This is a genomic window from Variovorax guangxiensis, assembly GCF_003952165.1.
Taxonomy (GTDB): Bacteria; Pseudomonadota; Gammaproteobacteria; order Burkholderiales; family Burkholderiaceae_C; genus Variovorax; species Variovorax guangxiensis.
In genome coordinates, this window is sequence record NZ_RXFT01000019.1 from 57672 (window position 1) to 113903 (window position 56232).

Annotated in this window: 54 protein-coding genes and 1 pseudogene (2 of these 55 running past the window's edge); 19 read left to right on the plus strand and 36 right to left on the minus strand. The window is 63.5% G+C overall.

Going from position 1 to position 56232, the window contains the following annotated elements:
* The 5 genes in view from EJP67_RS29890 to EJP67_RS29910 are tightly spaced (at most 36 nt apart) and all read right to left on the minus strand, a layout consistent with a single transcriptional unit that may run on beyond the window.
* Positions 1-701 carry the 5' portion of an ABC transporter permease gene (locus EJP67_RS29890; protein WP_126025346.1) on the minus strand. 163 nt of this gene lie to the left of the window's left edge, so 701 of the gene's 864 nt are visible here — the first part of the coding sequence; its start codon is at positions 699-701; the stop codon falls past the left edge of the window.
* On the minus strand, positions 698-1795 hold the full coding sequence (locus EJP67_RS29895) for an ABC transporter ATP-binding protein (RefSeq protein WP_126025414.1): 1098 nt from the start codon (positions 1793-1795) through the stop codon (positions 698-700). The genes EJP67_RS29890 and EJP67_RS29895 overlap by 4 nt, the downstream gene beginning before the upstream one ends.
* 8 nt (positions 1796-1803) lie before the next feature.
* The gene (locus tag EJP67_RS29900; protein WP_126025347.1) at positions 1804-2235 is read right to left on the minus strand and encodes a cupin domain-containing protein; all 432 of its coding nucleotides are present in this window, start codon (positions 2233-2235) and stop codon (positions 1804-1806) included.
* Between the two features lie 36 nt (positions 2236-2271).
* A complete protein-coding gene (locus EJP67_RS29905; protein ID WP_126025348.1) occupies positions 2272-3138 on the minus strand; it encodes a fumarylacetoacetate hydrolase family protein in 867 nt (288 codons plus the stop codon).
* A 32-nt stretch (positions 3139-3170) separates the two neighbouring features.
* Positions 3171-3581 (minus strand): RidA family protein, encoded by a 411-nt coding sequence (locus EJP67_RS29910; protein WP_126025349.1) that lies wholly within the window; start codon positions 3579-3581, stop codon positions 3171-3173.
* 137 nt (positions 3582-3718) lie between these two features.
* On the opposite strand from EJP67_RS29910, the gene EJP67_RS29915 reads away from it, so the two are divergent.
* Positions 3719-4669, plus strand: a complete 951-nt coding sequence (locus EJP67_RS29915) for a LysR substrate-binding domain-containing protein (RefSeq protein WP_126025350.1) — start codon at positions 3719-3721, stop codon at positions 4667-4669.
* Positions 4670-4710: 41 nt separating this feature from the next.
* Here EJP67_RS29915 and EJP67_RS29920 read toward each other — a convergent pair whose 3' ends face one another.
* The 13 genes and pseudogenes from EJP67_RS29920 to EJP67_RS29975 all read right to left on the minus strand — a co-directional run bounded on the left by EJP67_RS29920 (position 4711) and on the right by EJP67_RS29975 (position 15949).
* Entirely contained in the window at positions 4711-6240 is a 1530-nt protein-coding gene (locus tag EJP67_RS29920) for an aldehyde dehydrogenase family protein (RefSeq protein WP_126025351.1), read from the minus strand.
* 9 nt (positions 6241-6249) lie between these two features.
* Positions 6250-6678: a cupin domain-containing protein gene (locus tag EJP67_RS29925; RefSeq protein WP_126025352.1), complete on the minus strand. Its 429-nt coding sequence runs from the start codon at positions 6676-6678 to the stop codon at positions 6250-6252.
* Complete coding sequence (locus tag EJP67_RS29930; protein ID WP_126025353.1) at positions 6662-7417, minus strand: ribonuclease activity regulator RraA; 756 nt, start codon at positions 7415-7417, stop codon at positions 6662-6664. Before EJP67_RS29930 ends, EJP67_RS29925 begins: the two co-directional genes overlap by 17 nt.
* Complete coding sequence (locus EJP67_RS34060) at positions 7414-8151, minus strand: fumarylacetoacetate hydrolase family protein (protein ID WP_165909751.1); 738 nt, start codon at positions 8149-8151, stop codon at positions 7414-7416. The genes EJP67_RS29930 and EJP67_RS34060 overlap by 4 nt, the downstream gene beginning before the upstream one ends.
* Before the next feature lie 45 nt (positions 8152-8196).
* A pseudogene (locus tag EJP67_RS34065) lies at positions 8197-8670 on the minus strand (RidA family protein); the annotation flags it as partial.
* Positions 8573-9514: a VOC family protein gene (locus EJP67_RS29940; protein WP_206169577.1), complete on the minus strand. Its 942-nt coding sequence runs from the start codon at positions 9512-9514 to the stop codon at positions 8573-8575. The gene EJP67_RS29940 and the pseudogene EJP67_RS34065, both read right to left, overlap by 98 nt.
* Positions 9511-10254, minus strand: coding sequence for an ABC transporter ATP-binding protein (locus EJP67_RS29945; RefSeq protein WP_126025355.1), 744 nt, complete (start codon positions 10252-10254; stop codon positions 9511-9513). The genes EJP67_RS29940 and EJP67_RS29945 overlap by 4 nt, the downstream gene beginning before the upstream one ends.
* A complete protein-coding gene (locus EJP67_RS29950; RefSeq protein WP_126025356.1) occupies positions 10241-11017 on the minus strand; it encodes an ABC transporter ATP-binding protein in 777 nt (258 codons plus the stop codon). Before EJP67_RS29950 ends, EJP67_RS29945 begins: the two co-directional genes overlap by 14 nt.
* Positions 11014-11868: a branched-chain amino acid ABC transporter permease gene (locus tag EJP67_RS29955; protein WP_240650826.1), complete on the minus strand. Its 855-nt coding sequence runs from the start codon at positions 11866-11868 to the stop codon at positions 11014-11016. The genes EJP67_RS29950 and EJP67_RS29955 overlap by 4 nt, the downstream gene beginning before the upstream one ends.
* Positions 11841-12782, minus strand: a complete 942-nt coding sequence (locus tag EJP67_RS29960; RefSeq protein WP_126025357.1) for a branched-chain amino acid ABC transporter permease — start codon at positions 12780-12782, stop codon at positions 11841-11843. The genes EJP67_RS29955 and EJP67_RS29960 overlap by 28 nt, the downstream gene beginning before the upstream one ends.
* Positions 12783-12810: 28 nt before the next feature.
* Complete coding sequence (locus tag EJP67_RS29965; protein ID WP_206169578.1) at positions 12811-13980, minus strand: ABC transporter substrate-binding protein; 1170 nt, start codon at positions 13978-13980, stop codon at positions 12811-12813.
* 2 nt (positions 13981-13982) lie between these two features.
* Positions 13983-14630 carry a RidA family protein gene (locus EJP67_RS29970; RefSeq protein WP_126025358.1) on the minus strand — a complete coding sequence of 216 codons (648 nt, stop codon included), beginning with the start codon at positions 14628-14630 and terminating at the stop codon, positions 13983-13985.
* A 62-nt stretch (positions 14631-14692) separates the two neighbouring features.
* Positions 14693-15949, minus strand: a complete 1257-nt coding sequence (locus EJP67_RS29975) for a flavin-dependent oxidoreductase (protein ID WP_126025359.1) — start codon at positions 15947-15949, stop codon at positions 14693-14695.
* A 294-nt stretch (positions 15950-16243) separates the two neighbouring features.
* Between EJP67_RS29975 and EJP67_RS29980 the strand changes: the two genes are divergently transcribed.
* A complete protein-coding gene (locus tag EJP67_RS29980) occupies positions 16244-17191 on the plus strand; it encodes a LysR substrate-binding domain-containing protein (protein WP_126025360.1) in 948 nt (315 codons plus the stop codon).
* A gap of 293 nt (positions 17192-17484) precedes the next feature.
* Here EJP67_RS29980 and EJP67_RS29985 read toward each other — a convergent pair whose 3' ends face one another.
* On the minus strand, positions 17485-18492 hold the full coding sequence (locus EJP67_RS29985) for a LysR family transcriptional regulator (RefSeq protein ID WP_126025361.1): 1008 nt from the start codon (positions 18490-18492) through the stop codon (positions 17485-17487).
* A gap of 853 nt (positions 18493-19345) precedes the next feature.
* Here EJP67_RS29985 and EJP67_RS29990 point away from each other — a divergent pair.
* The gene (locus EJP67_RS29990) at positions 19346-19969 is read left to right on the plus strand and encodes a hypothetical protein (RefSeq protein WP_126025362.1); all 624 of its coding nucleotides are present in this window, start codon (positions 19346-19348) and stop codon (positions 19967-19969) included.
* Between the two features lie 519 nt (positions 19970-20488).
* Here the strand turns inward: EJP67_RS29990 and EJP67_RS29995 are convergent.
* Entirely contained in the window at positions 20489-22039 is a 1551-nt protein-coding gene (locus tag EJP67_RS29995; RefSeq protein ID WP_126025363.1) for a methyl-accepting chemotaxis protein, read from the minus strand.
* 469 nt (positions 22040-22508) lie between these two features.
* Here EJP67_RS29995 and EJP67_RS30000 point away from each other — a divergent pair, with 469 nt between their 5' ends.
* Positions 22509-23069: a hypothetical protein gene (locus tag EJP67_RS30000; protein ID WP_126025364.1), complete on the plus strand. Its 561-nt coding sequence runs from the start codon at positions 22509-22511 to the stop codon at positions 23067-23069.
* Between the two features lie 171 nt (positions 23070-23240).
* Here EJP67_RS30000 and EJP67_RS30005 read toward each other — a convergent pair whose 3' ends face one another.
* The 10 genes from EJP67_RS30005 to EJP67_RS30050 form a co-directional block, all read right to left on the minus strand.
* A complete protein-coding gene (locus tag EJP67_RS30005) occupies positions 23241-24194 on the minus strand; it encodes an amino acid ABC transporter substrate-binding protein (protein WP_240650827.1) in 954 nt (317 codons plus the stop codon).
* Positions 24195-25035: 841 nt separating this feature from the next.
* Positions 25036-25536 carry a hypothetical protein gene (locus tag EJP67_RS30010; protein WP_126025365.1) on the minus strand — a complete coding sequence of 167 codons (501 nt, stop codon included), beginning with the start codon at positions 25534-25536 and terminating at the stop codon, positions 25036-25038.
* A complete protein-coding gene (locus EJP67_RS30015; protein ID WP_165909746.1) occupies positions 25533-26270 on the minus strand; it encodes a TIGR04255 family protein in 738 nt (245 codons plus the stop codon). Before EJP67_RS30015 ends, EJP67_RS30010 begins: the two co-directional genes overlap by 4 nt.
* 213 nt (positions 26271-26483) lie before the next feature.
* Positions 26484-26717, minus strand: a complete 234-nt coding sequence (locus EJP67_RS30020; protein ID WP_126025367.1) for a hypothetical protein — start codon at positions 26715-26717, stop codon at positions 26484-26486.
* Positions 26714-27046: a DUF2845 domain-containing protein gene (locus EJP67_RS30025; protein ID WP_126025419.1), complete on the minus strand. Its 333-nt coding sequence runs from the start codon at positions 27044-27046 to the stop codon at positions 26714-26716. The genes EJP67_RS30020 and EJP67_RS30025 overlap by 4 nt, the downstream gene beginning before the upstream one ends.
* A 2-nt stretch (positions 27047-27048) precedes the next feature.
* Positions 27049-27378, minus strand: a complete 330-nt coding sequence (locus tag EJP67_RS33845) for a hypothetical protein (protein ID WP_206169579.1) — start codon at positions 27376-27378, stop codon at positions 27049-27051.
* A 195-nt stretch (positions 27379-27573) separates the two neighbouring features.
* Complete coding sequence (locus tag EJP67_RS30035; protein ID WP_126025368.1) at positions 27574-28596, minus strand: TniQ family protein; 1023 nt, start codon at positions 28594-28596, stop codon at positions 27574-27576.
* Between the two features lie 4 nt (positions 28597-28600).
* Positions 28601-29470: a TniB family NTP-binding protein gene (locus EJP67_RS30040; protein WP_165909747.1), complete on the minus strand. Its 870-nt coding sequence runs from the start codon at positions 29468-29470 to the stop codon at positions 28601-28603.
* A gap of 121 nt (positions 29471-29591) precedes the next feature.
* Positions 29592-31523, minus strand: coding sequence for a DDE-type integrase/transposase/recombinase (locus EJP67_RS30045; protein ID WP_126025370.1), 1932 nt, complete (start codon positions 31521-31523; stop codon positions 29592-29594).
* Entirely contained in the window at positions 31520-32122 is a 603-nt protein-coding gene (locus EJP67_RS30050) for a TnsA endonuclease N-terminal domain-containing protein (RefSeq protein WP_165909748.1), read from the minus strand. Before EJP67_RS30050 ends, EJP67_RS30045 begins: the two co-directional genes overlap by 4 nt.
* A gap of 468 nt (positions 32123-32590) precedes the next feature.
* Between EJP67_RS30050 and EJP67_RS30055 the strand changes: the two genes are divergently transcribed.
* Both EJP67_RS30055 and EJP67_RS30060 read left to right on the plus strand, forming a co-directional pair.
* A complete protein-coding gene (locus EJP67_RS30055) occupies positions 32591-33076 on the plus strand; it encodes a helix-turn-helix domain-containing protein (RefSeq protein WP_126025372.1) in 486 nt (161 codons plus the stop codon).
* A 261-nt stretch (positions 33077-33337) separates the two neighbouring features.
* On the plus strand, positions 33338-34315 hold the full coding sequence (locus EJP67_RS30060) for a toll/interleukin-1 receptor domain-containing protein (RefSeq protein ID WP_126025373.1): 978 nt from the start codon (positions 33338-33340) through the stop codon (positions 34313-34315).
* 201 nt (positions 34316-34516) lie between these two features.
* Here the strand turns inward: EJP67_RS30060 and EJP67_RS30065 are convergent, their stop codons facing one another.
* Together EJP67_RS30065 and baeS are read right to left on the minus strand one after the other, a co-directional pair.
* The gene (locus EJP67_RS30065) at positions 34517-35215 is read right to left on the minus strand and encodes a response regulator (RefSeq protein ID WP_126025374.1); all 699 of its coding nucleotides are present in this window, start codon (positions 35213-35215) and stop codon (positions 34517-34519) included.
* Between the two features lie 19 nt (positions 35216-35234).
* On the minus strand, positions 35235-36626 hold the full coding sequence (gene baeS / locus EJP67_RS30070) for a sensor histidine kinase efflux regulator BaeS (RefSeq protein ID WP_126025375.1): 1392 nt from the start codon (positions 36624-36626) through the stop codon (positions 35235-35237).
* A 137-nt stretch (positions 36627-36763) separates the two neighbouring features.
* Here baeS and EJP67_RS30075 point away from each other — a divergent pair, with 137 nt between their 5' ends.
* The 3 genes from EJP67_RS30075 to EJP67_RS30085 are packed head-to-tail and all read left to right on the plus strand — an operon-like array spanning position 36764 to position 42554.
* A complete protein-coding gene (locus tag EJP67_RS30075) occupies positions 36764-37984 on the plus strand; it encodes an efflux RND transporter periplasmic adaptor subunit (protein ID WP_126025376.1) in 1221 nt (406 codons plus the stop codon).
* Positions 37985-37995: 11 nt separating this feature from the next.
* The gene (locus EJP67_RS30080; RefSeq protein ID WP_126025377.1) at positions 37996-41130 is read left to right on the plus strand and encodes an efflux RND transporter permease subunit; all 3135 of its coding nucleotides are present in this window, start codon (positions 37996-37998) and stop codon (positions 41128-41130) included.
* Between the two features lie 5 nt (positions 41131-41135).
* The gene (locus tag EJP67_RS30085) at positions 41136-42554 is read left to right on the plus strand and encodes an efflux transporter outer membrane subunit (protein ID WP_276312272.1); all 1419 of its coding nucleotides are present in this window, start codon (positions 41136-41138) and stop codon (positions 42552-42554) included.
* Here EJP67_RS30085 and EJP67_RS30090 read toward each other — a convergent pair whose 3' ends face one another.
* Together EJP67_RS30090 and EJP67_RS30095 are read right to left on the minus strand one after the other, a co-directional pair.
* On the minus strand, positions 42555-43046 hold the full coding sequence (locus EJP67_RS30090; RefSeq protein WP_126025379.1) for a hypothetical protein: 492 nt from the start codon (positions 43044-43046) through the stop codon (positions 42555-42557).
* 32 nt (positions 43047-43078) lie between these two features.
* The gene (locus EJP67_RS30095; protein ID WP_126025380.1) at positions 43079-43321 is read right to left on the minus strand and encodes a GlsB/YeaQ/YmgE family stress response membrane protein; all 243 of its coding nucleotides are present in this window, start codon (positions 43319-43321) and stop codon (positions 43079-43081) included.
* A gap of 211 nt (positions 43322-43532) precedes the next feature.
* Between EJP67_RS30095 and EJP67_RS30100 the strand changes: the two genes are divergently transcribed.
* The 10 genes from EJP67_RS30100 (at position 43533) to EJP67_RS30145 (ending at position 53961) form a co-directional block, all read left to right on the plus strand.
* Positions 43533-45065, plus strand: coding sequence for a class I adenylate-forming enzyme family protein (locus EJP67_RS30100; RefSeq protein WP_126025381.1), 1533 nt, complete (start codon positions 43533-43535; stop codon positions 45063-45065).
* Positions 45066-45117: 52 nt separating this feature from the next.
* Positions 45118-46590 (plus strand): sensor histidine kinase, encoded by a 1473-nt coding sequence (locus EJP67_RS30105; protein ID WP_126025382.1) that lies wholly within the window; start codon positions 45118-45120, stop codon positions 46588-46590.
* Entirely contained in the window at positions 46575-47942 is a 1368-nt protein-coding gene (locus EJP67_RS30110) for a sigma-54-dependent transcriptional regulator (RefSeq protein ID WP_126025383.1), read from the plus strand. Before EJP67_RS30105 ends, EJP67_RS30110 begins: the two co-directional genes overlap by 16 nt.
* A 173-nt stretch (positions 47943-48115) precedes the next feature.
* Positions 48116-48832, plus strand: coding sequence for a hypothetical protein (locus tag EJP67_RS30115; RefSeq protein WP_126025384.1), 717 nt, complete (start codon positions 48116-48118; stop codon positions 48830-48832).
* 16 nt (positions 48833-48848) lie between these two features.
* A complete protein-coding gene (locus EJP67_RS30120; RefSeq protein ID WP_126025385.1) occupies positions 48849-50108 on the plus strand; it encodes an MFS transporter in 1260 nt (419 codons plus the stop codon).
* Positions 50105-51256, plus strand: coding sequence for an SLC13 family permease (locus EJP67_RS30125; protein WP_221297806.1), 1152 nt, complete (start codon positions 50105-50107; stop codon positions 51254-51256). The genes EJP67_RS30120 and EJP67_RS30125 overlap by 4 nt, the downstream gene beginning before the upstream one ends.
* Positions 51257-51292: 36 nt before the next feature.
* Complete coding sequence (locus EJP67_RS30130; RefSeq protein ID WP_126025386.1) at positions 51293-51853, plus strand: hypothetical protein; 561 nt, start codon at positions 51293-51295, stop codon at positions 51851-51853.
* Positions 51854-51901: 48 nt separating this feature from the next.
* Positions 51902-52609, plus strand: coding sequence for a helix-turn-helix transcriptional regulator (locus EJP67_RS30135; RefSeq protein ID WP_126025387.1), 708 nt, complete (start codon positions 51902-51904; stop codon positions 52607-52609).
* A gap of 84 nt (positions 52610-52693) precedes the next feature.
* Positions 52694-53536: a DMT family transporter gene (locus EJP67_RS30140; protein ID WP_126025388.1), complete on the plus strand. Its 843-nt coding sequence runs from the start codon at positions 52694-52696 to the stop codon at positions 53534-53536.
* Between the two features lie 107 nt (positions 53537-53643).
* Positions 53644-53961 (plus strand): hypothetical protein, encoded by a 318-nt coding sequence (locus EJP67_RS30145; RefSeq protein WP_126025389.1) that lies wholly within the window; start codon positions 53644-53646, stop codon positions 53959-53961.
* Between the two features lie 22 nt (positions 53962-53983).
* On the opposite strand, the gene EJP67_RS30150 is transcribed toward EJP67_RS30145, so the two are convergent.
* Both EJP67_RS30150 and EJP67_RS30155 read right to left on the minus strand, forming a co-directional pair.
* Positions 53984-55027, minus strand: coding sequence for an NADP-dependent oxidoreductase (locus tag EJP67_RS30150; RefSeq protein WP_126025390.1), 1044 nt, complete (start codon positions 55025-55027; stop codon positions 53984-53986).
* A 112-nt stretch (positions 55028-55139) separates the two neighbouring features.
* A protein-coding gene (locus EJP67_RS30155; protein WP_126025391.1) for a HAMP domain-containing sensor histidine kinase crosses the window boundary here: on the minus strand, positions 55140-56232 show its 3' portion. Its footprint extends 290 nt past the window's final position; the window shows 1093 of its 1383 coding nt (coding positions 291-1383); its start codon lies off the right edge, out of view — the gene reads right to left on this strand; it ends in the stop codon at positions 55140-55142.

The window sequence follows — 56232 nt, forward strand, 5'->3', positions numbered from 1 at the left end:
CCGCCCAAGATCAGCGGCGTCACGAAGGCTCCGAGCATCATGCTGAATACCAGCACTGATCCCGCGATCAAACCCGGCGCCGACAACGGCAGGGTGACGGTGAAAAATCGCCGAGCCGGCCCCGCGCCGAGGATATCGGCCGACTCCCGAAGTCTCTGGTCGATGGCCTGCAGCGAGGAGGTCAGCGAAAGAACCATGAAGGGTAGAAAGACCTGCGTACCGCCAATGATTACTCCAAGCAAGTTTCCGCTCAGGGAAAAAGGTCCGTCGATGAGGCCGACCCACTTCAGAAGCGAATTGACAAGCCCTTGCCGTCCGAGGATCAACAACCAGCCATAGCTGCGCACGACAGTGTTGACCAGCAAGGGCGCAGCCACCGCGAAATACAGTAGCCCTCGCCATCGCTGCGGTGCAGAGGCCACGGCGGCGGACAGCGGGAAGCCAAGAGCGGCACACAGCAATGTCACCAGTGCGGCGACACCAATGGTCTTGAGGATGAGTGTGAAACTTGCGGCATCGCCGAGGAGCGAAAAGTAGTTCGTCAGCGTGAAGCCAGGAAGCACCTGTCCAAAGCTTTCGCTGCGAAAACTGATGCTTGTCATGTCCGCAAGTGGTAACACCAGCAGCAAGATCAGCATCAGCGAGGCAGGCAGCAACGCTGTCAGCGTGCCCCAACGGCGGTAGAAGTCGACGCGACTCATGATGGGTCGAACGCCACACAGCAATCCGCGAGCATCACATGCACCGCCTGATCGCGGTAAAGCTGTCCCTCGGGGAGGCCGAGTACACGAGAAAGCAACGGCCGCCGATCATCCAGTTCCAGGTGCAGCAGAGTGCTTCCTGTTTCCGGGACGACTTCTCGAATTCGCGCAGCAAGTGCACCCGGCCCTGCACCCAGTTTCACCTGTTCGGGACGAACAGCGAGGCGTGCCGGGCCGGCGGGACGATCGAGCCTGACAGGAATGCGTACAGTCCCCCCCAGTTCGAACACTCCCGCCAACGGGTCGTAATCGCCAGTCAGGAAGCTGATGTCTCCGATGAAGTCGGCGACGAAGTCGTTGACTGGACGCATGTAGATCGAGGTTGGATTGTCCAGCTGCTCAATGCGACCACCTCGCATGACAGCGATCCGATCCGAGAGATGAAGGGCTTCTTCCTGATCGTGAGTCACGAAAAGGAAGGTCGTGCGCGTCTCCCGGTGAATGCGCTTGAGTTCGGTCTGGAGTTGCTGGCGCAACTTGAGATCGAGCGCGCCCAATGGCTCATCAAGCATCAGCACCGAAGGACGTGTCGCGAGCGCGCGCGCCAAGGCCACACGTTGTTGCTGCCCCCCCGAAAGTTGCCCCGGGCGCCGCTCACGCAGGTGCGGCAACTGAATCAGCTCTAGCATCTCATCCACTCGCTCGGTGATCTGCCGTGCTTGAAGGCGTTGCGCCTGCAACCCGTATGCAATGTTCTCCGCTACGGTCATGTGCGGGAACAGCGAATACTGTTGGAACACCATGCCGAGGCGCCGCTCCCGGGGAGGAAGGTTCGTCACGTCTCGTCCATCGATGAAGATGCTGCCCTCCGCAGGCCTCTCGAAGCCAGCGATCATGCGCATCAAGGTGGTCTTTCCGCAGCCACTGGCCCCCAGCAGTGTCAGGAACTCTCCGTCGCGAATATCGAGATCAATCCGATCGGCGGCCAGCGTGGCGCCAAAGCGCTTGGATACGCCGCGCACGGACACTTTTGCCCCGACGCCACGACCGTCCCGCGCGGTAGGTTCGCATGCGGCATCAGTATCTTTTCGCATGTGCGGCATCATCCCTTGCTCAGGAAGCCGCCGATGGTCTCGTCGGTATGAAAGACAGGCTTCTCGTGATAGTGAGGGCCGTCATAAATCTCGATGAGCACACTGCGTTCATGGGCCACAGTGGGACCATGGGGATGATCCTTGGGATTCATGTAGAACGATCCCGGCGTCAGGCGCAATCCTGAATCGGTGTACTCGTAGTCACCTTCCAGGCAGTACATGAACTGGTTGGATGCATGGGTGTGTTTCGTCGGGATACGCCCCCCTTTGGCGTACTCCAGCAAGGCGATGCTCGCACCCGTTTCGGAATTCTTCCAAAGGAAGTATTGGCGAAATCCGTAGTCCGGAAAATCGATCCATTGAGTTGGATCAAGTGCCGTGGTGCGGATCAGGACTTCAAGCGTCTTGAGGTCGGGAGGAGTGTTGTCGATCGTGGTCATGTGTACCCGCTGATTGGAAGTCCGGATCGGGACGGCTTAGTCTGCTAGCCGCTCTTTGCGCACGGAGTTGCGAAGGATGCCCACGCCTTCGAGCTCCACCTCGACGATGTCGCCATCGCATAGCCACACAGGCGGCGAGCGGCGCATGCCCACCCCTCCAGGGGTTCCCGTCACGATGACATCGCCCGGTTCAAGCGTGCAGAACGTGGAGATATGGGAGATCAGTTGCGCCACCGAGAAGATCATCAGATCGGTGCAGCTGCGCTGCATCTCTTGACCGTTGACACGGCACACGAGGGACAACGACCGAGTCAGTGGCAGTTCATCGGTGGTTACCAACCAGGGACCGAAAGCGCCAGTGCAGGGAAAATTCTTGCCGGGCGCCCATTGGCCCGCAGCGCTTTGCCAGTCGCGCACGGAGGCATCGTTGTAGGCTGAGATGCCAGCAACCCAATTCAGCGCTTCTTCGACAGCGATGCGCCGGCCGCGTCGGCCGATAACGACCGCCACCTCCGCTTCGAAATCGAGATCGTCTGATTCGATCGGGCAGACGATGGCGCCACCATGCCCTACCTGCGATTCAGGCACCCGCAGGAAGATTGCAGGAGCTTTTGCCTCTGGTGCATGTTCGCCTTCAATGCGGTGTGCCAAGTAGTTAAGGCCGACGCAGACGATCTTGCCTGGTTGAGGGATGACTGGCAGTGGGCTCAGCAGCGCCAAGTCATGATCGGACGGGGCCGAATCGGCCCATTGCGCGATCTCGGGGAGCCGGTCTTGCTCAAGTGCTGCCTTCAGCGTGCCGCATCCTGGGCCAAGGCGTCGGCCGGCGTCAACCACGGAGCCATCTGTACGCACGACGCCAAAGCCCGGTCCGGCCGAGGAAAGATAAGACATGAGTTTCATGGATATCTAACAGTGAGCTTTCGAACGGGCGCTCAGCCCGCTCGTGCCGGTGCGATCGCTTGGCATGCAATCTCCACGAGGATCTCGGGCGTGGCAAGTGCCGCCACCTGAACAAGCGTCGAAGCCGGAAAGTCGCCCTCGAAGAACTCCTGCCGTGCCCTCCAGACATCCTTGTTGTATGCCATGTCCGTCACATAGATCGTCATGTTCACGACGTCCGCCATGGTGGAACCGGCAGCTTCCACGCAGTTCTTCACTTTGCCGAAGATCACACGGCTCTGTTCGTAAGCGCTGCCGACGCCATGAATGGCTTTCAGGTCGTTGGTTCGTGCAGTGAAACCCGACAGCCACAGGGTGTCACCGGCGCGGATGCAGTTCGACCAGTGGCCCGGCGGGTACTCCGCAACATGGGGAGAGACGATACGTTGCTTGCTGAGGCTCATGGAAAGGATCAGGGTTAGGAAAATCTGGCGGTTGCGAGAACCTTGGCTGCAGTTTGGAAGAACCGATGCATGAAGTAAATTGAGTTGTTTCTCTCCTGCCATTACCATCAGGTAATGACTCTTTGGGACACAAGCTCATGCCTCATCTGGACTGGTACGTCCGCGCACAGCTGAAGCTGCGCCATCTGCAGCTGTTGGTTGCGCTGGACGACTACCGCAGTGCCGCTCGAGTGGCCGCGCACCTGCACGTCACCCAACCCGCGGTGTCGAAGATGCTTGCCGCAATCGAAAAGGGTGTGGAGGCGCCGTTGTTCGAGCGCACAGCTCGCGGGCTGGAGCCCACCGAGTACGGCGTGGTGCTGGTCCGCCACGCACGGGAGATCATGGAAAGTTTGGGCAACGCCCACGCCGAATTTCAAGATATCGGCGAAGGACGACTCACACGAGTGGCCCTGGGCGTCTTGCCCTCTACAGCCGTTTTCCTGATTCCGCGGCTGGTCGCAGCTCTAGAGGGGGAAGCGAACGCAACTGGCGTTGCAATATCCGTTCGGGAGGGAACGATGGAGTTCCTCTTGCCGCTATTGCGTACCGGGCAGATCGATCTGGCAGTCGGCTTCCTTCCAGCCAAGCGGCCCGGCTCGGAGTACAAGACGACGCAACTCTATGAAGATCCCACGGTCACTGTCGTCCGCAACGGACATCCGCTGAGCAAGCTGCGCAAGATCAATTGGAAGCACCTGTCGGACTATCCGATGATCCTGCCGGTCAAAGGATCACTCGTGCGCTCTGCCATCGATAGTTTCATGGCCGAGCATCAGGTCCACGTCGCGCGACGACATCTGGAATCAGTCTCCACGCTAGCCAACCTTGGCGTGCTGCAACTGACTGATTCGATTGGGTTCATGCAGGAGCACTTGGCACGCTACTTCGTGAACCGCAACGATCTGTCGATCTTGCGACTGGATCTGCCCTCGGTAACGATGCGCGTGGGACTGATCTGGATGGCGGAGCGCCAAGTGCCGCCGGCAACACGGCGGGTAATGGATCTGCTCGAACTGTACGCAAAAGAACTATCTGCTTCGAGCTGAGCCAATCTGGATTGGCTCTTCAGCCCATGTCAAAAGGTTGACTACAAGATGATCCGCTGATCCCAAGGCGAGGTGCCACCCCAGTTTATGCAAACGCTCTGCCGACGCATATAGCCTTTCCAGGCATCGGACCCAGCTGTACGGCCGCCGCCTGTCTCCTTTTCTCCGCCGAAGGCGGCTCCAATATCCGCGCCCGTCGTTCCCATATTCACCTTGGCAATGCCACAGTCGCTGCCTTGGGCCGAGAGGAAAAGCTCGATGTTTCCGAGATTGGAGCTATGAATGCCAGACGCGAGCCCTTGGGGCACTCCATTGTGGATCTCGATAGCTTCTTCTAGCGTATCGTAGGCCATCACGTAGACGATGGGCGCGAAGGTCTCGTGCTGCACACACGGCCATTCAGGTTGCACGTGTGTGATGAGAGTAGGCTCGACATAGTGTCCTGGTCTGCTGATCCGTTTGCCGCCGAATACCACCTGCCCTCCCGCAGCGATGGCGTCAGAGACTGCCGCCTCGAAATGCCCGACGGCAGCGGCATCGACCAGTGGGCCGACCACTGTTTCCACATCACGCGGATCACCGACCTTGATTTGGGCGAATGATCGCTTCAGCAACTCTACCAACTCGTCCATCACGGCTCTCTGCACAATCACCCGTCGGGTGCTTGTGCATCGTTGTCCGGTGGTTCCGACGGCACCGAATGTGATGCTGCGCGCGGCCAGCTCCAGGTCGGCCGTCTCGTCGACGATGCATCCGTTGTTACCCGAGCACTCGAGCATGTAACGCCGCCCCAGCGTGCTACCAACGATATCAGCGACTTTGCGCCCGACCCCGCTCGAGCCAGTGAACGAGATCAGAGCGACGCGTGGGTCCGCCACCAGCATCTCGGCGACTCGGTTGTCTTCGGGAATGAAGAGCGTGAAAACACCCTCGAACCCCATCTCCTTCATGGCCTGGTTGCACAGGTGCTGTAGCGCAAGCGCGGTCAGCGGCACCTTCGGGCTGGGCTTCCAAACCACCGTGTTACCGCCAATCGCAGCAAGAAAGCCGTTTTGCGCCCACACGGCCGCGGGAAAGTTGTAGGCTGAGATGATGCCGACCACGCCCAATGGCAGCCACTGGTCGTACATGCGATGCTTCGCGCGCTGCGACTGCTGTGTAAAACCATACAGCATGCGTGACTGGCCGGCCGCGAGCGCCGCCATATCGATGAGCTCGCGCACCTCGCCTTTCGCCTCCATGAGCGACTTGCCGGTATCGAGCGCAACAACTGCCGCCAAACCGTCAAAATGTTCTGCAGCGAGTTCGCCGATGCGCGACACCAATTCACCACGGCGAGGTGCCGGCACCATGCGCCAGCGCATATGCATGGCCGACGCAGTGACCATGACGGCCTCATAGTCCTGCTCCGTGGCGCCGGCAACACGGGCTGTCACCGTGCCGTCGGCAGGATTGATCGCGGCAAAAGCCGACCGATCATGCGTTGTGCTCCAGCCGTCGGGACCTGTGCACGCGCCACCGTGCACGGACTGGATGTGAAATTCCGAAAGTACTTGTTGGGTATCGAACATGGGAAAGTCTCAGGGCTTAGAAAGAAAGCCAACGATGGTTTCGTCGGTGTGGAACACAGGTTTCTCGTGGTAGTGCGGCCCGTCGTAAATCTCGATGAGCACGCTGCGCTCATGAGCGAGCGTGGGCCCGTGCGGATGGTCCTTGGGGTTCATGTAGAACGAGCCCGGCGTGAGCGTAAGCTGACTGTCGGTGTACTCGTAGCGGCCCTCGAGGCAGTACATGAACTGGTTGGATGCGTGTGAATGCTTGACCGGGATACGTCCACCCTTCTCGTATTCAAGCAGGGCGATGCTGGCGCCGGTCTCGACGTTCTTCCAGAGGAAATACTGGCGGAAACCGTACTCCGGAAAATCGATCCACTTGTCGGTATCTAGCTCCCGCGTGCGGATCAGCACCTCCAGAGTCTTCATCAGCGCGGTGTCAGGCGGTTTGGTCATGCGTGTGGACTCCTGAGGGACGACCAGCTGCGACCCAGCCTTCGTATTCCCTGCGACTTTCCGGGGTCGCCGGAAACAAACCAAAAATTGATCGGCCACCGGCAATCTGCAGTTCAGCGAAGGCTTCATACTCAACGGCGTCCAGCGCTTCGCTTGCCACCTCTTCGACCAGATGCTGCGGAATTACGACCACGCCTTCCCCGTCGCCCACCAACACATCGCCGGGGTAAATTGCTACTCCTGCGCAGCCAATTGGGCCGTTCAGCTCAACGGGATGCATTGCTATGGGCGTGGCGGGAGGCGCCGACTGGCGTTGATATGCAGGCAGCCCGGTTTTGCGGATGGCCGGCGTGTCGCGGTAGCCGCCATCGGTCACGACGCCGGCCACGCCGCGCTGGTACATACGCGCTGCCATGAGGTCACCCGCGGCGGCGGAGCGCAGACATCCGCCGGTATCAATCACCAATACGTGGTCGGCGGGGCATTCTTCAATTGCGCGGCGGTGCAGGTTGTCACTACGGCCGTAGTTGGACATGGTGTCTATGTCCTCGCGCGCAGGCATAAAGCGCAATGTGTAAGCCGGCCCCACGAGTTGCGGCTGCTCGGTCGACAATGGGCTCACCCCTAGCAGATATACATTGCGAAAGCCACGCTTGAGCAGAGCATTGGCTACATTGGCACTCCCAACCTTCAAGAGCTTGGCACGGGTGGTGACGCTCAATGATTTCTGTTCAGTCATGCAGCGACTCCTTGCGATACGGGACCGATTCGGACCTGCAGGGCAGGCAGCCCCTCAATCTTGGCTTCAAGGAGGTCGCCGTCGACCACCGCGCCCACCCCCTCCGGCGTGCCGGTGAAGATCAGGTCGCCCGGCATCAGCGTGAACAGACGCGACAGCGTGGCAATGATCTCGCGCGTCGACCAGATCTGCTTGGACAAGTCGCTCACCTGACGAAGCTCTCCATTCACCATAAGTGCGATGTGGCCGCTCGCAAGTTCGCCGGTGTCACCTATCGGCACGATTGGCCCCACGGGCGTGCAACGCTCGAAGGTTTTGCCGATCTCCCAAGGCTTGCCGGCCTGGCGCATGGCCTGTTGCAAGTCACGACGCGTCATATCGATACCGACGGCGTAGCCCCAGATATGGCGAACTGCGTCGTCTGCAGCGATGTTCACGCCACCTTTTCCAATGGCCACCACCAACTCGACCTCATGGTGCAGATCCCGCGTGCCAGGCGGGTACGGCACCGCGACCGCATCCAAGACATTCGACACTACGGAGTCCGTCGGCTTACAAAAGAAGAACGGTGGTTCGGTGCCTGGGTCGACACCCATCTCAACCGCATGGCTCGCGTAGTTGCGCCCAACGCAATAGACACGACGCACCGGGAATGCACCGCGCCCGCCCTCAACCGGCACGGCGGTAACCACTGGCTCAGCAACAACGAACTCACTCGCGCGATGGCCATCCATCACAGCACGTACCGGACGCCCCCCCTGGTTCAACACCGCGATAGCCTCAACCTCCAAGAGGATTTCCGGCTGGGCCAGTGCACTGACCTCGACAAGCGTGGCCACGGGGAACGCACCTTCGAAAAATTCGCGTCGTGCGCGCCACACGGCTTCGCGGTGTTCGATGCGCGTGAGATACATATTGATCTTCACGACATCGTGCATCGAGCCACCGGCTGCGGTGACGAGATGCCGGATGCGCTCAAAGATGAGTTTCGCCTGTTCGTACTCGCCACCTCCTGTGGGTGCAAGCGCGCGGTCGCGCGCCGTCAGGCCCGCGATGTACAAGGTGTCGCCCACTCTGAGGCAATTGGACCAAGTGCCGGCGGCTGGCTCGGTGACTTCGGGGCTGATGATTTGCTGGATGGCCATAGTCGCTGTGTTACTCGAAGAAATCCTGGGGTGGCTTGGCGCCCCACTGGGTGGTCTGGTCGGCCGTGCCCGCAAAGATGCTCGGCTCGTGGTCTGCGTTGACGACATCGCCGTCGGTGTAGTGTTCGATGCGGAATCCGAACGGGTCGCGCCAGTAGTCGAAGATCTGGCTGCCGAGCAAGTGCCGGCCCACGCCGCAATCGAGCATGTATCCGCGCTCCAGCAAGAAGTCGTGCGCACTCATGACCGCATCGACGTCCTCCACCTCGAACGAGCAGTGGTGTACGCCCGGTCTATCGGTGCCCAGCACCAGCATGCAGTGGTGATCCACCAGCGCATCACCATGATCCACTCGCAGGAAGGTACCTATGGGGTGGGTCGGTGCATCCGGCGTAGCCAGATGGTCTGAGGCCAGCAGGCCAAAACGTTCGCGCAGCCATGCCACCGAGGCCGCATGGTCGGACACATGCAGAACGAAGTGCCCCAGCCGCTTGACCGGCGAAGCCTGTCGAATGATGCGCACGGCAGTGTTCACCCTGGGCTTGGCGCGTGCGGTGTTGAATGCGATCGCATCGCGTGTCGCCAGCGGGGCGGCCGGCTTCGCGCCATACACCGCGTCAATCTCGAAGCCATCGGGCATGCGCATGCGCACGCGCATGCCTCCGCCGGGCGTAGCATCCAGCTGCTGTACAGGACCTGAGCCGGGCAGCGCCGATAGCCGCTCCAGGTCCTGCGCCGAGCCCACGCTGAAGCCCGCACCCAAAAAGCGGCTGGTTTCGCCAAGCACCGCCTCATAGAGGAACGGAGCATCGCCCGTGCCACGCATGTAGAGGCGCTGGCCATCGCCGGCCACGGAAGCCGGCACCATGCCGAAATCGCGCAGGAAGCGTTCCATCACGGCCAGGTCGGTGACCTGGTAGCGCACGTAGAGAGCGTCGATGGCGCGAGTCATGCCGCAAGCTCCGCTTCTTGCGGCTGCGCTTCCGCGCTACCGTGGCCGAGGATCGACTCCACCAGGTCGCGACGCGAACGCGCTGCTTCCGAGGTCCCTGACCAGGCCAGACGACCGGACGTAAGCACGTAAGCACGGTCGGAAAACTCCAGCGCCTTCGACAGGTTTTGCTCTACAAGCAGCACCGCGATGCCGTCTTCGCGAAGGCGTCGCAATGCCTGATAGCAGATGTCGACATTCTTGGGCATAAGGCCGAGCGACAGCTCGTCGATCAGCAGCAGCTTCGGCTCGGCCATGAGAGCGCGCCCAATGGCCACCATCTGCTGCTCTCCGCCCGACAACGTGCGCCCCAGCGAGTCGATACGCTCGGAGAGCCGAGGAAACAGGTCAAGCACACGCTGCATGTTGCGCGCCGTCGCCTGCCGCGGTCGACTGTATCCACCCACCACGAGGTTCTCGCGCACCGTCATGTCACCGAACAGTTTGCGACCTTCGGGCGACAGAGCTATGCCCTCGAGCACGCGCTTCTGCGGTGGTAGAGGTCCAAGATCCTTTCCGCCGAAAAGAACGCTGCCTGAGCGAGCCCGCACGTGACCCGCGATGCACTGTAGCGTCGACGTCTTGCCGGCACCGTTTGGACCGATCAGGGCCACCACCTCGGCCTCATTCACATGCAGGTCGAGTTCATGCAACACCATGGCCGATCCGTAACCGCAGCAAAGGTTCTCAATATTCAGCAAGCTCGGCTCCTTCGCCCAGATAGGCTTCGATGACAGCGGGGTCACGCATGACCTCCAACGCCGGTCCATCGGCCATCTTGTGGCCGTTGTTCAGCACCACGATGCGGGGGCAGATACGCATCACCTCCGACAGGTTGTGCTCAATCAGCACGATCGTCACCCCCCCAGCGTTGAGCTGGCGGATCAGGTCGGCCAGACGCAGCGCTTCGCCGTGACCCAGTCCCGCCAGCGGTTCATCGAGCAGCAGCAGGCTTGGGCCGGTGGCCAGGGCCCGTGCCACTTCGAGCCGCTTGAGCACGCCCAGCGGCTGAGCGCCAGGCCAGTTGTCGGCCAGCGCGCCGATACCGACCAGGTCAAGGCAGCGCATCGCCTCATCGCGCAGTTGGCTGCGATTCAGTGTGGTCAGCGCGCGCCAGGGCGTACGCGTGATGCGCGAGCCCGCTGCGAGCACCACGTTCTCGAGCAGCGTCATGTTGCGAAAGGGCCGCACGATCTGGTGCGACAGCGCAATGCCACGTTGCGCGCGCATCGCGGCGTTCAACCGGTTGAGCGACTCGCCCTTGAAGCGGATCTGACCTGTGGTGGGCGCAACCACACCGGAGATAAGGCGCAGCAGCGTGGTCTTGCCGGCACCATTGGGACCCAGCAGGCCAACCAATTCACCTTTGTGCACACCAAAGGACACGCCGTGCACCGCGACGATCCCGCCGAAGCGCACCCCCAGGTCGTCAATGGTCAGCAGTGCGTCGGTACTGCCGTTCATGCCGCCCCCTCACCACGCAGTCGGCGCGCCTGCCGCAACACGAGCGGGAACAGTCCGCCCGGCACAAAGCGCATCATGACGAACAACAGCAGGCCGAACACCAGCAGCTTGTAGTCGTTGACAAAGCGGAACCACTCGGGCGCCAGCGTCAGCAGAGCGGCGGAGAGCACGCTACCCCAGATCGAGCCCATGCCGCCGATCACCACCATTGCCAGGATCATTACCGACACGGGGAAGCCAAAGGCCTCGACGCCGACCGTGCCCAAGTAGTAGGCATAGAGGCATCCCGCCAAGCCAGCCAGACCGGTACCGAGCGCGAATGCGGCGAGCTTATAGCGCGGCGTGTCTATGCCTAGGCTGCGCGCAGCTGTCTCGTCAGCGCTCACTGCCTCGAAGGCATAGCCTAGCCAACTTCTCTTGACCCAACTGCAGAACACACCAGCCCCCACTGCGCACAACACCACGAAGTACGGATAAAAGCCGTCAAGCCCGGACTCGGGAATCTGCGAGATGCCGAGTTCACCGCCCAACGCATCACTGGTACGCACTATGCCCAGAAAGAGAAAACCCGCAGCCATGGTCGCGATGGCCAGGAAGTCATCGCGTACGCGCAGACTGCAAAAGCCTACGATCAGGCCACACGCCCCGGCCAGCACGCAGGCCGCCGGGAGCGCGAACCACAGGCCGAATCCGGCCTTGGCGAGCAACGCTGTCGTGTATGCGCCGATACCAAAGAACGCGGCATGACCCAGGCTCACTTGACCACACAGTCCGGAGATGAGGTTAAGGCTCAACGCAAGGATCACATTGATGGCCATCAGCATCAGGATGGACGTTTCGTAAGCACCCATTTGGCCGCTCCTGTAAGTTGAAGTTTCCTGGCGAGCAGGCCGGGCTTGCCCGAGGCCCCGGAGAAGAGCCCCTCGGGTCTGACCAGCAGCACACACAACATGGCCGCAAACGCGATGCTGTCGCGGTCGAGGTAGTTCGAGAAATAGGTTGCGCCAAAGGCCTCGATCAACCCGAGCAGCAGAGCTGCGAGCAGGGTCCCGCCCATGTTGCCAAGGCCCCCAAGCACGATGATGGCCAGAGCTTTGTAGCTTGGCACCGCCCCCATGGAAGGCTCTACCAGGTTGTTGAGCACGCCTACCATCACTCCCGCAGCAGCGGCGAAAGCCGAGCCGATGGCGAAGTTCAGGTAACGCACCTGCCGCAGGCTCACGCCACACGAGGCTGCCATGCGCGGCTCGCTCACCGAGGCACGCCAAGCCATGCCGACGCGGGTGCGGGTGGCGAACAGCGCCAATCCACCCAACAACATGCAGGCCACGACCACCACCGCGATCTCCGCATACTTGATACGCATGCCCCCCAGATCGACGGCACCCGCCAGCGGAGGCACGTGGTACGACAGCCCGTGGTCGCCAAACACCAGTCGCAGCAGCTCCTCGATGGCCAGGAACATGCCAACCGATGCTATCAACGGCACATAGGGCGGTTGCTCGAGGATGGGCTCGTAGCACAGACGGTACATCAGCACGCCGCAAGCCGCCACAATCACCATCGACACGACCAAGCCAAATGCGAAACTGCCGGTCGCGTTGGTAACCACCAGCCCAAGGTAGCCGCCGAGCGCGAAGAGGCCTGCGTGCGCGATATGCAGGATACGCAGCAGCCCAAACACCATGGCCAGGCCGATGGCAATCAGCGCGTACACGGCACCGTTGATCAGCCCCTGCGACGCCAAGTTCAGAAACAAGCTCATGGCGTGTCTCCGTGCATGTCCTCGGCGCTCATTGCTCGGGCGGAGCCAGCAAGGCCGCGTCGTCGATCACGCCGAAGCGCTCCCACTTTCCGTTGCGCACAATGCTCAACGGGAAACTCTTCTTCACCTCATGCAGCCTATTGAAGCTGATGCGCCCGATGGCGGTCATCACGTCGAGGGTTTCCAGCGCGGCGCGAATCTTGTCAGGGTCGTCCGACTTTGCTTTGCGGATCGCCGCCGCCAGCGCGATCACAGCCGCGTGCGTGGAGGTCGAGGCGGCCTCCGCCTTGCTATTGGTGGTCTTCTCGTAGGCCTTGAGGAAGTCGGTGATCTCGGGCAACTGTGAGCCCCAGTCAATCACATTGGTAATCACGGTGCCTTCGGCAGCTTGACCCGCGATGTCGATGTACTGCTGCGAACTCAGCGACTCCGCACCCACCACATCGGCAGTGACGCCGGCGCTGCGCAACTGCGCGACGAGCGGGCCGGCCGTAAAGTAGAAGCCGGTCGCATAGATCACGTCAGGGTTGTCGGCCTTGATACTGGCAATCAGCGGCCCGAATTGGCGGTCGCTCGGCGCATACTCGTATTCTTTGAGAAGCTGCACGCCGAATTTCGGCGCAGCCTCCTTGAAGCCGGCTGCCAGCGTCTTGCCGAAGTCGGTCTTGATGGTCAGCAGCACCGCGCGCTTCTTGCGCAGTACGTCCCCCAAAAGCTTGGCCGCAGCCCGCCCCTGGACCTCGCCCACGCTGGTCACGCGAAACATGTAATTGCCGGTGCGCGTAATCTCGGGCGCGAACGCGATGGCCGCGATGTAAGGAATCTTTGCCCGCTGGAACACCGGCGCAGCTGCGCGAGAGGGACCCGAGAAGCCCGCAGACACGACTGCGCGCACTCCATCGCCAATCATGCGGTTGGCAATGGGCACAGCTTGCTCTGGCTTGCCTTGATCGTCGTAGGCCACCAGCTCAAGCTTCTTGCCGTTGACACCACCGGCACCATTGATTTGTTCAACAGCGAGCTTGGCAGCCGCCAAGCCGGCATTGCCGTCGGCTGCGGCGGGACCGGTAAGACCGGCCTGAAAGCCAATCTTCGTAGTTGCACCCTGCGCTAGCGCCCCACCCGCGAAGCCCATGAGACCTGCGGCACAGAGGAGAACAGAGGCGATTTGCCGAAAGGAGGACAGGTTGCTGCGCATGATTACTTGGTCTCCGTGGCAGATGCAGACGGCGCCACCGACACCAGGGTCGCGCCAGGCTTGAGTTCGACAAAGGTCTCTACTTCAACGGCCACGCCGAAGGGGCCAGCCACGATGCCCTCGGTGGTACGTGCGTGGCGCCCTGCGTCGCCGAAAACGGCCACGTAGAGTGCAGAGCATGCGTCTGTCACCTTGGTTTGGTCGGTGAAATCGGCCTGCGAATAGACCTTGCCGCGCACATAGACGATGCGTTTGACCTGTTCAAGGTCACCGAGCATCAGCTTCAGGCGCGCGATCTGCCGAACGCACGCCAGCTTGGCGGCCACCATTGCATCAGCCACGCTCACTTGGTCGGGCACGCGGCCCTTCACGAACTGACCGTCGGGGCGTTGCGGTGCGGCGCTTGACAGGTACAGCATGTCGCCCACCTTCACGGCGTCGAGGTAGTTACCGAAGGCTGGCTTCAGCACCGGCAACTTACCGTCGGCAAAACCCAGAGCGAGCAGCTCGGTTTTCAAGCGCGACTCGATGGAGCCAGGGGATGGCTGCGGCTGAAGTACCGGCGGAGATTGTGCAAAGGCCGATGCCGCCGAGACCGCCAGAAGCAGTACGGCGGTCAGCGAGCGGATCGGCTGGAGGCGATGAAACATGGCTGACTTTCCGAGGATTGGGAAAAGGGTGGAAGAAAGAGGGATGTGATCGGCGCTGGAGCTCAGTCCAACAGCACGCTGTACGACGGCCGAGCATTCAAACTCTCGACGGCGAAGCCGGCCAGCCGCTTGAAGGCATCAGCCCGCTCTTGCAGCTCCGCAGCACTCAGCACGTCGTGGATGTGATCGAAGCCGCCGGGCGCGCGCTCCTCGACAATCTCCATCACCATTTCTGGCCCGAGGGTGCGGTTCGACAGCGCGATGTCGCGCATCGGCGGCAGGCGTTCGGCCTCGTAGCGCCGCAATCCCTCCCGTGGATCACTGCGCGTAGCCGCGAGATGGTGAGCCAGGACACGCCCATCGACCACAGCCTGCGAGCCCGCCTGTGAGCCTACGGGGTGCATCGGATGCGCAGCATCACCCAGCAGCGTGACGCGTCCGAAGGTCCATTGCGGCACGGGATCGCGGTCAACCTTCGGGAATTCGAAGACTTCAGCGCCAGCGCGCATCAGAGCAGGCACATCTAGCCAGTCGAAATTCCAGGCGTCGAAGGCGCCGGAGAACTTGGTCCTGTCGACTTTGCGATTCCACTCCTCGCGCGGCGGACCGTCACCGCTCTCGCCAAGTTCAGCGATCCAGTTCAACACCACCTGGCCATCGTCTTGGCGCAGCATGGGGTAGCACACGAGCTTCTGGTTGCGGTGCCCTGCGATGATCATCGTACTGCCGCCGAGAAAAGGCGCAGCCGTGACGGCGCTGCGCCACATGAGCTGGCCCCCGTAGCGCAGTGCTTGGTCAGGATAGAAGTGCCGACGCACCACCGAGTGGATTCCGTCAGCAGCCACCAAAAGATCGCCCCGCACAGGCGGTAGCGCCGCACCGGTGCTGCTGTCGACGAAATACGCCGTAACGCCGGTCTCATCCTGGTCGAACGACGCCAGCCGATGGCCCGTGTGAATGCGGTCAGCACCGAGCCGTGCGCGCGCCGCCTCCAACAGGATCACCTGCAGCGTACCGCGATTGATCGCGTACTGGGGCCAGTGGTAGCCGGCCTGCCTACCACGCGGCTCGCTCCAGATGCGCTGGCCGCGCTTGCTGTAGAAGGCCAGTTCCTCAATGGCCACTGCCTGACGGTCCAGCGCCTGCGCCAAGCCCAGCTCGGTGAGTTCACGCACAGCGTTGGGCTGCAAGTGAATGCCCAGGCCCAAGGCCGCGATCTGCGGCGCCGCCTCGAACACCCGTGTCCCGATGCCCGCAGCATGCAGGCTTAGCGCTGCGGCCATGCCTCCGATACCACCTCCGACGACGATGACTTCCATTCATCCGCTCCAGTTGACCAATGAGAAAAAAGATTGCGTTGATGGAAGCGAATCCTAGGAATCTGGTGATTTATGACAATTGAAAATTGACCCACCTCCATTAACCATTTGGTAAACCAAAGCGAGGGATTACCCCAGTGCACCAACTTGGCCTGCCGTGTGCTTACTCGAAGGCAAACCAACACTCGTTGCTGCAACACGATGCCTTGAATTGGGGCTGAGATGCGCGCAGACCCAACTGTTTGGTAAACAGGGCGGCACCACTTCGGTGCATGCCAGCACCAAAGGAAGCTCATGGCAAGACTCGATTGGTACATCCGCGCTGGACTCAAGCCTCGGCATTTCCAGCTGCTGGTAGCCTTGGACGACTATCGCCAGATAGGCAAGGTGGCAGCACTTTTGAACGTGACGACTCCCGCCGTCTCGAAGACGCTGACCGAACTGGAAGAGGGGCTGGGCATGAAGCTCTTCGAGCGCAGCGTACGTGGGGTCACGCCCACTGCGTTCGGCGAATGCATGATCCGCGGTGCAAAGATGATGATGCGCGGCCTGGCCGAGGTCGGCGATGAACTGCACGCACTGTCACATGGCGTCACCGGCAAGATCCGTATCGGCGTGCTGCCGTCATCGGCTATCTCGCTGCTGCCGGCGAGCCTACTGAAGCTTAAAAAGCTATCGCCGGCCACACCAGCAATCGTGCGCGAAGCGACTATGGATGTACTTTTGCACGAGATGCGTTCTGGCTCCATCGAGCTCATTCTTGGCACCCTGCCGGTGCGCAAGGCCGATACCGATGTAGACGAGGAGGTGTTGTTTGAGGACCAGACCACGGTGGTGGTGCGCTCGGGCCACCCGCTCACGGCCCACGAAAGCCTCGAATGGATCGACTTGTCCCCCTATCCATGGGTACTGCCGCCCGAGGGCTCGCTGCTGCGCGAACCGCTCTCGCAATGGTTCAGAGACAGCGGTCTTCCGGAGCCGCCCAATGTGATCGAAACGCTCTCGCTGTCATTCATCCGCAGCTACTTGGCTCATAGCGATGCGATTGCGACCATGCCGGCGTCGACCTCCAAAGAGCTGGCGAAATCGCGTTTCGTCGAGGTGCTTCCTCTTCCATTGCCTTCGTTAGTGCGACCAGTTGGGCTGCTATGGAGCATGGGCCGCCCGCTGTCGCCGAGCGCACGCCTCTTTCGAGACTGTCTGCGCAAAGTGATTGCACAGCAGAGTGAGGGAACAGTCTAGGACCTTGGCTCCCAACTCTGGGCACAACAGTTGAGAGCGGCTCACTCGATCGCGTTGCCATACCCAAGAGGCTGACGGACGATTCGTGAGGACTCCCAAGAGCGTCAACGCATCTGCCTCCTCGACGACGCTCACGAAGCCGCGAACCAACGCGCGTCGAGAAGCAACACAGGCAAGAAGCACACGCTCAAGCCTCGTTGAGTCGATCATGGCTATGAATATCGACATCGAGTCAACTCAGGAGACCTAAGCACTCACGCCACTATTTCTCGAACTGCCTATACGGGAATGAGTCAAAGTTTTGCTTTTTCCTCTTCATCAACTTCGGAAAGGACGCTTGGCTCACAGGCGTCACTTCGCAGTTTTCTGCTCTGGGAGCGCAGCCCAGATCCAGGGGGTAAAGCCCACTCAAAGAGATCGAGTTTCTCCACCGCCATCTCGACGAATGCGGAGACAGCTTTCGGGAGCTGTTGACGACTCGCGTAGATGATGCTGAGTCCTCGACCAGTCCGCCTGTACTGCGGCAGGACAGGAACCAAGTTGCCCTGCGCTACGTCTGCCAGTGTCAGAACATGAGGTAACGCTGCGATCCCGAGCCCTGCGCATGCCGCCGAGCGCAGTACATCTTGGGAGTTGCTCACAAAGCGCCCACTTACTTTGGCATCAAGTTCAAAACCATCAATCCGCCGCAAGCGCCAAGTGGTGCAATTGTTGGAGTCCTGCTGCGAAATCATGCATTCGTGCTCCATCAACTCCTCCGGCGTAGCGGGGGTGCCACGGGCCGCGAGGTAAGCCGGGCTCGCGAGCAATTGACCGTAGCTGTTAAAGACTTTGCGCACGACGTGACTCGAATCCGCTATAGGTCCACCGCGGAAAGCAACGTCGATGCGTTCAGAAATCAGGTCCGCGCGGAAATCGCTGAGGACAAACTCGAGTCTTACTAATGGATGCGAGTCCAGGAAGGCACTGATCCATTCCATTCGGAAAAACTTGAAGAAGTCGTCCGGCGCCGCAACACGCACCAAGCCACTCGGCTCTTGACTGTCCGTAACCTGCTGCTGCGTAGCGCCCATCAAGTCCTCTACTGCCGGACTACAGCGCTCCCGAAAAATCTGACCCGCATTCGTCAATGTGAGCTTTCGGGTGGACCTCTGCATTAAGCGAGCGCCGAGATGCATTTCCAGTCGCTGAATACGTTTGCTGATAGTAGCGGGAGGCATGCGCAATCGTCGCGCAGCTTCGGAGAAACTGCCACAGCGTGCTACTTCCACAAACATCGCCACATCATTGAGGTCAAGCACAGGAGTCTTCCGTCATTAGAGGGCACCATTCAATGGCGGTGCCCGTGATGCCGACACTTCGCCCGCCGCCTCAGTCAGCGTGAATCTAGATTCACGAGAATTCCCTAGCCAGGCCCGCCGCCACGAAGTAAACCAAAGTATTAAATACTCGGTTTATAGGCTATTTACGGCCAGCTGACCAAGTCCATTTGTTAACAATGGGTTCTGCGGTTGCAGCACAGGAGCATGCCGCCAGCCGCCTCCCTTGAACGGAGTGTTCATGCGTCTGAGGACGCGAATCCTGAAGAAAGAAGCTGGACACCTATGCCCCATCCGTCGACGCGCGCATAGCGCCGAACTCAAGACTAAGGTGATGACTCATGCCAGCAGGCAGACGCAAGCATGGCGGCAATGGCATCGGGGAGAGGCGGGCGTCTCGATGGCGGAAGTTCTTATGTCGAGTGGAAGAGCGCATCCTCGGACAGAGGCAGCGACTGGCTTAGCGTGGAATGTCGCCACCGTCCTCAACGGCAGCGCCGCATTTGGGTAATGGAATACATCCCAACATTGGAAGCGCTCGCGCGTCATCTCAGCGACTGGCAGATTGCGCGAAGACGTCATCCGGATTGAGCGTACCGGCTTCCTAACCGCTCAGGAGTGCGTCGAGACGCGCGGATGAACCGCTTCGGCGACATCAACCCCTGATGCGAAAGGACAGGGGGATTGCCTCGAAAACCGCACAGGTGAAATGCCGGCATTCTTATTGTCCGACCACCGTCGATCCACGACACTTTCTGCTTACAGTCCTTGAACAAGAAAGTCGATGTTTTCTTTGCGGCTCGGCATACATAGGTGGGCGACGATCGATCGCCGCTTGATCGAAGCCGTATTAGTGGAATCGGCCTGGCATCCCGACTTCATATGGCAATTGGTCGATGAACCACCGTTCGATGCGTTGCTGATCGTGCGACCGACAAGCCAAGAACAGGACAGCTCGGTTGGTCTTGATCACGACTTCGGGACGATGGCGATTGTCTGTACAAGCGGCAAGTTTCATACATTGGAAATGCCGTTGAATCCAGTCCAGCTCAGACGCTCTTTGATCGAGCTACAGCCGGAGCCAAGACTAGGATTTGAGACATGTAGATGTCGGACGGCCTCATCAGAAGAATGTGACGCAACGCGTCTGATGCTCAAATGTTGGCCGCCTACCTCGCTTCTGGACAATGATCCGGACAGGGTTCAATTGGCAGTGCTGCTCTTGGAGCAAAGGATCAGTTTTACTGAGTTGATTGAGCGTAGCGGCCAATCCCCCACTCAGTGTGCATTGTTTGTGAGTGTGCTGGATCAAGTCGGTCTGCTCGAGAGATATTCAGATATCCCTTCTATCCCGCAGCCAGCAGTGCCGCGGTTACCCGTCAAGCCACGGTTCGGCAGGTCGCTGACTCAGATGATTTTCGTTCTGTCCCGAAAGTGGGGAAGATCTCCTTTGTTGTGAACGCCACTTCTCGAAACAAGCGAACGTCAAGCAATAGGTGTCTTCGTTGAACGCCACGGGATGAGAAGAGGGTGCGGCAGGCGTTGTTGGTGGGACCATCCCGCACGCGGGCGCAATGCAGATCGAGTCGAACTTGCAAAGCAGGGGGCAGCGAGGGCTCAGTGGACCGAGGAGCCTTCAGTCCCCTCGCATGAAAGCGGACTTGGTCGGTCAACTTAGTTGCGAGTGCAGCCCGGCCGCCGCTCTCTGACCAGGCCCAGTGCCACGGCCGGACAGGCCTCAAAACCACCGAGTGCCTTGACCAACTGCTTCGAGATGATCCAGGCTCTCAGCTGATCGATCGGTCCGCACCCGGACGCCGAGCCTATGAGCAAGATACCGATGGAAGCCATTGAGACGGTTCCCAGCGACAGAGAACGGCCCTTCGCTCGCGCCGACTACGGAGTTCACTACCACTGTTCTGGAAACTGATCCGCCAGAAGAATGGTGGACAAGGCGAAAAAAGGTTGGCGAACACGTCTAATGCATTCTGAGAGTAAAAGTACTGACAGCTCTTACAAGACCTTCTGCTGATTCCTGGAGTGACTGCGCTGCCGCCGAGGCCTGCTCCACGAGTGCAGAGTTCTGCTGCGTCACCATATCCATCTGCATGATGGCCTGGTTGATCTGCTCGATCCCTGAGGCCTGCTCATGGCTGGCCGTAGATATCTCGCTCATGATGCTCGTTACTTGCCGCACACTTCCGACCACCTCTTCCATTGTGCGACCAGCCTCCTCAACCTGCCTGCTACCTTCCTCAACCTCAGACACTGAATCTGCAATCAGAATTTTGATTTCCTTGGCAGCCGCAGCGGAACGCTGAGCCAAGCTGCGGACCTCTGCCGCAACAACTGCAAATCCACGGCCTTGTTCTCCAGCACGAGCCGCTTCAACCGCCGCATTCAGCGCAAGGATGTTCGTTTGAAACGCGATGCCATCAATCACGCCGGTGATGTCCTCGATCTTCTTGGATGAAGCATTGATAGAGTCCATGGCGGTGACCACACGAGAAACAGTATGGCCGCCCCTGAGGGCAACTTCCGAAGCCGAGACAGCCGATTGGCTAGCCCGCCGGGCATTGTTTGCGTTCCGCTTCACGGTCAAGGTCAACTCCCCCATCGACACAGCAGTCTGTGCGAGTGAACTAGCCTGCTCCTCCGTGCGCGAGGACAGATTCTGATTGCCCAAGGCGATCTCACCCGATGCTCTCGAAATGGAGTCCGTGCCTTCACGCACCTCGGCGACAACTCTGGCAAGGCCTTCACTCATGTTTTTTAACGCCAGAATCAACTGGCCCGCTTCGTCTCGGCCCCAGGCATCAATGCTCCTGCTCAAATCGCCGACGGCCACTGTCTCAGCTACCATAACTGCGTCGCGTAGCGGACGCACGATCCCTACCGTCGACCGCCACGCAAGTAGCGCCCCCAAAATCAGAGCGATGCCTGAAAGCATCAACAGCACGGCGCGCCCATTCCTGAAGTCAGAACTGATCAGCTTGGCAGACTCATCAATCTTGGAGCGCTGGTGCTTGGCTAACGACTCAACAGCGTTGCCATAAACCTCGAGCGCTTCAGAAAATTTGGTGTTCGCCAACGCATTGGCTTCCTCAAGCCTGCCACTGTCCTTCAGCTTGTTAAGTTTGCCAACGGTTTCAAGCACCACGACACGAGAAGCGGCTATTGCGGCATACAGTGCCTTTTCCTCGGGCGAACTCAGCATGGGAACAAGCTCCTTTTGTGCGCGACTGATACGAGACGACCCCTCGACCTGCATGTTGGAGAAATACGCGGCGACTTCGGGATCGGCGGTTCTTATCATGGCGAGATTAGCGACAGTGTTTGAATGCAAGTTGCTGAGCCACTCGCTGGCAAGGCGCTCTTTCACCAGTGCGTGCTTCACCATTTCATCTGTAGTTTCTCCTACGTTCTTGAGTCGTAGCACGCCAGTTCCAGCGATGACCACCATCAGCAACAACATAGCGGCAAAACCAAACCCCAAGCGGGCGCCGATTTTCAAATTCCTCAGGTTCATTGAGTTTCTTTCAGAAGATGGAAACCTCTGTTATCGGCGCGGCTTCTTCGAACTTGAGTCTTTCATCTCTAACCATGCAGGACAAGGCTTTTACACAGGCGATTTACCCCTTCTCGCAGCAGAAGTTGATGTTCGGCAAGGCAAGTTAAATCAATGTTTCTCGAGAGAAAGCCCAATGCTCGACCCCACTTTATTTGGTGCAAATTTGAGAAACTAAAATCCACTTATCAAATGATTAACACGATGCCTATGGCTTAAGGTAGCTGCTTTCACCCACTATCGATCAGTCAAGGCAGCCTGGAAGTTTCGTGATCTTGGGGACTCATATAGCTTCGGCTGCTCTTTATCCACACGCCTTCCCACTCGATGCCGCCATCAGGTTCATTGGTGAGAGAGTGCTGCACATCCGAGCTCTTCCAACCTGAGCAAGAATCGATTCCGACACCGCGCATCGACTATGGAGTTCCACATGAACATGCAGCGACGCCTGCTCTTCACGCGAGTCTTTCAGCTCGATGCGAACCTTATCAATGCCAAGCAAAAAGTGAAGGCGGTCAACCAGCTTGAAACGTGGCGCGACAACGGCGTCATCTGTCTAGCCGCATCTAACGCAGAACTTATGAAAGCTCAAGCGAGCGGAGGCGCCGCGGCCCACAGGACGAAGTTGGATTCGCGCACCTTCACCGTTGATGAAGCCAGCGAGGCAGAGGAAGAGCACATTTACTCGAAGGTCGAAGCAATCCTGTGGAGCAAGGCTGCGAACGACAATCACGCCGACGATGTCGCGATCGTTTGCGAGGCGATCAAATGGCGCGCGATCCTTGTCACCGACGATGGAAACTCGAAACCGCAACCAGAGGGAATTTACGGCAATCGCGAGAAATTACGTCAGGAGTTCGGTCTGCAAGTCCTTCGCCCAGAGAGCGCAGTGCAGTTCATCCGAAGCAAGATTTCAGAGCGCGATGAATTCAACGCGCGGGTCGCAGCCTTGACCGGAAAACTCGCGCCAGGATGGACTGGACAGGACTGAACAACTAAGGGCTGAATCGGGCCACGAAGTTGCAGAGCATTCTTCAAAGGCTAGCATGAGGCTATCCAGCTAAGTGGCCAGTCGCCGGAACCGATATCGATTGTGTACTCGCGAGGCTAAGCCACATTGGCCCTTGCGATTACCGGAGTTCCAACTTGGGCTTGGTGCACCTCAGATCGAATGGCCGAGCACCATTGCGACACCCGGTTGCTTGTTCGGGCGCACGAAGCTATCGCGCGTCAGGCGTCCCATCTTGATGGTGAGCGTCTTGGTATTGAACCACTTGTCATAAAGCGCATTGATCTCTCCGCTGGAGTACAGCTGCGCAAGGCTCCGGTCGACGGCCGCGAGCAATGCAGTGTCGCCCTTGCGCACCATCACGGCGTACGGCTCAACGGACAGTGCGAGTCTGCTCACGCTGAGCGTGTCCATCGTCTTGTCGTTCGAAACAAGGCCCTGCAATAGCGAGTCATCCTGGGCAAATGCACGCACCTTGCCTTCCTTCAGCGCCTTATAGGCCTCTCCGTTGTTTTCGTAGGTGATCAACTTCGCATCGCGCAGTTCACCATCGGCGAGTTGCTTGAAAAGTTTCTCCGAAGTAGACCCTTTGGTTAGCGCTACCGGCAGGTTCTTCAGATCCTTCACCGTCTCCACATGAAGACTGCTGTTCGTCAGTACGCGCATCCCGGCGACGAAGAAGGTGTAGCTGAAGTCGACCTTCTCCTGGCGGGCCATAGTGTTGGTCGTCGAGCCACACTCGAGGTCGATCTCGCCTGCGAGCAGCTTCGGAATGCGCTCCGGACCCGCTACGAGCTTGTACTGGACCTTGATGTCGGGCAGTTTGAGCTCGCGCTTGATCTCTTCGACTGCGTTCATGCACAGGTCTACGGAATAGCCCGTGGGCTGTTTCCGTGCATTGACAAACGAAAAAGGTGGCACGGCTTCACGCACGCCAATCATGATCGTGCGTGTTTCGCGAATCTTGCCCATCGTGTCAACGGCGGCCTGCACAGACGGCACCACCAGCGCGCTGGCCAAGGGAATCATCGCGGCGCACAGCAGGCGCGCGGGAAAAAGGGACATGAGGTACGACGCCAACGGCGGTTTAGTTTGGAACTCGATCACACACCGTTACTGCTTCGCCGACCGCCAGAAATCGCGCTCGCATCTACTGCCCGTCTTCGCCCACAGGAGATTCGGCTCTCCCCGCGACAAAAGACCATGTGTCATTCAGAAAACTTACGCCCGGATTCTTTGCCGAACTGCGCACTTTCTACTAGTCATGAAAGTGGAATTCAGACATCCGGATTTCAGGGCAATCGAACTCGTTTGCGGGCCATGCTCCGTCATGAAGCTTTCTTTGTCCGAGGGGCCGCAGCCTGCCCCCTGCGCCCATATGCTTGGCCCCTTGGAACCAGAGCCGGGACTTCTGTTTGCATCCGTTGTAGCAGCGGCAACTGGAAGCCGCTGCGCGCAGACAAAAATCGGCCAGACGAACACTGAAGTTCAGTGCAGATCTTTGCAGGTCGAGGCTGGCCGACATGCCCAGCCATGCTGCTGAGCGATGCGACACAGGGCTTCCTTTAGACGCTTCCACGCCCCTTCACTGACAACGTGAGGGGCGCACTCAATTTGAGCATGCGCGTAATTTTCGTCCAAGGGGCGGTGCAGCACATCCACGGCATGCACCATCTGTACCTGTTCGTCCTTGTCTAAAGTTGCAACCGATATACCGCGAACTTCACCCGCGATGAGGGCCACCACCCCGGCGGAAGGCGCTTTCCTGGAGGACTGCGGGGCGCCTTGACGTAGATCCTGCCTATCTACGGATGGCTTGCGCTCCCGATCATTGAAGGCAGAGGTTCGAACTTTAAGAAGCTCTCCTGTGTCACCACACATGAAGCAGTCCGGGTTATCCGGAACGGATCGCAACAAGAGCTCGTCTGCCGCTACCTCTGTGGCAGGCTCAGGCATATTGCAGCCAGATCCAGACATCTGCAAAAGCATCAAGAGATGGCAGCGAACTCTGGTCCATTTCCGTATCTATGTTTGTCCCCCAACTTCGGACAACCTCCATGGACTCTGGAGCAAAGTAAAGCGTGACCTTCCGCTCATCACTCCACCATTCAAAAATTACCTCTCCGTCTTCACTTGCACTGACCTGAGGCTCTCGCCAGATCCCAACACGCGCGCTCACGCGATAGAGCTCAGGCAAACGGGCCTCCGCATTCGCTATTGCTTCAGCTATCGGTTTGGCGCTGCCATTGCCGTCCCAGTCTTCCTCAAGATTTCGAAGGAGGGCCAACTTCTGCTGGGACTTTAACGTCAGCAATCTGGCAATTTGATGTTGAGGCGGATCACCCGCCTCTTCAGTCATTGGGTTGTACCGCCCCAGACCATATGCATCTGCGGTATTGGTCGTGCTGTTTGACAACAGGCTGCCATGCCTCGTGGGATGCAAGTTCATTCGATCATCCTCCTCACCTCATCAGTGATCGCCGCTTCAAAAATCTCGTTCTTGCGCTCACGCAGTTGATACAACACCGTCCAAGCTGCCGCCAAGTCCATCGGGGTCTGTTTGGTGCAGAAAACATCGATATCCAGAAGGACCGCCATCGCGTTTGGATCAGGCGCCGCTTCGAGGCCAGAATTAACGATCGCGGTGTATTCGGGGCCAAGATCCTTCTGCGCGAGCACCAATTGCATGAAGTACCCCTGCAGATCAGCCGAGACGTCGGCTGGTCGTCGCGGCGATAGGTTCAAGTAGGCCTCCAGATCAACCCCTTGGGGCACGATGATCCGGTTGATGTAGCGGACAGCAAGGCGATTCACCGAGATCGCTTTGAACTCAAGAACAAAGCTCTCCAGGATGGGACGCATCTCCTCGGAGAAGCTTTCCCACTCCGAGTACGGCTGCATGTGGCTGTAGGACAGGCCCTGCCGGCGTAACTGCAAAATCCGACTACCCGTCGCACTTGTCAGGCGAACACCGAGCGTCTCGCGAGCCGCGTTACTCGAAATCTCCCCCCCGTTTGACGTAGCTACCGCCAGTGCGAAGGTATTGATGCGTTGCGACTGAGGAAACGAATCTCGCAACGTTGCGGCGAATTCTTCAAGGTGCGTCGCCGCCGGCTGCTGCTCGAAACCGAGTTGCAGATCGATTACAGCTTCTGCGATGGGTGCTCGCTTGTAGTGGGCCAATCGGATTGCGATGACGCAGGGCGCCAGCCGTTTTTATCAGTGGACTTGATATTGCCTCAAGAAATCGGCTTTGGGAATACGTGCCTGCGAGCTTATGCACTGATTTTCCACTAAGTTATCCACAGGCCAGCCTTCCCATACCGCGTGGGTGCGGTATTCGTTGAGTAGGGTCGTGCCCGGCAATACAACCGGCGTCCGGAGGTAGCCCTATGCCTATCGCCGCCTCCGCGAGCCGCCAAACAGCCCTTTGAGCACCGCACCCAGAATGCCCCAGAAGCTGACGGTCGAGCGGTTGTAGATGCGATTCCTGGCCGCGCGCTTCGGGTTCGTCAACCAGCCCCAGCCGCGAGGAGCCTTCAGCCCCAGGTTGTGGCGCACCATGCGCTTGACGGAAGTCCGCGCCGCAATGGATTTGCGGATGGACGGCTTGCGGATACCAAACTTCATTTCTGCTCCCATCCAACGACCGCGCCGTTCTCGAGCGTCACTCGCAGCAGGTACCTGTTCTTCCCAGCCGGGTGATACTTCCAGATCTGACGATGCTTGGTTTTCATGACCCGTGATTCGACGTCCGCAGGTCGGCCAAGAGAATCGTTGAGCTGCTCTTCCGTCTGCCCTTGCCAGAAACGGCAGGACATGATCCCCTCGACGATTTCAGGATCACCGTACTTTTCCAAGAGCGCTGCGCGGCGGCGCTTTCGTGCTTCGCTCTTTATCCAAGCTCCCCCTGCTGAAAAAAGTACGACGCACACAATCAGTCCAACCAAGATATCCATCTTCAGCACCCGTTGTAGTTCTTCCGCCCGCTGGCAGTGATTGTGTAGGTTCCGCCTCGCGGCCCTACATGGCAGGTTCGACTGCCGACCTTGTAGTTGCCATTCGACGAAAGAGCGGCGGCACGCGAATTGGTGCGCGAGTACAACGGCTGCTGCATGGTGGTGGAACCGGTGCTGGACCCGCCACGGCCAAGGTCGTTTGCCGCACGCAAGCACTCCTGCCGTTTGCTCAGCGGCTCCATGGCATTACATGCCTCCAGCAGGATTGAAGGCGTCTTTGCCCAAGTCGGGCCAAGTGCGACCAAGGCAATGAAGACTGCGAGGGCCTTCATGGTTGCTCTCCTCCAGCATTGCGGGCTCCGGCCCGTCTCACGCTCCCATGCCAATTTTGGCCTCAGTTTTACGCACGAGCAGACCCGGACCTGCCGAATGCGTTAGGACGAACCCCTATTTGTTAGCCGCCATGGCTCTAAAGACAAGAAATTGGCGTGCCAAGCAAATCGGAGCAGGAGCCACGATCACGGCCACTATCGGGTTCTGGATCGCCAGTCACGCATGCTTTCGGCAATGCCGACAAACCACTCGGGCGCGTTGCGAAAGTCCTTGAGAAGGTGGTTGTAGCGCAATGCGCGCGCATTCCAGGCACGCCGGTACGCCCCCTCCACATCGGTCATCATCCACGCTCCGAGTTGGAGAAGATGAAAACGCTCCTGCGTTGGCCTGACCTCGAAGAGCAGGCGCCCCGGCGCTAGGCCAGGGTCCTCCACACCCAGCTCGGCCAACAGGTGATCGTGCAGATTCACGTTACGGTAGGTGCTGCTCAACAGCTTCAGCGTCTGCCGCAAAACCGCGAACTCCGACCAGTCCACGCCCGGAAGTTCAAATCCTTGCTGTAGGTCCAGCAGTTCCTGCCGGCACACCAACCACTCCATACCCTCGCGGCTGTAGCCATCGCCCAGCACTGGTGGTGCCTCGTCATAGCGCGCGCCACAGGCATGGCAACTTCGCATTGGAACTTCGCCGGAAGCCTCATCCCGCCCGAAATCCATCCGGAAGTAGGCCACGGCCTCTCCGCATTGATGGCAACGGTCATCCAGCAGGCGTTGATGAATCGAGCAGAACGTACAGAACGCCAACCTCCAGCGCCTGCGGAAATACGGCTGCTCGTCCGCAGCGAGGCATTCCGCACAGAACTGCTGTCCGTAGGCCCGGCGTGTGCGGTGGTACATCTTCAGGTTCAGGACCCAGGGCAACACGCCGGAAGCCTTGAAATGGTTGAAGAACGCCCCTTCATAGGCCTTTAGGGAAGTGGCGTAGGCGATGTCCTTCGGAGTTGCCGTACGCTGGATCAACTCATCCAGCAACCAGCTAGGCGCCAGCCGGTCGATGTCCCGATTCCAGACCTGCAGGCGGTTGCCGAAGATCAGGTTGCAGAAGGTCTGGACCTTCAGGCCCATCCCATGAGCAAGCCGCACCAGCCAACTGGAGGTCAGCTCATCGGGAAAGGGCTTGTAGCGGACTGGCCAGAGCGATGGCGTCAGTCCGTGCATGGCTTCAGATCGCCAGCTGCACGCCTGGTTGAACGCTGCGCCTGCGCTTGGACGGTGGAGTCCAGACCAGGTCGTTGATCAGCGCTTCAGTGATCTGCTCGACCCCGGTATCGATCGCCTTGACGGCCGCATTGCGCACGAGCGAGCAGATATCGCCCAGGGAGTCTTCGGCACGCTCTTTAACCAAGCGAAGCATCGCCACCGACTTCAGATCGGAGGGCTTCTTCAATGGAATCCGCTTCTCCATGGTGGCCAATAACGTACCCACCTCCTTATCGCTTTTCCATCGAGGCATGTACATCGTCTCGAACCGACTGCCCAGTTGTTCGTCAATCGTCAGTGCGTTCAACGCGTCGTAGGTGCCCGCGGTCACCATGCGGACCTTTGTGTCGTGCGCCAGATTCTTCAGCGCGTTGCGGAACTGGCGCTGCCGTAGTGGCGGTCCTTGCAGGGTGTTGTTGATCTCATCGATGAGCAGAACCTTGACACTGACCTTGCGAAAGATGAGCTTGATCTGGGAATACATCGCCCCTTCTTCCGCATTCGGCTTGTACGGAACCAACAGCGCATCCAGGATGCTCATGTAGAGCGCTTTGATTTTGGGCTCTGGAGGACAGGTAATGACGACCACGTCAACCACAGAGGTCTCAGCCTCCGGAGAAACAACCGGACCGTGAAGGGACAGGAAGCGCTCGAGCACCGTCGACTTTCCGCTGTGCGAGTCACCGATGAGCAGAAGATTCGGCGGGCGCGTGGAAGGTGGATGACGAAGGAGGAACTCCATGAACTCCAACGCCTTCACAGAAGGCGTCAGCGACATCCATGAGCCCATCAGGATCGCGTTCTGTCGCTCGGCATCGGGCGCGTCGATCATCTTGAGCGCCTCCTCGCCAAGGTGAGGGTACAACGAGTTCGGTTTCGATGGGCTCGGTGTTGACGAGTTTGTCGTTGACGACTTCACTGTTGGCGAGTTCGACTTCTTGGGCATGCAGTACCTATTCCTCTTCGATCGGGAAGATTTCGTCAGGGTTGTATCCCGCAATCGCGTCCGGCGGCGAAGTAGGCACCACCTGTGAGGCGCGCGGCAACTCGGCAGGCCTGCGGTCGCGCGCCTTCGCATGCTCAGCACGCCGCTGCATGTTTTGACGGGCCTTCTTGGTCGTCTCCGCGCTCTCCTGCTCGCGCCTACGCTGCTCCAACACGATGGCCATCACGGCGCGTGTGTCTTCAAGCCTCCCGCCACCATCCTCCTGGATGCGTTGTGCCGCGTCGTACTCCCATTGGCTGATGCCAGGCGGCAGGCTCGGATCCGCATAGGGAATCCGCACGTACTGCTTCTGGATCGGGTCCCGGAAATAGAGCACGCTGATGTCGCGAGGATCCCGGCCGAAGCGGTGATAGACGCTGGTCTTGGTCTTCGGATCCTTGATGTTCACGTACGGCCTCAGGCAGTCGTGGAAATAGACGATCCGATCGATCACCACGCCTTCAGGATGAATGACCCGCTCCTGGAATGGAAGCAGATCGATGCGCAGCTTTTCCTCGTCCTGAACCAGGGCCGGCCGGCCTCGTCCTGGTTTGGTCTTTGTGCCCAGGATGCCTTCCTTCCACTTTTGCGCCGGCGGCATACCGAGCGTCGAGTGCTTCTCTTGGTGATACTTCTCGATGGTTAGATACAGCCATGCCTCCAGCTCCATGAGGGTCATGGTCGCCGTCTTCTCCGAGTCGTACTCACCCCTTTCCTTGGGGTTCGAGAACGTGGCCCCTGGGAGCGCCTTGATCTTGGAGGCCAGCGTACCCATGAAACGCTCGATGATGGCGCCGTACTTGGGATTTTTGACCGGACGGAAATGCGCGTCGATATGGTGCTCCTTGCACCCGAACTCGATCAACTTGCCCCGGAACTCCTTGGCGTTGTCCATGTGCACGACGTCCATGACGCCGTAGTACGGCCAGTCGACCTGGTTCGTCAGACCAAGTTGCTCCAGGCGCCGGCGCTTGGTCAGGATGGCGCTCGTGATGCACAGCCCCGCGGACAAGCTCGATGGCGGATCGAGGGACACATAGAACCCCAGGATGACACGGCTGTAGCAATCGATGAGAACCGTGATCCACGCGCGCCGGATCGCCTTTCGGTACTTGTCGTCGACAACGATGATGTCCAGCAACGTGTGGTCCATCTGCGCGATGGCAAGCGGGTAGTCAGCATCCGGCAGCTTGTTGCCTCTGCCTGGCGTCTTGTTCGCTTCGAACTTCCTCGCCTCGGCCTCGCCCTTGCGCTTCTTGGCTCGCTTCTTCTCTTCGATTTCGTCGATGCGCGAGCGAATCGTGTTGGGAGCCGGCGGCTTGATGCCTGCGACTGCGCAGTCTGCCTCGATTTTTTCCACCAGGGCTTTCTTGCTGATCTTCTGACCAGTGAGGAAGTAGTTCTTGATGCCGTCCTGGATCACGTGCTCCAACTCGTCTGAAAGACGGTTCTTTCCTCGCCCGCCGCTCGGGCGGTAAGGAAGGAGGCTCGAGAGCAATTGCGTCTCGTACAGATCGTGCATCAGCCGGTAGAGGGTTGCCTGCGAAATCTCAAGCTCGGCGCAGGCTTGCTCCCGAGCCTCCTTCGAGACCGTCTTCATGGCCAGCAGTTGCGTCAGGATCTTGCGCCGGTGCTCGGCAATCTCCCAGTCATGCGAATCCACGCCGTCCAGGTTGACCTGCTCGGCTACCTTGATCTTCTTTCCTCGCCTGAAAACCTCCCGAAAACCGAGTTCATCCAGATCCAGCGTCGCCAGCTCTTCCGTCCCCAGTTCCTTCGCCATCACCTTCATCAGGCCGACGAACCGCAGGATGACGAACTCCTTGCCGTCCTCGGTCTTGACGACCATACCTTCGCGTGGCTTCAGCAGAGGAGCGGCTCTATGGCGAGGATCGGTCATGGCTCGGCGCCCGGAATGATCCACGCATCGTTTTCCATGGGGGCGTCCAGATCCAGGAGGATCCTGCGGTGCGCGACGCAGGTCCAGAAGTGATGGAGCATTTCTCCACTTCCGTCTTCATGAGCTTCCCGTAACTCACCGACGGTGGAGCTTTCGCCTTGCTCGGCAAGCCAGGCAAGGAGCCGACTCGATGCCGCGGTATCTGGCGGATGCCTCAGGAAGCCGCGCAGATACTTGATGTTCTTGAGCCGCTGATGCGGGAAGTCTTCCTGGCTTTTCTTGATGAAGATCCAGCCCCGCTCCGCGCAATACGCCTCGGCAGCCCTGAACTTGGGCTCGTACTTCTGCTTGTTGGTTTCGAAATCTGCCCGGGTCTTGACCTCGGTTAGCTCCGAAGGACGTCCCAGTTCCTTGCGATAGTGAACGAGCACATCGGGCACGTACCCGTTGCGCACACCTTTCACTGGAATTCGCACCGGCTGGACCTCGATACTCAGGACGTCATCGTCGGGGCCCAACAGGAGGACATAGTCCTTCTCCTGCAGCGACTCGAACTCCTGAAGCTCCTCCGAATGGCGCGTGTGCACGCGCCCCGTCACCCCCAGGTAGTTCCTGGGAATCCTTCGTACAGGCATATCTTCTCCCCCGAGAGATGCCGGATATTCTCATACTCTTCTGAAGGCGCGGGGATATGGCACGGAGCCGATGCCGGTTGCCGACGATCTCCATTTTCTGCCCGAAATGCTCTTGCCGGTAGGACGGAGTCTTCTGATTCCTGCGTTCATGCATGCACTTTCGCGGACCGAGGGGGCGGTGGCTGAGGCGCCACCTTAGGGCTTTTGGACCTCCCCGGGGTGGTTACTGGAACACCCCGGGGAAGCCTCACACGCCCTCCTAAGCAGACGTCATCGCAAAGCAGACGTCGTGGAGGTAGACGTCATGGAGCAAGACGCAGTAGATCCGTCAGGGGGAGGCATAGGTGCCCTGCCTCCAGACCTTCATCGGCTTGCGAGGCCGCAGGACGCTGGGGATACTGCACACATCGATTCAATGAGCGGGTACAGAAAATGGCAGCTATTCCCAAGAAGGCCGCAGCGGACGCGACCACCGACCGCCGGGTTGCAGCGAAGTGGTCCAAGACCGTCGCCGAATCGGGCTGGACATCGTTCCCCAACGTCATCTTCGAGCGACAGCAAGCGCTGCGGCTTTCTCCGCTGGACATCAACATCCTGCTGCACCTCGCAGGCAATTGGTGGAACGCTGGCACCAATCCGTATCGCTCCAAGAAGACGTTGGCTCTGGCCATTGGCGTGCACCCGAGGACCATCCAGAAGCGCATCGAGGAGATGGAGAGATGGGGATACGTCAAGCGCATTTACCGCAAGGCCGGCGTGGGCGACAACCTCCCCAACGAGTACGACCTTTCAGGACTGATTGAGAAGATTACGCCCTTCGCCAAAGAGAAGCTCAACGAGCGCGCCAAGGCGCAGGTGGAGAAGACTGCCGCGATCACCCGCAAACGACCGCTGACGGTAGTCGTCGGCGGCAAGTGAAAAGGCGAAACCCGCCAGGTGCTGGAACACCGAAGCGGGTTTCTTGTGCAACTGGTCCTGGAGAGGGACTTCAGAGAAAGGAGGCTTTCAATGCTTTGGCTGCGCAAGCACATCACATTAGGGTAGCCCCGCTCGGGTTGCGTCCGAGCGGGCATCTTACGCGAGAGGTGGGACTCTGTCCCTTCTCTCGCTCACGCGTATCGACCCACGCGGAAGATCCGCCAACATCCCCGAGAAATCTCCCCAAAAGGCAAGCACACGATGGCCAGTGTTTTTTTCTCATACAGCCACAAAGACGAGGAACTGCGCAACCAGTTGGAGGCGCACTTGGCACTGCTCAAGAATCAGGGCCTCATTGACGCGTGGTACGACCGCCGCATCATTGCAGGAGACGAGGTCGACGATGCAATCTTCAACCAACTCGAGACCGCCGACATCATCCTGCTGTTGATCAGTTCGGACTTCATCAGCTCGGCGTACTGCTTTTCCAGAGAGATGACGCGGGCCATGGAACGCCACGAAGCGGGCAAGGCACGGGTCATCCCGGTCATTCTTCGTCACTGTGAATGGCACAGCGCCCCATTTGGCAAATTGATGGCCGCCCCAAAGGACGGCAAGCCGGTGGTTTCCTGGCCGGATCGCGATGAGGCGTTGGCCGATGTGGCCAAGCAGGTTCGTCGGGCTGTTGAAGCCATCTCGGCACCCGCTCTCCCTAAGCAAGCATCGCGCACGACCCGGCCAGCGCCCCCATCAGCCTTGAAGGATTCATCCCGACCAAGCCCTGAGCTTCCGCGCTCTAGCAACTTGAGACTCAAACAGGAGTTCTCCGAGCAGGACCAGGATGACTATCTGCGCGCGACTTTCGAATTCGTGGCCAGATTCTTCGAGGGGTCTATAGGAGCAGTTGGCGAAAGAAATCCGGATGTCAAAGGCAACTTCGAACGCATCGACTCCCGCCGCTTCGCCGCAGTCCTCTATCGCAACGGCAAGAAGCTGGCGGAATGCTCCGTCCGCATGGAAGGACTAAGTGGGCGCAACAACGGCATAGCCTTCTCACATGACTCATCGGCGAGCCAAGGATCCTTTAACGAAATGCTGAGCGTCGAGGCTGGTGAACAATCGCTGTTCCTGAAGGCACTGGGCATGGGCTGGGGTGGCGACGAGCGCCGCAAACAGCTCTCCCAAGAGGGTGCTGCCGAGTACCTTTGGGAGATGTTCATCGACAGAGCACAGCGATGAGGAGGCCGTAAACTACCGTCGGCTATGGGCAGAGCAGCACATCTATCTCAAAACTGGGTTTCTCTCTGAAAAAGCTCAAAGTTGACTTGATTTTTCTCATTCACTTTTGAATTTTTCTCACTGACTTCTGATTTTTTCGAATGACGGAGCCCGTTTTTTCTCATCAACTTCTGGGGGCTGTCATGAACCGAGCCCACCGGCTCAGGGCAGATCCAGCCTGTACCCCACCCCATAGATCGACCGTATCAGCTCCTGCCCCTCGCCCACCGCATCGAGCTTGCGGCGCAGGTTCTTGATGTGGCTGTCGACCGCGCGATCGGTCACGGCGCGCTGGTCGGCGTGCACGTGGTCGAGCAGCTTGTCGCGCGAGAGCACGCGGCCGCGCGCGTCGGCCAGGGCCTTCAGCAGGCGGAACTCGATAGGCGTGAGCCCCAGCGGGTTGCCGTGCAGCGAGGCCTTGTAGGCCTGCTCGTCGATCTGCAGCGGCGACGAGACTCCGCGCGCGGCGTAGCCGCTTCGCCGCAACAGCGCCTTCACGCGCGCCACCACTTCGCGCGGGCTGAAGGGGGTCTTGCAGATGTAGTCGTCGGCGCCGAGTTCCAGGCCCATCAGGCGGTCGGCCTCCTCGACGCGCGCCGTGAGCATGATGACGGGCACATCGCTGAACAGCCGCAGCTCGCGGCACACGCTCATGCCGTCCTGGCCGGGCAGCATGACGTCGAGCAGCACCAGGTCGGGCCGGCGTGCCTTCACCGCCGGCACCGCTTCCAGCCCGTTGGCGAGCCATTGCGAGCTGTAGCCCGAGGCCTGCAGGTAGTCGGCGAGCAGGGCCGCCATGCGCGGCTCGTCCTCGACGATCAGGATGTGCGCGGGGGCGGCCGCGCCGGGAGTGTCGTTCATCTTCTTCGTTCTCCTCTCCTCAAACCTTCGGCAGGCGGATCGCGATCCACACGCCGCCCAGCGGCGAGGCCTTGGCCTCGATGGTGCCGCCGTGCGCCTCCACGATGCTGCGGCAGATGGCCAGGCCCAGCCCCGCGCCGCCGCTGGCGCGGTTGCGCGAGCCTTCTCCGCGGAAGAAGCGTTCGAACAGGCGCGGCAGCAGCGCCGCGTCGATGCCCGGTGCCGAATCCATGAAGTCGATGGCTACCTCGCTTCCTTCTTCCCGTGCCTCGATGCGCAGCACGCCGCCCGCGTCGGTGTAGCGGCAGCTGTTGAGCACGAGGTTGCTGAAGAGCTGGTGCATGCGCCGCTCGTCGGCGAACACCGAAAGCGGTTGCGCCGGCAGCGCCAGATCCAGCCGCAGGCCCGCCGAGGCGAGCCGCTCGCGGAACGCGTCCACGCACGGCTCCAGCAGCTCGCGCACGTCGGCGTCGGCCTTGCGGTACGCGAGTGCGCCCACGTCGGCCATCGACAGGTCGTAGAGGTCGGTCACGAGCTGGTTGAGCATGCCGACCTCGTGCTGCAGCGACCGCACGGCCTGCGCGTCGAGGCGGCGCACGCCGTCTTCCATGGCCTCCAGCTCCCCGTGCAGCACGCCCAGCGGCGTGCGCAGCTCGTGCGACACGTCGGCCATGAACTCGCGTCGCATCTGTTCGTTGCGCTGCAGCGTGTTGGCCAGCGAATTGAAGTCGCGCGCGAGCTGCCCCACCTCGTCCTGCGAGGCCACGGCCACGCGGCTCGCGTAGTCGCCCGCCGCCAGCCGATGCGTGGCCGCGGCCACGCGCTTGACGGGCGCCAGCAGCACCCGCGCGATCCACCACGCGATGCCCGCGGCCAGCAGCACGCAGAGGCTGCCGATGACCCAGCTCGCGCGCAGCTGGCTCTGCTGGAAGCGCTGGTCGCCGGCCTCGCTCACGCTCTGGAAGGGCATCATCGCGACCCAGCCCACGGTCTTGCCGTCGACCACCACGGCGCGCTCGACGGCGCCCTTGCCCACTTCCCTGAAGCCGATGATGACGCGCCTGTCGGTGTCGAGCAGCGAAATGCGCAGCACGGCGCCCGTCAGGTCCGACACCAGCGCCGGCGAGCGCCCCGGCTCGAAGTGATCGCCGAGAACGGAAGGCGCGGGCCGCATGATCTCGAACCAGGGGCGAGGGTTGTCGCGCAGGAAGTCCCAGTTGCCGTGCTCGCGGTAGGCAGCCACTGCATTGGGCACCACCGCGTCGAGCCGCTCCAAGCCCTGCTCGTTAAGGTAGCCGACGAAGCCGCGCTCGAAGTTCCAGCGCGAGGCCGCGCCCATCGCGACCACGGCCAGCACGGCGGTGGCCAGCACGGCAAGAAAGAGCTTGGTGGTGATGCTGATCTTCTTCATGAAGGCCCACAAGATAAGCCAGATGCCGCCCGCGCGGTGCACTGCGCGCCCATGGCCGCGCAGGCCCGGGGACCTTCAAATTGGCTCCACATTCGCTGAAGACCATGGGTTCCAACCTGATTGGAACCCCTCTGAACATGTCTTCCCGCTTCATCCGCACCGGCCTCGCGTGCGCCCTGGCCGCTGGCCTGCTGGGCGCCATCGCGGGATGCTCCGGCTCATCCGCTTCTTCATCGTCCGCCCCGCCCCAGGGCGCCCCCGCCGCTCAGGTGAGCGTGGTGACGGTGCAGCCCCAGAACCAGCCCGTGACCACCGAACTGTCTGGCCGCACCCGCGCCCGGCTGAGCGCGGAGATCCGCCCGCAGGTCGGCGGCATCGTGCAGCAGCGCCTCTTCGAGGAAGGCGCGCTGGTCAAGGCCGGGCAGGTGCTCTACCAGCTCGACCCCGCCACCTACAAGGCCGCCTACGCGAGCGCGCAGGCCAGCGTCGCGAAGGCTGAATCGACGGTCAACGCCGCGAAGGTCACGGCGCGCCGCAACGCCGAGCTCGCGAAGATCGAGGCCGTCAGCCAGCAGACCAGCGAGGACAGCCAGGCCACGCTGCAGCAGGCCGAGGCCGACCTTGGCGTGGCCCGCGCGGCGCTCGACACGGCGCGCATCAACCTCGGCTTCACGCGCATCACCGCGCCCATCGCCGGACGCATCGAGGCCTCCACGGTCACGCCGGGCGCGCTGGTCACGGCCAGCCAGACCACGGCGCTGACCACGGTGCAGCAGCTCGATCCGATCCACGTCGACGTGACGCAGTCGACCACCGAGCTGCTGCGGCTGCAGCGCGAACTCGCGGCTGGCACGCTCAAGAGCGGCGGCGAAAGAGGCCAAAGAGGCGAAAGAGGCGAAGCCTCGGTGAAGCTGCTGCTGGAAGACGGCACCGCCTACGCCCATGCCGGACGGCTGCAGTTCTCCAGCGTCACGGTGAGCGAAAGCACCGGCGCGGTCACGCTGCGCATCCTGGTGCCCAACCCCGAGCGCACGCTGCTGCCTGGCATGTACGTGCGCGCCGTGCTCGAAGAGGGCGTGGCTGAGCAGGCGCTGCTGGTGCCGCAGCAGGGCGTGACGCGCACGGCCAGCGGCGACGCTTCGGCGCTGGTGGTCACGGCCGACAACAAGGTCGAGAAGCGCGCGCTGAGGGTGTCGCGCGCGGTCGGCAACCGCTGGCAGGTGACCGAGGGCCTGAAGGCCGGCGAGCGCGTGATCGTCGAGGGCTCGCTCAGGGTGAAGCCCGGCGACACGGTGAAGCCCGTCGCGGCCGATGCCACAACGGTGGCGGCCGCTGCAGCAGCCCCCGCGGCGCACTGAGGAGCCCGCGCATGGCACGCTTCTTCATAGACCGGCCCATCTTCGCGTGGGTCATCGCCATCGTCATCATGCTGGCCGGGGCGATGTCCATCGGCACGCTGTCGCTGGAGCAGTACCCCGACATCGCGCCCACCAAGGTCAGCATCAACGCGACCTACACGGGCGCATCGGCCAAGACCATCGAAGACTCGGTCACGCAGGTGATCGAGCAGAAGATGAAGGGCCTCGACCGGCTGGTGTCGATGTCGTCGAGCAGCACCTCGTCGGGCACGGCGCGCATCGAGCTCACCTTCGAGGCCGGCACCAACGCCGACGTGGCGCAGATGCAGGTGCAGAACAAGCTGCAGCAGGCCGAGTCGCAGCTGCCGCAGTCGGTGCAGAGCCAGGGCGTGACGGTCACCAAGTCGGGCACCGACTTCCTGATGATCGTCTCGCTGGTCTCCGAGGACGGCAGCGCCTCGGCCACCGACATCGGCGACTACATCTCCAGCAGCCTGCTCGACGTGGTCAGCCGCATCGACGGCGTGGGCGACGTGCAGGCGCTGGGCTCGGGCTACGCCATGCGCATCTGGCTCGACCCGGCCAAGCTGCAGAAGTATTCGCTGATGCCCTCGGACGTGACGAGCGCGCTCACCAGCCAGAACACCGAGGTGTCGGCCGGCCAGCTCGGCGCGCTGCCGGCGGCCTCGGGCCAGCGGCTCACGGCAACGATCACCGCGCGCAGCAAGCTGCGCACCGCCGCGCAGTTCCGCGAGGTGATCGTCAAGTCCGACGCCAGCGGCGCCATCGTGCGCCTGGGTGACGTGGCGCGCGTCGAGCTCGGCAGCGAGAGCTACACCATCGCCAGCCGCTTCGACGGCAAGCCCTCGGCCGCCATGGGCGTGAAGCTGGCCACCGGCGCCAACGCGCTCACGGTGTCGAACGCGGTGAAGGCCAAGCTCGCGGAGCTGGGGCCCTTCTTCCCCAACCAGATGAAGGCCGTGGTGGGCTACGACACCACGCCCTTCGTGCGCATCTCCATCGAGGAGGTGGCCAAGACGCTGGTGGAGGCGATGGTGCTGGTCGTGCTGATCATGTACCTCTTCCTGCAGAACCTGCGCGCCACGCTGGTGCCCGCCATCGCGGTGCCGGTGGTGCTGCTGGGCACCTTCGGCGTGCTGGCGCTGATGGGCTACTCGATCAACACGCTCACCATGTTCGGCATGGTGCTGGCCATCGGCCTGCTGGTGGACGACGCCATCGTGGTGGTGGAGAACGTCGAGCGGCTGATGACCGAGGAAGGGCTCTCGCCGAAGGAGGCCACGCGCAAGTCGATGCGCGAGATCACCGGCGCGCTGGTGGGCATCGCGCTGGTGCTGTCGGCGGTGTTCATCCCGATGGCCTTCTTCGGCGGCTCGACGGGCGTGATCTACCGGCAGTTCTCGGTGACCATCGTGGCGTCGATGCTGCTGTCGGTGCTGGTGGCGCTCACGCTGTCGCCGGCGCTGTGCGCCACGCTGCTCAAGCCGGTGGAGGCCGGCCATCACCAGGAAAAGCGCGGCTTCTTCGGCTGGTTCAACCGCAACTTCGAGCGCAACGCCGACCGCTACCGCTCGGGCGTGGGCGGCCTGCTGCATCGCGGCAAGCGCAGCCTGCTGGTGTATGCGCTGCTGGTGGCCGTGCTGGGCGTGGTCTTCATGCGCCTGCCCACCTCCTTCCTGCCTGATGAAGACCAGGGCACGCTGATGGCGCAGGTGAAGCTGCCCGCCAGCGCCACCGACGAGCAGCTGCAGCAGACCATGAAGAGCTTCGAGGCCTACCTGGGCTCGCAGAAGGAAGTGGCCCACTTCATCACGCTCACCGGCCTGAGCGGCGACCAGGCCACTGGCAACGCCTTCATCACGCTGAAGGACTGGAGCGAGCGCGGCGGCAAGGCGCAGGACGCCGCCTCGCTGGCGCGCCGCTTCACCATGGACATGGCCGCGCGCACCAGCAACGCCAACGTGTTCGTGATGCTGCCGCCCGCCGTGCGCGGCCTGGGCTCCAACGCCGGCTTCGACGTGCAGCTGCAGGACCTGGGCGGCATCGGCCATGAAGCATTGGTGCAGGCGCGCGAGCAGTTCCTCTCGCTGGCGCGCAAGAGCCCGGCGCTGAGCCAGGTGCGCAGCAACAACCTGGACGACACGCCGCAGTTCGCCATCGACATCGACGACCGCAAGGCCGCGGCGCTGAGCCTGTCGACCTCGGACATCAACGACACGCTTTCCAGCGCGATGGGCGGCAGCTACGTGAACGACTTCATCAACAACGGCCGTGTGAAGAAGGTCTACGTGCAGGCCGACGCGCCCTTTCGCATGCAGCCCGACAGCATCGACAGCTGGTACGTGCGCAACGGCAACAGCGAGATGGTGCCCTTCTCGGCCTTCGCCAGCAGCCGCTGGACCTATGGCTCGCCGCAGCTGTCGCGCTACAACGGCATGTCGTCCTTCGAACTCGTCGGCGACCCGGCCGCGGGCGTGAGCTCGGGCACTGCGATGAACGCGGTGGAAGGCATCATGAAGCAGCTGCCGCAGGGCATTGGCTACGAGTGGGCGGGCAGTTCCTACCAGGAGCGCCTGTCGGGCTCGCAGGCGCCGCTGCTTTACGCGGTGTCGATCCTGTTCGTGTTCCTGTGCCTGGCTGCCCTCTACGAGAGCTGGTCGGTGCCGTTCTCGGTGATGCTGGTGGTGCCGCTGGGCGTGCTGGGCGCGGTGCTGGCGACCAGGCTGGCGGGGCTGTCGAACGACGTGTACTTCCAGGTGGGGCTGCTAACCACCGTGGGGCTGGCGGCGAAGAACGCGATCCTGATCGTGGAGTTCGCCAAGCAGCTGCAGGACGAGGGCATGGCGCTGGTCGAGGCCACGCTGCAGGCGGTGCGCCTGCGGCTGCGGCCCATTCTGATGACCTCGCTGGCCTTCATGTTCGGCGTGCTGCCGCTGGCGCTGAGCACAGGCGCCGGCTCGGGCAGCCGCCGCGCCATCGGCGTGGGCGTGCTCGGCGGCGTGGCGACGGCCACCGCGCTGGGCATCTTCTTCGTGCCGCTGTTCTTCGTCGTGATCAGGCGCTTCTTCGCGCCCAAGAAAAAACCCGGGGCGGCACCCACGCTGACCGCGCAGCCCGAGGCATGAAAGCCATGACATCCCTTCGTTTCAGACTCTCTTCGCTCGCCCTCGCCGCGCTGCTGGCCGGCTGCGTCAATCTCGCGCCCACCTACTCGCGGCCCGAGGCGCCCATTCCCTCGGAGTGGCCGGCCGCCGGAGCGAAGGCGGACGACGCCTCCGTTTCCGCCGGCACCGGCTGGCAGAGCTTCATCACCGACGAGCGCCTGCGCCGCACCATCGAGCTCGCGCTGGCCAACAACCGCGACATGCGCGTGGCGCTGCAGAACATCGAGAAGGCGCGCGCGCAGTACGGCGTGCAGCGCGCAGAGCTGTTCCCCAGCATCGCGGCCACCGCGGGCGGCACACGCCAGCGCACCTCGGCGTCCACGAGCAGCAGCGGTGAATCGTCCGTCGGCAGCACCTACACCGCCGCGCTGGGCTTCAGCAGCTACGAGCTCGACCTGTTCGGCCGCGTGCGCAACCTCAACGAGGCCGCGCTGCAGAGTTACCTGTCGACCGAGGCCACGACCCGCAGCACGCGCATCAGCCTCGTGGCCGAGGTCGCCTCGGCCTGGCTCACGCTGGCCGCCGACAACGAGCGGCTGAAGCTCGCGCAGAGCACGCTCGCGAGCCAGCAGCGCTCCTACGAGCTGACCAGCCGCATGAAGGCGCTGGGCGCCAGCACCGCGCTGGCGCTGGCCCAGTCGCAGACCACGGTGGATTCGGCGCGCGTGGACGTGGCCAGCTACACCGCGCAGGTGGCACAGGACCGCAATGCGCTCGACCTGCTGGCCGGCGCCACCGTGCCCGACGAACTGCTGCCGCCCGCCGGCATGGCCACGGCCAGCGCGCTGGTCGACGTGCCCGCCGGCCTGCCATCGACGCTGCTGCAGCAGCGCCCCGACGTGCTGGCCGCCGAGCACACGCTGCAGGGCTCGAACGCCGACATCGGCGCGGCGCGCGCGGCCTTCTTCCCGACGATTTCGCTCACGGCAAGCGCGGGCTCGTCGAGCACGGCGCTATCGGGCCTCTTCAAGGGCGGCAACAGCACCTGGAGCTTCGCACCCTCGATCAGCCTGCCGATCTTCAACGCCGGCAGCAACCGTGCCAGCCTAGATTCGGCCAAGGCGCAGCGCGAGATCGACCTCGCGACCTACGAGAAGACCGTGCAGACCGCGTTCAAGGAAGTGGCCGACGCGCTGGCCGTGCGCGGTTCGCTGGGCGAGCAACTGGCGGCACAACAGTCGCTGGTGGATGCGACGCAGAAGAGCCTCACGCTGTCGCAGGCGCTCTATCGCAACGGCAGCTACAGCTACCTGGAGGTGCTGGACGCGCAGCGCTCGCTGTACACCGCGCAGCAGACGCTCATCACGCTGCGCCTGTCGGAGCAGAGCAACCGCATCACGCTCTACAAGGTGATGGGCGGCGGAGATACCGCTTCCGCGGGCTGATCAGCCGCGCGTGGCGTTCTCCTTCATCTTCGCCAGCGCTATGGCGATGGCTGCGCCGCCCAGCGTCTTGATGAGCCCGGAGTGCTGCGCGTAGAACCGGCTCACCTCGTCGATCACGCCGGCGTGCTGCTGCTCGGCATGCGCGGCGATCTCGGTCACCTGCGCGGGCGAGAGCTGCGAGGCCTGGTCGGGCGTGATCTGCGTCTGGCCGGGCTGCAGCATGCGTCCGAGCACGCCGCCGGCCAGCGCCGAGGCGGCTTCCGGCCCGAGCGTGGCCAGTATCTGGTTGAGCACGCCGGCCTGCTGCGAGGGCGACGACTGTCCGAAGAGCTGGCCCACGGTGTCGCCGAAAGGCGGCGTCTGGTCCGAGCGCATCGCGGCCGCGAGCCCCGCGCCCAGCTCGCCGGTGGAGGCGTGCTGCGCGACCTGGTCGAGGCGGGCTTCGGCATCGTTGTTGCCGATGGCCTGCTGGAGGATGTCGAGTAAGCCCATGGAAAACTCCTTGATGAAGGGATCCGGCTGCCTCAGCGGCTCACGAGGTGCCAGGCCCCGAGCAGCACCGCCGCACCCACCACCGAGGCGATGAAGCCGGCGCCCGCGCCCGCCGCATACCAACCCATGGCCTGCCCGGCATAGGTCGCGACCAGCGAGCCGGCGATGCCGAGCACCGCCGTGAGGATGAACCCCATCGAGTTGTTGCCCGGCAGCACCGCGCGGGCCAGCAGCCCGGCGATGAAGCCGATCAGAATCGTCCAGATGATGTGCACGGAAAACCCCCTGTCGTTGGTGACAACAAGCACCGCCGCCGCTTGGCGTACAGCGCCCGGGGATCGTGTTCCCGCGTTCCTGAGCGCCAACTGACGGCGCGCCGCCCGGTCGCCAAGGCGCTGGCCGAAAGCGGGAGCATTTCGCTATCCTGCCGTTTGGCCAAGAAGAAGGAAGACGACTTTGCAAACTCACCCCGCCGTCCAAGCCGCCATGGAACGCAGTTTCGGCGCCATTGCCGATCTGGTCCGCCTCCACGCGCAACACACGCCCGACCATGCCGCCCTGTCGGACTCAACCCGCACGCTGGACTACCGCGCCCTCGACGCGCTGATGGACCGGGTCGCAGCCAGCCTGCAGCGCGACGGGCTCAAGGCCGGCGACGCCATCGCCATCTGCGCCTCGTCGTCTGTGAACTATGCTGCCGTGTTCCTGGGCGCGCTGCGCGCGGGCGTCGCGGTGGCACCGCTGGCGCCCGGCTCCACGCCCGCCAGCCTGGCGCGCATGATCGAGGACGCCGACGCGCGCATCCTGTTCAGCGACGCATCGGCCGCCGAGGTCATCGGCCCCGCGAAGGAAGGTGGTGTTCCGCGCGTGGCGCTCGACGGCTCGCAGATCGGGCGCGGCATCGAGGAATGGCTGGCGCCTGCCGGCGCGCGGCCCGAGGCGGTCGAGGTGCAGCCGGGCTGGGCCTTCAACATCATCTATTCGTCGGGCACCACGGGCGAACCCAAGGGCATCGTGCAGGGCCACGGCATGCGCTGGGCGCACGTGCAGCGCGGCGCCAAGTACGAGTACGGGCCCGACACGGTCACGCTGCTTTCGACGCCGCTCTATTCCAACACCACGCTGGTGGTGTTCTTCCCTACGCTGGCCTTCGGCGGCTGCGTGGTGCTGATGCCCAAGTTCGACGCGCTGGGCTACCTGCAGCTCGCGCAGCAGCGCCGCGTGACGCACACCATGCTCGTGCCGGTGCAGTACCAGCGGCTGATGGCGCATCCGCGCTTCGACGAGCACGACCTGTCTTCCTACCGGCACAAGTTCAGCACCAGCGCACCCTTCGGCGCCGCGCTGAAGGCCGACGTGCTCAAGCGCTGGCCCGGCGGGCTGGTCGAGTTCTACGGCATGACCGAGGGCGGCGGCACCTGCATCCTGGAGGCGCACCTGAACCCCACCAAGCTGCACACCGTGGGCCGGCCCGCCGAGGGCAGCGACATCCGCCTGATCGACGAGGAAGGCAACGAACTGCCGCGCGGCGACACCGAGGTGGCCGGCGAGGTGGTGGGCCATTCGGCCGGCATGATGACCGGCTACCACCGCCAGCCCGCCAAGACGCGCGAGGCCGAGTGGTTCGACGCCACCGGCAAGCGCTTCATCCGCACCGGCGACGTGGGCCGCTTCGACGCCGACGGCTTCCTCACGCTGTTCGACCGCAAGAAGGACATGATCATCAGCGGCGGCTTCAACATCTACCCGAGCGACCTGGAGGCCGTGCTGCGCGGCCATGCCGCGGTGGCCGACGTGGCGGTGGTGGGCGTGCCCTCCGAGCAATGGGGCGAGACGCCTGCCGCCTTCGTGGTGCGCCGCGAGGGCGACGCCACCAGCGAGGACGAGCTGCTGCAGTGGACCAACGCCCAGCTCGGCAAGACACAGCGCCTGGCGCGCCTGGCCTTCATCGACGAGCTGCCGCGCAGCGCGATCGGCAAGGTGCTCAAGCGCGAGCTGCGTGAGCTCGCCGGCCGTTGACAGCGCCGGGCCAGGCGCGCCGTGACACGAAGACAGGGCAAGATCGCGGCGCATGAAATCCCTGCGTGGTCAACTGATCTTTTTCTGGATGCTGCTGTTCGCCATGTGCGCCGCGCTGGCGGTGGTGATGCTCACGCTCTACCGCAGCAGCGCGGGCGTGCAGGTGTCGGCGGCGCGCGCCGCCACCGAGCAGTCCTGCCGGGCGATCGCGGCGCGCTATACCAAGTCGGCCACGCCGTCGTCGTCCTCGCTTGCCCCTGCCCGGCCGCAGGTCGACCTGCTGCAGGTGCTGCTGCAGCTGGTGCTGATCGAGGCGCCGCATGTCGAGGGCGGCGTGTGGCAGGCCGGCGGCGGCCACCTGGCTTATGCCTACCCCACCTATGAAGGCGGCGGCGTCAAGCGCGACGTGCCCGCGGCCGAGCAGCCGCTGATCGCCGAGGTGGCGCAGCTGGCCGCCCGCACGCAGCAACTGCAGACCGACGTGGTGCGCGGCAGCCGCGAGGCGCTGATCGTCGCGGCCTGCCCGCTGGCGGCGCCGGGCAACGACCTCGCAGCCTGGACCATGACCCGCACCACCGGCGGCGCGCTGGCCGCGCAGGACAGCCTGCGCACCGGCCTTGGTGTGCTGCTGTTGCTGGTGCTGGCTTCGGGCCTGTGGCTGGGCTTCATCCTGCTGCGCGGGTTGCGCCACGTGCAGCGCCTGGAAGACCGGCTGGCCCGCAGCGATGCCGACGGCGGCGCCATGCCCGAGCTGCCCCGCACCGGCGTGCGCGAGCTCGACCGCATCGTCGACGGCTTCAATCACTACCGTGTGCGTTTCGAGGAAGCACGCGCGCGCCTTCGCGAAGCCGCCCAGCAGCGCAGCCGCGACCAGCGCCTGGCCGCGCTGGGCCGCATGACCGGGGGCATCGCGCATGAGATCCGCAACCCCATCGCCACCATGCGGCTGAAGGCCGAGAACGCGCTGGCCGCCGCGCCCGGGAAGCAGGGCGACGCGCTGCGCGTGATCGTCGGGCAGATCGACCGGCTCGACGGCCTGGTGCAGAGCCTGCTGGCGCTGGTGCAGCCGGTGACGCTCGCGCCGGTGCAGGTCGACCTGCATCACTGGCTCGAGGAGCGCATCGTGGCCGTGAGCGGCAGGGCCGGCGCGGCGGACGTACGCCTGGTGCTGCAGCACGACGAGCCGCCGCAGGCCGTGTTCGACCCCGTGCATCTGGCGCGCGCTGTCGACAACCTGCTCGACAACGCGGTGCGCCATGCGCCGCGCGGCGGGCAGGTCACGCTCTCGGCCTCGGCGAACGAGGCGCGCGCGCTCTTCATCCGGGTGGACGACGACGGCGGCGGCGTGCCCGAAGCCTTGCAGGCCAGCCTCTTCGAGCCCTTCGCCACGGGCCGCGCCGACGGTACCGGCCTGGGCCTGGCCCTGGCGCGCGAAGTGGCGCTGGCACACGGCGGCGACCTGCGCCATGCGGCGCTCGAACCCGGCACGCGATTCGAACTGGAGCTTCCATGGCGCGCCTCCTGATCGTCGACGACGACGACGCTTTCCGCGACACGCTGGCCGAGACGCTGCAGGGCCTGGGCCACGAGGCGCAGGACGTCGCGAGCGGCGCCGAGGCGCTCGATGCGATGGCGCGCACGCGCTTCGACGCCGTGTTCCTCGACCACCGCATGCCCGACATGGATGGCCTGCAGACGCTGGAGGCGATGCGCGCCCGGCTCGCGCGCGTGCCGCCGGTGATCGTGCTCACCGCCTTCGCGAGCGCGGGCAACACCATCGAGGCGATGCGGCTCGGCGCCTTCGACCACATCACCAAGCCGATCAGCCGCGAGGCCGTGCGCGAGGTGCTCGGGCGGGTGCTGCAACAGCAGCAGCAACAAGGCGTGGCGGCGGCGACCGCCGTGGCGGAAGACGACGACGGCGACCTCGTCGGCCTGAGCCAGGCGATGCGCGAGGTGCAGAAGCGCATCGGCCTCGCATCGGCCAGCCAGGCGCCCGTGCTCGTGCTGGGCGAGACGGGCACCGGCAAGGAAATGGTGGCGCGCGCGCTGCACCGGTATTCGTCGCGCGCGGACAAGCCCTTCGTGGCGGTCAACTGCGCGGCCATTCCGAAGGAGCTGCTCGAAAGCGAGCTCTTCGGACACGTGCGCGGCGCGTTCACGGGTGCGACCGGCGAGCGCGCGGGATGCTTTCGCGCGGCCGACGGCGGCGTGCTGCTGCTCGACGAGATCGGCGACATGGCGCTTTCGGTGCAGGCGAAGATCCTGCGCGTGCTGCAGGAAGGCGAGGTCACGCCGCTGGGCAGCCACAAGCCGGTGAAGGTCGACGTGCGCATCGTCGCAGCCACCCACCGCGACCTGGCTGCGGCGGTCGGCGAGGGACGCTTCCGCGAAGACCTGATGTACCGGCTCGACGTGCTGTCGATACGCCTGCCGCCGCTGCGCGAAAGGCTGGCCGACGTGATCCCGCTGGCCGAGCACTTCCTGCGGCGCGCGGCATTGCCCGATGCGCCCAAGGCGCTCTCCGCGGAGGCCGCGCAGTTGCTGCTGAGCCGGCCCTGGCCAGGCAACGTGCGGGAGCTGCGCAACGTGATGGAGCGCTGCCAGGCGCTGGTGCGGCATCGCGTGATCGGCAGCGCCGACCTGGGCCTGGCGATGGGCGAGGCGCGGCCCGCGCAATCGGCACCGTCCGTCGGGATGCTGCCGGCCGAGTGGCTGGAGGGAGACCTGCCCGGCGCGGTGGAACGGCTCGAACGGCTGCTCATCGAGCACGCGCTCGCGCAGGCGCTGGGCAACCGCACCGAGGCCGCGCGGCGGCTGGGCATTCACCGCCAGCTGCTGTACCGGAAGCTGGCGCAGTACGGCATCGAGCAGTAGACAAGGCGATGAAGCGATAAGGCGTCCCGGGGGTGTCCGCAAAGCGGACGCCTCCTGTCCCCGTACCGGACGACTGCCGCCGTTCGGCACGCGCAAGTCGTTGATTTCAAAGGAAATGCGGGTTGGCACGTTGTGTGAGATGTCCATGGGGCATTCATCCACAAGGAGTCACCATGACACACCGCATCGCGTCCATCGCCACCGCCGTCTGCCTGCTCGCGGGCAGCACCGCTTTCACTCCGGCCTTCGCCCATCTTCCGCCGCCGCCCGTTGCCGTCGCACCGGAGGCGGACACCGTCGCCTCCGGCCGCGTGCAGCAATGGCTGCTCAACCCGAACGGCGAGGCCGACGGCCTGCTGCTGGCCGACGGGACGCAGGTCGCGTTCCCGCCGCACCTTTCGGCCGCGGTGATGCAGGCGCTCAGGCCCGGCGACACCGTGCAGGTCCGTGGCTGGCGCGCGCCGCAGGTGCCGGTGGTGCGCATGCAGTCGCTCAGCGCCAACGGCCGCAGCGTGATCGACGAGCCGCCTGTTCCCGGCATGTTCCCGCCGCGGCGCGCCCACGATCCGGCCGCGCTGAGCGCCATGACGGCGGACGGGCGCATCGAGCGCCTTCTGTACAACGACCTCGGCGACGTGCACGGCGCGCTGCTGGCGGACAGGACCATCGTGCGCTTCCCGCCGCACATCGGCGCCATGTACGGCGCGCAGTTGCAGCCCGGCGCGCAGCTTTACGCGCGCGGCTGGGGCACGCGCGGTGCGCAGGGCACGGCGCTGGAGGCCACGAGCATGGGCCCGACCGCGTCCACGGCGCGCGAAGTGTTCGAGGGCCCGCATCGGGGGCCCGGACGTGGCCCGGTGGCGCCGCGTCCGCCGGTGCCGGCGTTCTGATCGGCGAGCCCCTGCGATGACCGCCCCGTCCTCAGCTCCCTCCCGCCGCAGCCTGCGCTCGCTGGACGCGCTGGCCTTCCTTGCGCCAGACATCCAGGGCGGCGTCGGCCCGTTCCTGATCGTCTTCATGGCCGGCACGCTGGCCTGGGACCCGCAGCGCATCGGCACCGTGATGTTCGTCTCGGCGCTGGTGGGGCTGGCGGTGCAGGCGCCGGCCGGCGCGCTGATCGACAGCGTGCGGCACAAGCCGCGCTGGATCGCGGGGGCCATCGCGCTCATCGCGGTGTGCCTCGTGGTCATGGCGAACTGGCCGGGCTACGGTGTGATCCTGGCGGGCCAGTCGCTCATCGGCGCGGCGGGCACGCTGGTGGCGCCCGCCATCGCGGCCATCAGCCTCGGCATGGTCGGCCGCGCCGGGCTGGATGCCCGCATCGGCCGCAACGCCGCGATCACCGCGGGCGGCACGGTGCTGTGGGCGCTGGGCACGGGCTGGGTGGGCCACGCGTTCGGCCCGCACGCCATGTTCTTCTACGCGGTGGCGATGGCGCTGCCGACCATGGCGGCGGCCATGCTGATCCGCCAGCGCGACGTCGATCCGCTCCTGGCGCGCGGCGCCGACACCGGCCACGAGCCCGATGCCGCGCCGTCCGCGCGCTGGCACGACCGCCGCCTGCTTGTGCTGCTGGCCTGCGCCTTCCTGTTCCACCTGGCCAATGCCGCCATGCTCACGCTCGTGGCGCAGAAGGTCGGCACGCAGGCCGGCACCTCGGCAACGCTGTGGCTGTCGGGCGGCGTGATCGTCACGCAGCTGGTCACCGTTCCGATCGCCCTGGCGGTCGGCCGCTGGGCGCCGCGGCTGGCGCGCAAGCCCATCTTCCTGATCGGCTTCGCGGTGCTGCCGGTGCGAGGGCTGCTCTACCTGCTGGCCGACAGCCCCGCCGCGCTGCTGTCGCTTCAGGTGCTGGACGGCATCGGCGCGGGCATCTTCGGCGTGATGCTGACCTTGATGATCGGCGACATCACGCGCGGCAGCGGCCATTTCAACTTCGCACTGGGCATCGGCGCGGCCTGCGTGGGGCTGGGTGCGGCGCTGAGCAATCTGGCAGCCGGTGCGGTCGCGCACCTGGCCGGCTACGACGCGGCCTTCGTGATGCTGGCGGCCGTCGCGCTGGCCGGGCTCGCTCTCTTTGCCTTCGCGATGCCCGAAACCCGCTATCGTCCGCGTTCGATACCGGACGCGCTTGCCGCCCGCGCACCGACCACTTCCGCTCCATGACCAAAGATTCCGTGTCCGCGCCTTCTTCCGCGACTTCCGATTCCGACGCTTCCTCGCCGCACGAAGGCGGCGGCAACGGCCTGCTGTGGGTGCTGGTCGCCGTCGCAGTGCTGTTCGCCTTCCTGCGCCCGCGCGCGCCGATGGACTGGCTGCGGCTGGTCGACTGGCAGACCGTGGGCGCGCTCGCCGGGCTGCTGGCCATCACGCAGGGCGTGGAGCGCAGCGGCATGCTGCAGGCGGCCGCGCAGCGCCTGCTGGCGCGCACGCACGACCAGCGCAGCCTGGCGATGCTGCTGACGGCCAGCGCGGCCTTTCTCTCGGCGCTGGTCACCAACGACGTGAGCCTGTTCCTGCTGGTGCCGCTGACGCGCGTGCTCGCCACGCAGGCGCACCTGCCGCTGGCTCGGCTGGTGGTGCTGCAGGCGCTGGCGGTGAACGCGGGCTCTGCCCTCACGCCGATCGGCAATCCGCAGAACCTTTATCTGTGGCATCGCTCGGGCGAGGGCTTCGTCGCCTTCATGGGAATGATGGGGCCGACGGTGGCGGTGATGCTGTTCTGGCTCTTCGTCGCGGTGTGGCTGCTGGTGCCGCGCACACCCATCGAGCTCAAGCCCGAGGCCGAGGCCGCGCCGGTGCAGCCGCGCATGCTGGCGCTGTCGGGGGTGTTGTTCGTCGGCTTCGTGGTCGCGCTGGACCGCCACTGGCTGCTGGCCGGGCTGGGCGTGGTGTTCGGCGTGTTTCTGGTGGCGTATCCGCGCGTGCTGCGCGGCATCGACTGGGCGCTGCTGGCGATCATCGCGCTGATGTTCGTGGACCTGCGGCAGCTCGCGGAGCTGCCCGCGGTGGTGGCGCTGCTGGGCCACTGGCCGATCACCGAGGGCTGGCGCGCCTACCTCGCGGCCATCGTGACTTCGCAGTTCATCAGCAACGTGCCGGCGGCCATCCTGCTGGATGGCCACGTGCGCGACCTTCCCGCGCTCGCGGCCGGGGTGAGCGTGGGCGGCTTCGGCTGCGTGCTGGGCTCGCTGGCCAACCTGATCGCGCTGCGGCTGGCGAAGCTGCCGAACGGGCTGCGCGAGTTCCACCGCATCAGCATTCCCTTCCTGCTGGTGTGCGCGGCCTCGGCGCTGCTGCTGCGGCTCGGCTGATCGCCCTTTCAACAACCGATCTCGAAAAGACATTCCATGCCAAGTCATCATGAATCCCACGGCACCCTCGACGTCTGGTCCGTCGAAGGTCGCTTCCAGCAACTGATCTACAGCCCCAGGGGCAGCATCGAGGGCGTGCTGATCGACACCGACGGCGTGCCCACGCAGTTCGTGTTCGACCGCCACGACGAAGACGCCGCGCGCGACTTCGAGAGCCTGAAGGTGGGCCAGGCGCTGGTGATCGAGGGCATCGAAGCAGGCCCCTCGCCCAAGGCGGAGAGCGAACACACGGTTTACCGCTTCGAGCGGCTGGCCTCGGTCGACGGCGAACCGCCCCGGCATGCGCGGGCCGAAGAACGCATCGAAGGCACCGTGGTGCGCTTCAACTACGCGCGCCACGGAGAGGCCAACGGCGTGGTGCTGGACACCGGCGACTTCATCCACATGAAGCCCGACGGCCATGCGAAGCTGGCGCTGAAGGTCGGAGACAGGGTGCGGGCCGAGGGCCGCACGCAGCCGCTGGCGACAGGCCAGGGGCGTGTGGTCGAGGCCGTGCGGGTCAACGCTCGGGCGCTGCGGGACGCCGACGGAAGCTGATGCCGCTTGTGGCATTGCGGGAGCTGCGCGGACAATCCTCGACTGCCCATGCCTGTTTTCGGTTCATCCCTGCCGCCTCGCCATGAACTCGCCCTGCGCGACTACGGCCACTCGCACGGCAGCCATGCGCACGACCATTTCCAGGTGCTGATCGGCCTCGACGGCGTGCTCGATATCGAGGTGGAAGGCCGGGGCGCCGGCATCGCCGCGGGCGAAGCGCAGGTGGTCGCACCGGGCGACCGGCACGATTTCAGTGCGCGCAGGCATGGCGCGGTGTGCCTGGTGCTCGACACCACGCAGCCGGCATGGGCCCGCTGCGCCGAACGCGCGCCACCCGATTCGGCGCAACTGCACGCGTTGGCGCGCTACCTGGCGCAATGCATGAAGCAGCCTCGAGCCTCGGCCCTGGCCTTGCAGCACGGGCCGGCGCTGCTCCTGGAGGCCTGGAGCCCCGCACCGGCATCGTCGTCCGCGTCGCGCCGCCGCATCGACTGGTCCTTGCTCGCCGACTGGGCCCGTGCCCGCTGGCACGAGCCCTTGAGCGTGGCCGACCTGGCCCAGGTCGCCTGCCTGAGCCCCAGCCAGTTCGCGCAGCGCTGCCGCGACGAGCAGGGCATGAGCGCGATGCAATGGCTGCGCTCGCTGCGGTTGGCGCATGCGCGCGAGCTGAGGCTGGGCGGCATGAGCGTGGCGGAGACAGCGCGGCGCACGGGCTACCGCTCGCCTTCCGCCCTTACGGCCGCCTTGCGGCGCTGAGTCCCTTTTCCTGATCGAAAGACCGTCGTTTCTCGACGACGGACCGTCATTGCGCGACGACCGCATCGCGTAGCCTCGCCATCCATGCCATCGACCGCCTACGCACTGATCGCCATCGCCCTGTGGACCACGCTCGCCTCGCTGGGCACGGCCCTGTCGCACCTGCCGCCTTTTCTGCTCACTGGCCTCGCGCTCATCATCGGCAGCGTGCCGAGCTGGCCGCTGGTGCTGCGCGACCGCGCCGCCTGGAAAGTGCCGCCACGCACGCTGGCGCTGGGCATCTACGGGCTCTTCGGCTATCACTTCCTGCTGTTCATCGCGCTGCGCTACGCGCCGCCGGTCGAGGCCAACCTGGTCAATTACCTCTGGCCGCTGCTGATGGTGGTGCTGGCGCCGGTGCTGCTGCCGGGCGTGTCGCTGCGGCCGCTGCACCTGGTGGCGGGGCTGCTGGGTTTCGGCGGCGCGGCGGCGGCGATCCTGGGCGCGGGCGGGGGCGACGCCGCTTCCGCCGCGGGGTACTGGGGCTTCGTGCCGGCGCTGGCCTCGGCCTTCGTCTGGGCGAGCTATTCGCTGTGGACGAAACGCGTGCCGGCCTTCCCGACCTCGGCGATCGGCCTCTTCGGGCTGGTTTCGGGGGCGCTCGCGCTGGCCTGCCATGCGGTGCTGGAGCCCTCGGTGTCGCTGACGGCCCGTGACTGGCTGCTGCTCGCGCTGTGCGGCCTCGGCCCGCTGGGCGCGGCCTTCTTCGTGTGGGACATGGCGCTCAAGCGCGGCGACGCGCGACAGATCGGCATCCTGAGCTACATCACGCCGCTGGGCTCGACGGCGCTGCTGCTGCTGGTGACGGGCCGGCCGCTGACCTGGACCATCGCGCTGGCGGCCTGGCTGATCATCTCGGCGGCGATCATGGGCACGCGGGCACGCTGATCGCGGTGATCACGGTGATGCCTGCGTGCTGAATCAGGCTGTATCCGACGGCGCGCCTTCATCTTTTCTGGCTAGAGTGGAGGCTCAGGAAAAAGGAGCCAACCCACATGGACGACAAGAACAGGGATTTCGAGATCACGCCAAAGCTGGTGTTCGACCTGAACCTGGCGCTGTACCTCGATCTGGTGGCCGCGCTGGAGGGCGCGGGCGCCGTCACCTACCGCCAGATGGCGGCCCGGGTGCTCAACATCAGCATGGATGCGCGCAGCGACGGCGAAGCCGGCCTGTCGACGGTGCTCGAGGGCATCGCCCGGGGCTTCGCGGGCCATGGCGACGGCCTGTCGATCGAGTTGCTCAAGGCCGCGCGCGGCCTGCGCGAGGACGACGCGCTGGGCGACATCCCGATGCGTCCCGACCTGGGCTGAGCCGCGGCGGCCCGCCCCGCGCCTAGTCTTCGGCGACCTGCAGCACCAGCTTGCCGAAGTTCTCGCCCGCGAAGAGCTTATTGAGCGACTCGGGGAAGGTATCGAGGCCCTTCACGACGTCTTCCTTGCTCTTCATGCGCCCATCTTTCAGGTAACCGGCCATCTCGGCGATGGCGATGTGGTACCTGTCGGCGTAGTCGAATACCACGATGCCTTCCATGCGGGCACGATTCACCAGCAGGCTCAGGTAGTTCTTCGGGCCAGCCGAGGGCATGCTGTTGGCGTTGTTGTACTGGCTGATGGCGCCACAGATGATGATGCGGGCCTTGCGCGCGAGCCGCGCCAGCACCATGTCGAGGATCTCGCCGCCGACGTTGTCGAAGTAGATGTCCACGCCCTTCGGGCAGTGCGTCTTCAGGCCCTCGCGCACCGCGGCGGCGCCGGCCTTGTAGTCGATGCAGGCGTCGAAGCCGAGCTCCTTCACCACCCAGTCGCACTTGGCTTGGCCGCCGGCGATGCCGACCACGCGGCAGCCCTTGATCCTGGCCAGCTGGCCCACCGTCTGGCCGACGGCGCCGGCCGCGCCGGAAACCACCACCGTCTCGCCGGGCTTGGGCATGCCCACGTCCATCAGGCCGAAGTAGCCGGTCATGCCGGGCATCCCCAGCACGTTGAGCCACTGGGTGATGGTGCCCACGCGCAGGTCGATCTTCACCAGGCCGTTGCGCTTGATCTGGTCTTCGGGGATGAGGATGTATTCCTGCACCCCCAGCGTGCCGTAGACGGTGTCGCCCACGGCGAACTGCGGATTCTTCGAGGCGATGACGCGGCCGACGCCGCCGGCGCGCATCACTTCGTCGATGCCCACGGGCGGGATGTAGCTCTTGGCGTCGTTGAGCCAGCCGCGCATGGCGGGGTCGAGCGACAGCGACAGCGTCTTGACGAGCACGCCGCCCTCGGCCGGTTCGCCGACGGGCTCGGTGGTGAACTTCCAGTTCTCGCGGGTGGCCGTGCCCTCGGGGCGCTTGGCGAGGCGGACCTGATGGTTGGTGAGTGGGGTGCTCATGGCGTCTGTCTCCTTGACCTTGAATGAGGGGGCGCTGGCGCGCAGGCGCATCGTAGCGGCGCCCCCGGGGCGGGCAGGTAGCGCAGGCGACAGCGCGCCTTTCGGCCCTCGTCTAGGCCAGCCTGACGACGATCCGCAACCCCGGCTGCGCGTTGCGCACCGTGAGCTTGCCGCCGTGCGCCTCGGCGATCAGCCGGCACAGGTACATGCCCAGGCCCACGCCGCCGGTGGCGCGCGCCCGGGCGCCGTCGGTGCGGTAGAAGGGCTCTGTCAGGCGCTCGAGCTGCTCGTCGTCCACGCCGGGGCCGTGGTCGCGCACCTCGATCTCGGCGCCCTGGCTGCTGCCGTCGAGCACCGCGCGCAGCGACACGCAGGGCGGCCGGGGCGCGTCGGCGCTGTAGCGCAGCGCGTTGTCCAGCAGGTTGCGCACCAGCAGGCGGATGCGCATGCGGTCCACCGCGTGCGGCGGCAGGCCCTCGGCCAGGTCGAGATGCACATGCTCCGCTCCAGGCATCTCGGCCACGATCTCGCGGATCAGCGCCGCCAGGTCGACCGGTTCGCGCTGCAGCGCCACGTGCGGGCTGGCGAGGCGCTCGCTTTCGAGCAGGTCGCTGATGAGGTCGCGCATCTCGTTGAGGTCGCGCAGCAGCGCGTCGCGCTCGGCCTGCCCCTCGGGCGTGGTCGGCAGCAGTTCGGCGTTCAGGCGCGCGCGCGTGAGCGGCGAGCGCAGCTCGTGACTCAGCGCCAGCAGCAGCCCGCGCTTGGCGTCGAGCATGGCCTGGATGTCCTCCGCCATGGTGTTGATGCGCTCTGCCAGGTCGCCGAGGTCGTCGTTGCGGCGGATCGGAATGGGCTGCGTGAACTCGCCACGGCCGAAGCGCTGCGCGCCCTCGCGGATGTCGATCAGCGGGCGCAGCAGACGGCTCACGTAGGCGTAGCCCAGCAGCACGCAGGACAGCAGCAGGCCCAGCGTGGCCCAGCCGATGACGCGAGGCGCGAGCTGCCAGAGCTTGGGCGACCAGCCGAAGATCACGCGGTGGCCGTCGGCCGTGGGGCGGATGAACCACTTGTCGCCGCCGAAGACGTCTTCGCGGTCGTGCATCCAGCCGCCGGGGCTGCTGGCGCCGCCGGGGTTGGAGTCCCAGTTGACCTTGGGGCCCACGATGCGGATGGTGATCGGCAGCCGCGCCACCAGCGCCTGCGCG

What these genes read in the sequence shown, in the direction of transcription:
- EJP67_RS30115 (WP_126025384.1), top strand. Translation starts at nt 48,116, where the DNA reads ATGACACACCGCATCGCGTCCATCGCCACCGCCGTCTGCCTGCTCGCG.
- EJP67_RS33845 (WP_206169579.1), bottom strand. Translation starts at nt 27,378, where the DNA reads ATGAAGGCCCTCGCAGTCTTCATTGCCTTGGTCGCACTTGGCCCGACT.
- EJP67_RS30105 (WP_126025382.1), top strand. Translation starts at nt 45,118, where the DNA reads ATGAAATCCCTGCGTGGTCAACTGATCTTTTTCTGGATGCTGCTGTTC.
- baeS (WP_126025375.1), bottom strand. Translation starts at nt 36,626, where the DNA reads ATGAAGAAGATCAGCATCACCACCAAGCTCTTTCTTGCCGTGCTGGCC.
- EJP67_RS29940 (WP_206169577.1), bottom strand. Translation starts at nt 9,514, where the DNA reads ATGACTCGCGCCATCGACGCTCTCTACGTGCGCTACCAGGTCACCGAC.
- EJP67_RS30020 (WP_126025367.1), bottom strand. Translation starts at nt 26,717, where the DNA reads ATGAAGTTTGGTATCCGCAAGCCGTCCATCCGCAAATCCATTGCGGCG.
- EJP67_RS30010 (WP_126025365.1), bottom strand. Translation starts at nt 25,536, where the DNA reads ATGAACTTGCATCCCACGAGGCATGGCAGCCTGTTGTCAAACAGCACG.
- EJP67_RS30125 (WP_221297806.1), top strand. Translation starts at nt 50,105, where the DNA reads ATGACCAAAGATTCCGTGTCCGCGCCTTCTTCCGCGACTTCCGATTCC.
- EJP67_RS29970 (WP_126025358.1), bottom strand. Translation starts at nt 14,630, where the DNA reads ATGTTTCATCGCCTCCAGCCGATCCGCTCGCTGACCGCCGTACTGCTT.
- EJP67_RS29995 (WP_126025363.1), bottom strand. Translation starts at nt 22,039, where the DNA reads ATGAACCTGAGGAATTTGAAAATCGGCGCCCGCTTGGGGTTTGGTTTT.
- EJP67_RS29955 (WP_240650826.1), bottom strand. Translation starts at nt 11,868, where the DNA reads ATGGGTGCTTACGAAACGTCCATCCTGATGCTGATGGCCATCAATGTG.
- EJP67_RS29910 (WP_126025349.1), bottom strand. Translation starts at nt 3,581, where the DNA reads ATGAGCCTCAGCAAGCAACGTATCGTCTCTCCCCATGTTGCGGAGTAC.
- EJP67_RS29915 (WP_126025350.1), top strand. Translation starts at nt 3,719, where the DNA reads ATGCCTCATCTGGACTGGTACGTCCGCGCACAGCTGAAGCTGCGCCAT.
- EJP67_RS30040 (WP_165909747.1), bottom strand. Translation starts at nt 29,470, where the DNA reads ATGATCGACGCGCCCGATGCCGAGCGACAGAACGCGATCCTGATGGGC.
- EJP67_RS29900 (WP_126025347.1), bottom strand. Translation starts at nt 2,235, where the DNA reads ATGACCACGATCGACAACACTCCTCCCGACCTCAAGACGCTTGAAGTC.
- EJP67_RS29980 (WP_126025360.1), top strand. Translation starts at nt 16,244, where the DNA reads ATGGCAAGACTCGATTGGTACATCCGCGCTGGACTCAAGCCTCGGCAT.
- EJP67_RS30145 (WP_126025389.1), top strand. Translation starts at nt 53,644, where the DNA reads ATGGACGACAAGAACAGGGATTTCGAGATCACGCCAAAGCTGGTGTTC.
- EJP67_RS29965 (WP_206169578.1), bottom strand. Translation starts at nt 13,980, where the DNA reads ATGCGCAGCAACCTGTCCTCCTTTCGGCAAATCGCCTCTGTTCTCCTC.
- EJP67_RS30090 (WP_126025379.1), bottom strand. Translation starts at nt 43,046, where the DNA reads ATGGGCTTACTCGACATCCTCCAGCAGGCCATCGGCAACAACGATGCC.
- EJP67_RS30060 (WP_126025373.1), top strand. Translation starts at nt 33,338, where the DNA reads ATGGCCAGTGTTTTTTTCTCATACAGCCACAAAGACGAGGAACTGCGC.
- EJP67_RS30150 (WP_126025390.1), bottom strand. Translation starts at nt 55,027, where the DNA reads ATGAGCACCCCACTCACCAACCATCAGGTCCGCCTCGCCAAGCGCCCC.
- EJP67_RS30080 (WP_126025377.1), top strand. Translation starts at nt 37,996, where the DNA reads ATGGCACGCTTCTTCATAGACCGGCCCATCTTCGCGTGGGTCATCGCC.
- EJP67_RS30000 (WP_126025364.1), top strand. Translation starts at nt 22,509, where the DNA reads ATGAACATGCAGCGACGCCTGCTCTTCACGCGAGTCTTTCAGCTCGAT.
- EJP67_RS30130 (WP_126025386.1), top strand. Translation starts at nt 51,293, where the DNA reads ATGCCAAGTCATCATGAATCCCACGGCACCCTCGACGTCTGGTCCGTC.
- EJP67_RS29975 (WP_126025359.1), bottom strand. Translation starts at nt 15,949, where the DNA reads ATGGAAGTCATCGTCGTCGGAGGTGGTATCGGAGGCATGGCCGCAGCG.
- EJP67_RS30045 (WP_126025370.1), bottom strand. Translation starts at nt 31,523, where the DNA reads ATGACCGATCCTCGCCATAGAGCCGCTCCTCTGCTGAAGCCACGCGAA.
- EJP67_RS29920 (WP_126025351.1), bottom strand. Translation starts at nt 6,240, where the DNA reads ATGTTCGATACCCAACAAGTACTTTCGGAATTTCACATCCAGTCCGTG.
- EJP67_RS30025 (WP_126025419.1), bottom strand. Translation starts at nt 27,046, where the DNA reads ATGGATATCTTGGTTGGACTGATTGTGTGCGTCGTACTTTTTTCAGCA.
- EJP67_RS30065 (WP_126025374.1), bottom strand. Translation starts at nt 35,215, where the DNA reads ATGAACGACACTCCCGGCGCGGCCGCCCCCGCGCACATCCTGATCGTC.
- EJP67_RS30085 (WP_276312272.1), top strand. Translation starts at nt 41,136, where the DNA reads ATGACATCCCTTCGTTTCAGACTCTCTTCGCTCGCCCTCGCCGCGCTG.
- EJP67_RS29960 (WP_126025357.1), bottom strand. Translation starts at nt 12,782, where the DNA reads ATGAGCTTGTTTCTGAACTTGGCGTCGCAGGGGCTGATCAACGGTGCC.
- EJP67_RS29895 (WP_126025414.1), bottom strand. Translation starts at nt 1,795, where the DNA reads ATGCGAAAAGATACTGATGCCGCATGCGAACCTACCGCGCGGGACGGT.
- EJP67_RS30135 (WP_126025387.1), top strand. Translation starts at nt 51,902, where the DNA reads ATGCCTGTTTTCGGTTCATCCCTGCCGCCTCGCCATGAACTCGCCCTG.
- EJP67_RS30035 (WP_126025368.1), bottom strand. Translation starts at nt 28,596, where the DNA reads ATGCACGGACTGACGCCATCGCTCTGGCCAGTCCGCTACAAGCCCTTT.
- EJP67_RS30140 (WP_126025388.1), top strand. Translation starts at nt 52,694, where the DNA reads ATGCCATCGACCGCCTACGCACTGATCGCCATCGCCCTGTGGACCACG.
- EJP67_RS30075 (WP_126025376.1), top strand. Translation starts at nt 36,764, where the DNA reads ATGTCTTCCCGCTTCATCCGCACCGGCCTCGCGTGCGCCCTGGCCGCT.
- EJP67_RS30055 (WP_126025372.1), top strand. Translation starts at nt 32,591, where the DNA reads ATGGCAGCTATTCCCAAGAAGGCCGCAGCGGACGCGACCACCGACCGC.
- EJP67_RS29905 (WP_126025348.1), bottom strand. Translation starts at nt 3,138, where the DNA reads ATGAAACTCATGTCTTATCTTTCCTCGGCCGGACCGGGCTTTGGCGTC.
- EJP67_RS34060 (WP_165909751.1), bottom strand. Translation starts at nt 8,151, where the DNA reads ATGGATGGCCATCGCGCGAGTGAGTTCGTTGTTGCTGAGCCAGTGGTT.
- EJP67_RS29930 (WP_126025353.1), bottom strand. Translation starts at nt 7,417, where the DNA reads ATGACTGAACAGAAATCATTGAGCGTCACCACCCGTGCCAAGCTCTTG.
- EJP67_RS30110 (WP_126025383.1), top strand. Translation starts at nt 46,575, where the DNA reads ATGGCGCGCCTCCTGATCGTCGACGACGACGACGCTTTCCGCGACACG.
- EJP67_RS30100 (WP_126025381.1), top strand. Translation starts at nt 43,533, where the DNA reads ATGGAACGCAGTTTCGGCGCCATTGCCGATCTGGTCCGCCTCCACGCG.
- EJP67_RS29925 (WP_126025352.1), bottom strand. Translation starts at nt 6,678, where the DNA reads ATGACCAAACCGCCTGACACCGCGCTGATGAAGACTCTGGAGGTGCTG.
- EJP67_RS29950 (WP_126025356.1), bottom strand. Translation starts at nt 11,017, where the DNA reads ATGAACGGCAGTACCGACGCACTGCTGACCATTGACGACCTGGGGGTG.
- EJP67_RS30120 (WP_126025385.1), top strand. Translation starts at nt 48,849, where the DNA reads ATGACCGCCCCGTCCTCAGCTCCCTCCCGCCGCAGCCTGCGCTCGCTG.